Here is a 55,383-nt window from a genome sequence, read left to right on the forward strand (position 1 = left end):
CACGTCAACGGGGGCGCCGGTCCCGCCGAGAGGCGGCACCGGCGCCTTTGGCGTTTAAGTGCCCTTGGCGTTTAACTGCCCGTGTGTCGACTGCCTGAGGCGTTCAAGCACTCTTGACGCTTAAGCGGCCCGGTCGCTAGGACGGCTCGTGGTTCTGGCCTTCACGGGCCAGGGCGGTGAGGCGCGAGACCGCCCGGAAGTACTTCTTCATGTAACCGCCGGTCATCATTTCTTCCGTGAACAGCTTGTCGAAGGGGACACCGCTGGCAAGGATCGGAACGTCCTTGTCGTACAACCGGTCCGCGAGCACCACGAACCTCAGCGCAACAGCCTGTTCGGTAATCGTCTCCACATCCCGCCAAACAACACCGTCCACTCCGTCAAGGAGCTTGCGGTAGCGGCTCGGGTGCACACCGGCAAGATGCGCGATCAGGGTCTTGAAGTCATCCTCCGCCACAGTCTGGCCATCGAACTCGGCCTTCATGTGGGCGTGGAGTTCACTGTTCCGCAACGGGGACGGCGCCGCCGGCAGTCCGCGGTGCCGGAAATCCTCGCCGTCGATCCTGAGGACATCGAACTGGTCTGCCAGGACCTGGATCTCCCTCTGGAAATCGACCGCAGCGAACCGGCCGTCGCCCAGGGAGCCGGGCAGCGTGTTGGAGGTGGCAGCGAGCTTGACACCGGCGTCGGCGAGTTCGCGCATGAGCCGGGACATCAGGACGGTATCGCCAGGATCATCAAGCTCAAACTCATCGATGCACACAAGCTTGTAGGAACTCAGCGCTTCAACAGTTTTCCGGAAGGACAGGGCGCCCACCAGGTTGGTGTACTCAACGAACGTGCCGAAGGCCTTGGGCCCCGGGGCAGCGTGCCACAGCGACGCCAGCAGGTGGGTCTTGCCAACGCCGAAGCCGCCGTCAAGGTAGATACCGGCCCTTGACGTGTCCTTCTTCGCGAAGAGCCTTTTGAAAAGTCCCGCGCCGTCGCCGGCGCCCACACCCCCGGCGAATGCTTCCAGCGCGTGCACGGCTGCAGCCTGGCTGGGCTGCGAAGTATCAGGCCTGTAGCTGGCAAAGGACACCTGCCCGAACCTGGGCGACGGGTAGAACCCTTTCAGGAGCTCATCCACTGACACCGCCGGCGTCCGGGTGGCAAGCTTTTCGATCTGTACCAAGGTGGTCCGTTCTGCTGGTGACTTATCCCCAGAAAGAATACCGGCAATGGCACCGCCTCCAGCCTGCACGGTGCACGCACGCCCGGAAGCCGTGACCAAGCGCACATTTCGTCCTGTTAACGGGGGGAAGCTTTCACCGCGGCCCGTGGCTAGTGTTGGAGCAGTGACCGACCGGTTCCTTCGGCGGTCTGCCGTGACCGTTTCAGTGAAAGGCCATATGAATGTCCTACCCAGTTGAACAGAACGAAAAGTTCGCCGCCTACGCCAACCCCGAGCGGCTGGTCTCCACGGAGTGGCTCGCCGCCGCCATCGACGGCGGAGCCCTGGACAACGGAAAACTCGTGGTGGTGGAGTCCGACGAAGACGTCCTGCTGTACGAGACCGGGCACATCCCCGGAGCCGTCAAGGTCGACTGGCATACGGACCTGAACGACGAAGTGACCCGCGACTACGTGGACGGCCAGGCTTTCGCGCTCCTGGCCGCCGCCAAAGGCATTTCCCGCGACACCACCGTGGTGATTTACGGCGACAAGTCCAACTGGTGGGCCGCCTACGCACTCTGGGTCTTCACTCTCTTCGGACACGACGATGTACGGCTGCTCGACGGCGGCCGCGACAAATGGATCGCCGAGGGCCGCGAGCTGAGCACGGCCGTTCCGTCGCCCGCACCCGGCAACTACCCCGTCGTCGAACGCGACGACGCCCCGATCCGCGCGTTCAAGGAAGACGTCCTTGCCCACCTCGGAAAGCCACTGATTGACGTACGCTCCCCCGAGGAATACACCGGCCAGCGGACCCACATGCCTGCCTACCCCGAGGAAGGCGCACTCCGCGGAGGCCACATCCCCACGGCCGCGTCCATTCCGTGGGCACGCGCAGCTGCCGAAGACGGCACGTACCGGAGCCGCCCGGAACTGGAGGCGCTTTACCTGGACGAAGCCGGGCTGACGGAAGGCGACGACGTGGTGGCCTACTGCCGCATCGGCGAGCGTTCCAGCCACACCTGGTTTGCGCTGAAGTACCTTCTCGGCTTTGACACCGTACGGAACTATGACGGCTCCTGGACCGAGTGGGGCAATGCAGTGCGCGTACCGATCGTTAAGGGTGCCGAGCGCGGCGCGGTCCCCGCGGGCGTTAGGTAAGCAGCCGTAAGAAAGGGACCGGGCGGGAACAAAAGTGCGTAAGCTTGAAGCGATGAGTACTTATGCACTGCCCACCGCGCTGGCGGAAATTGTCGATGACTTCCAGGCACTGAGCGAGCCCGAGAGGCTCCAGCTGCTGCTGGAGTTTTCTCTGGGCCTGCCCGAACTGCCGGAGCGGCTGCGGGACCACCCCGAGCTGCTCGAGCAGGTGGTTGAGTGCCAGTCGCCGTTGTTTCTGACCATCGAGACGGAGAAGAACGACGGCGGGTCCCCCGCCTTCCGCCTGTTCTTCAAGGCGCCTCGCGAGGCCCCCACGACGCGGGGCTTCGCGGGCGTGCTCCATGAAGGGCTGGACGGCCTTACGGCTGAGGAAATACTTGCGGTGCCGGACGACATGCCTGAACTGCTGGGTCTCACCCGGGCCATCACTCCCCTCCGGATGCGCGGGATGACGGCAATGCTTGGGCGGATCAAACGCAAGGTTGCCGCTTCTGCCAGGCTCTCCAGCTAGGGTTTCAGGCCCGGGCCAATGGCGCGAAAGAACACTTCCCAGGGAACGCCTGCCACAGCCGCACTGGCTGCGGCGGGCGTTTCCTACACCCTGCACCCGTACAGCCACGACCCCGCCGCAGCCAGTTACGGGCTGGAGGCCGCCGAGGTGCTCGGGGTTGACCCTGCACGGGTCTTCAAGACACTCATGGTCGAGGTGGACGGCAGGCTCGCCGTCGGCGTCGTTCCCGTGAGCGGAAACTTGGACCTGAAGGCGATCGCGGCGGCCCTGGGGAGCAAGAAGGCCGCCATGGCGGATCCGGCTGCGGCCGAAAGGCGGACCGGCTACGTCCTGGGCGGCATCTCGCCCCTGGGCCAGCGGCAGCCCTCCCCCACCGTCATCGACGACAGCGCGCTGGCGCTGGCCACCATCCTCGTTTCCGGCGGCCGCAGGGGCCTCGACATCGAACTCGGCCCCACGGACCTGATCCGCCTCACGAAGGCCATCACCGCACCGATCAGCACGGTAGCGGCCAGCGCCAAAACCATCACCGGCGGGCGCTAATCGCCCCAGCCGGCGCTAATCCCCCAGGTCACGTTCCACGCCGGACTGCCGGCCGGGAGCCTGCCCGGGACCGGGCTGACCCGGATTCAACTGTCCTGGATTGAGCCGGGGCGCAAGCTGCTGCTGCAGCCAGGCCTTGACCAGGCTCTCCCACCGGACCGGATCGACATTCCACTCCTTGGCATGCCTCGCCTGCCCGAACGCCTCGAACGTCACCATTTCGGGGTTCTTCTCCGCGAGGACAGCGGATGGTCTGTACGGCACGTATTCGTCGTCCACGCTGTGAATAATCAGGGTCGGCGTCCGGAGTTCCACCGCCCGGGACACCCAGTCCATGGCCTTCAGGTCCACCGGCGCAGCCAGCCCGGTGAGGCGGCGCCCGAGGCGGTGACCCATCATCAGCTGGCCATACCGGCCGACACCGGACGGGATCCTGTTCAGTTCGGCGTGGTGCGCCAGCACGTTGACCCAGTCGATGACGGGTGCGTCGAGGACCATGGCCCGGATGGCATTGCGGTGCCTCGAGAGATCGGCAGTCTGCAGGCAAATGGCGCCGCCCATGGACCAGCCGAAGAGCACCACCTCCCGGGCCCCATGGGAGAGGGCGAAGGCGATGGCGGCGTCGATATCCCGCCATTCGGTGGATCCCAGGCCGTACCTGCCATCCGGCGCCGAGGGCGCCAGCCCGTCGTTTCGGTAGGAAACCAGGAGGCTGGTCAGTCCCAGCTCGTGCGCGGCCCGGGCTGCACGCAGGCTTTCCTGCCGGGTGGCACCGCGGCCGTGGACCATGATGGCCCACGTTTCGGCGCCGGGCTCGGCGCGGATCAGCCACGCGGGAGCTGTTCCGCCATCGACTTCAATGCCGACGTCCTCCGAGGCAAGTCCGACGGCGGAGGGATCGGGATACACGGCGCCACTCCACCAGCCGCGGCGCGCGGTTTCCAGGTTTCCCTGGTAGACAGTCTCCACCTCGCGCAGCACTGTGCGCTCGGCCGGAGAGTAGGACAGGACCCTGCCGATCCTCGCGTGGCCGTTCCCACCATCGAAGAAGAGGCTGTACACGCCGTCCTGGGTTGTCTCCGGTGTCGCGGCAAGGATGACCTGCAGGCCCCTGCCCACCCTGATCACGGCCAGCACTTCCTGGTCCGCCGGCCGCGCACGGGAGGGCGTCAGTACGCGCCTGGCGAAGTACAGCGCCAGGGCCGACGATCCGGCCCCCAGGAGTGCCGCCGCAGCGCTGCCGGCAATAATTCCGCCGAGCGTCCATTTAGCCCGCAGGGTCATCTTGCTGGCCGGCTGCGCCGTGGTGTCCAGCAGGGCCGCCGCCCCCTGCTGGCCGGTGCCGGGAAACAGGTGGCGCTGCAGCTCTGTGCCTGGCCGGAAGGAGGAGTCCATTGCACCATTGTTACCGGAGTCGGCTCCCGAGGCACATCCGGCGGCAAATGCATGCGGGCACGGTTCCGCCGGGCTAGGCTGATGGCATGAGCGATCCAATCGTCATTCTCACAGAAGAGCCGCTGGGTGCGGACGACCGCGTCAACATCGAACGCCTGGTGAACGGGGGTGACGCGCCTCTGGTCGTGCTGGTCCCAGCCAACACGGAACGGCATCTGCTGGTGGATCTCCTTGAAAACCTCTCCATGCTGGACATCGCCAAGGCCTTCCGGGAGCTGACGGCACACGCACCGGATCCGGACACGCAGCGGGCGGCCGCGGCGGAGACATTGTCCGTCTCGCTCCGCGCCCTTGAGGGTCTCGGCAGCGGGGTCTCCGGCGAGACGGTGGATGGCGGGGCGGTCAACGGCCTGGTGGCCAAGGTGAAGGAACTCGGCGCCGCACAGGCCGTCGTCATCACTCGGCCGCACGCGGTATCAGACACCTTCCACACCGACTGGGCCAACAAGGCCCAGGACCGCCTGGGGCTCCCCGTGCTTCACCTGTACGCGGGCTCGGGATTTATCGGCGACTCCTGAGCGTTGATGAGGCTATGAGCACTCCAGAAGAAGCTGAAAACACGGCAGGCACGCCGGTGGTCCGGAGCGACGACGAATGGCGCCGCGAACTCACCCCGGAGGAGTACCGCGTGCTGCGCCAGGCCGGCACGGAACGCCCGTACACGGGCGAGTACTGGGACACCCACACTGCGGGCGTCTACCAGTGCCGGGCGTGCGGGACCGAACTGTTCACCAGCAACGAGAAATTCGATTCCCACTGCGGCTGGCCCTCCTTTTGGGCACCCTTGGCAGAGGGAACGGTGCGGTATATCCACGACCGCACTCTCGGGATGGACCGCGTCGAGGTGCGGTGCACCAACTGTGATTCCCATCTGGGGCACCTCTTTGAGGGCGAAGGCTACCGCACGCCCACCGACCAGCGGTACTGCATCAACTCGGTCTCCCTGAGGCTGGTCACGGCCGAGAACGCAGACAGCACCGCGGCCACGGAGTCCTGAGGCTTCCCGGCGCTACACCTGGCCGGCTTGAACTGATCGATGAGCCTCACAGTTTCTTATGCTGAGGCCTAAAATGGATTAGGAACTCTGGCTGCTTGTTACGCTCGGCGTAGATGCTCAGGCAACCAGGAAGGCCACGCCGAAGATGACCATTACAGTAACCACCGCCCCCGCAAGGATCTCCGCGGACCACCCCGAATGGCGGCAGCTCAAGGCAGCCGCCACGGCCTTGCGCGGACTGCAGGTCCAGGACGGCTCCGTCCCGGACAAAGCGGACCACGCAGCCGCGGCGGGCCTCGTTTTGGCCATCATTGACGCCGTCGAAGCCCTTTCACCGTCCTTCCCGCACGATGCCCGCTACCTGGAACTCCTGGCCGGCGACTTCACCCGCTGGATGGAGGCCGGATTCGGCATCCCTGACTTCCTGGATTCCCTGCTGGCGTTCCAGCCCCAGGAGCACCGCCACAACGGGCTTCAGCACCTGGTGGTCTTCCCCATGTACACCCAGAACGGCAGCAACAGCCGGCTCGTTGAGGCTGTGCTGATCGACGTGATCTGGCCCGAATTCATCGCCGGGCTCGAAGAGGGAGAATACTCCAACAAGCTGTTCGTCCCCATCCGCTTCCTCGACTTCACACCTGGCTACGACACCAACTCCGCCGTGCTGTTCCCGGAGACCGTGGCCGTCCGCGAAACCCCCAAATTCACCTGGGGCGCGATCTTCGCAGACCGTGAGGCCGCCCGCTTCCGCCGGGTCCTCCGCGCCGCCGCGGACACCACGTCCCTGGAACTGCCTGCCGGGGCCGCCGAACTTCTCGAGGACCAGGAACTCACCGAGAAAACGTTTGTGATGTGGGATCTGATCCACGACCGCACGCACATGCGCGGCGACCTGCCCTTCGACCCGTTCATGATCAAGCAGCGCATGCCGTTCTTCCTGTACTCGCTGGAAGAGCTGCGCTGCGACCTGACGGCCTTCCGGGAATCCGTGAAAATCGAAAAGGACGAAGCCGCCGATCCCGAGGCCCGCCGGCATGCCAAGCTGGTCCAGTACGCCGTCATTTTCGACCGCATTTTTCGCTTTGCCATCACGGGCAGCCGGGTCCGCAACTACGACGGACTGGGCGGTCAGCTGCTGTTCGCCTGGCTGCACCAGCACCGCGTGCTGCACTGGACCGACAGCCGCCTCAGCCTCGACTGGGACGAAGTTGCCGGCGTCGTCATTGACCTCGGCGCCCGGATCGAGGAGCTGTACTGGCGCTCCATCGACCGGCCCAAGACCGCCCACTGGCTGGCGGCTTACGAGCTCATCTCCGGAACGCTGACCCCCAACCCGGCCTCGGTCTGGGCCAAGGGGCCGGGGGCCCTACCCCTGGACGGGCCGCCGCGCGGCCTCACCGACCAGGTGCTGGACGACGAGTTCCCGCTGTCCATGTTCTACGAAGCGCTTGAAAAGAAGATGCGCCACGTGATCGAGTCGACCGCCGGCATCACCGGATCATCAGACGCAACCGGCACCGGCCCCGCCGCGGAGGCGATGACTGAATGACCGGAAACAGCACCCCCACCGTCGTGGTCACCGGCGGGAGCGGCCCATCGGGCATCGCCGTGGCACGCGCCCTGGCGCGGGCCGGCTTCACGGTATACACCGTCGGGTCGGACAAAGACCGGATCGAAGCCGCCGCGGCGCAGGCCGGCAGCTGTGTCACGCCTCTCATCTGCGATCTCGGCAGCCTGCCGGCCGTCCGCGAACTCCGCGGAGCCCTTGTGCGGACAGCGGGCAGGATCGACGGCGTCATCCACCTCGTGGGCGGCTGGCGCGGGGCCCAGGGTATCGCCGACCAGAGCGACGAGGACTGGGACTTCCTGGAACGCAGCTCCGTGACGACGCTCAGGAACGTGACCAGGGTGTTCTACGACGACCTCGCAGCATCTGAGGTCGGCCGGTTTGCCATGGTGTCCTCGACGGCGGTCACCGTGCCGTCCGCCGGTGTTGCCAGTTATGCGGCGGCCAAGGCCGCCGCCGAGGCGTGGACCATGGCAGTGGCGGACGGGTTCCGCCAGGACCAGCACTCCGAAAGGCAGGCAGGAGCAGGGCAGGCAGGCGGCGGCCGGCACCTCTCCGACGAACCGTCCCGTGACGAAGAACAGTCCAGTGACGCTGAACAGCACAGCGCCGCCGTCGTCCTCGTGGTCAAGGCGCTCGTGGACGGTGCCATGCGGAGCCGCCAGCCCGAACGCAAGTTTCCCGGTTACACCGACGTCGAGGATCTGGCAGCCGCCGTCGTCGGCCTGTTCGGAAAACCCGCCGCTGAACTGAATGGGCAACGGATGCTGCTGACCCAGTGACAGCAGCAATACCTGGCCGGAACTCCTTAGACTGAAAGCGTGACCAAAGCGATGACAACCACTGTAGAAACGGCCGGCAACGGCACCATGTCCCGGCTGCACGACGCGTCAGTCCGGGGCTTCGCGTCGGACAACTACTCGGGCGTGCACCCCGAGGTGCTGGCCGCCCTCGCCGCCGCCAATGAGGGCCATCAGGTGTCCTACGGCGAAGACGACTACACAGCACGCCTCCAGGAGCTGATGGAACGGCACTTTGGCGAAGGCATTGAGTGCTTTCCCGTCTTCAACGGCACCGGCGCCAATGTGCTGTCGCTGCAGTCCCTGCTCCCCCGCTGGGGGGCGGTGGTCTGCGCGTCAACGGCCCACATCAACATGGACGAGAACGGCGCTCCCGAGCGCATCGGCGGCATCAAGCTCCTTCAGGTTCACACGCCGGACGGCAAGTTGACTCCTGAACTCATCGACCGCGAGGCCTGGGGGTGGGGTGATGAACACCGCGCCCAGCCGCTGGCCGTCTCCATCACACAAACCACGGAACTGGGCACGTGCTACACCCCGGAAGAGGTGCGCGCGATTGCCGAGCACGTCCACGCCAAGGGCATGAAACTGCACATGGACGGCGCCCGGCTGGCCAATGCCGCCGCGCACCTCGACGTCCCGCTGCGTGCATTTACCCGCGACGCCGGCGTGGACATCCTGTCATTCGGCGGCACGAAGAACGGGCTGCTGTTCGGCGAGGTGGTGGTGGCGCTGAATCCGGAAGCCGCCCACGGCCTCCTCTTCCTGCGCAAGATGAACATGCAGCTGGCCTCCAAGATGCGCTTCATGTCCGCCCAGTTCATCGCGCTCCTGGAAGGCGACCTGTGGCTGCGCTCGGCCGCGCACGCGAACGCCATGGCCGCTAGGCTGCGGCACGCGGTGGACGCCATCGACGGAGTGGAGCCGACCCAGAAAACGGAATCCAACGGCGTCTTTGCCATCCTGCCCGAGGGCGTGGCGGACCGGCTGCGGACGTCCTTCCGCTTCTACGACTGGAATGAAGCTGCCCGCGAAGTCCGCTGGATGTGCTCCTTTGATACCAGCGAGGAGGACGTGGACGCATTCGTCGAGGCCATCAGGAGGGAGCTGTCCGCCGGGTAGGGTCAGCCGGATTGCCGGGGCTGGATTGCGGCGGCCGGCGGCGAGCCTGCGGGGATCGGCGGGTTCCAGTGCGTAGCCTGCGATTGTGAACGCACTGGCCCAGGTTCCTGCGGATTTTCTTTACGCCTTGGGAACGCTCCGGAAAGCACGATGCCGCAGTGAGCTGCGCCTGGACGAGATCCCGGCGCCGTCGCGGCTGGCGCCGTTCGCCGTTGCACTTGGCGCCGAGGTCATCGGCACCGGCAGCCTCGGCAGCGACTACGCGGCTGTCCACGGTCCGGCGGCCATGGCCCTGGCCCGCTCCGCTGCTGCCAGCGACTCCGACGGCGATGAACTCGCCACCGGCCGCTTCATCTTGCTGCACGATCCCGACGGTTCCGCCGTCTGGGACGGCGAATTCCGGATCGTGACCTACATCCGGGCCCAGCTGGATGCGGACATGGGCAACGACGAAATGCTCGGCTCCGTCGCCTGGACCTGGCTCGTGGAAGCCCTGGAAACGCACCGCGCCCCCTACCGGGCCGCGGGCGGAACGGCCACCCGCGTGCTGTCGGAAAGCTTCGGCACGCTCTCCGACAGGCCCGGATCAATCGACATCGAACTCCGGGCATCCTGGACCCCTGCCGGCGCCGATGTCCAGGCCCACCTTGAAGCCTGGTCCGACATGGTCTGCACGTTTGCCGGCCTCCCTCCGCTCCCCGATGGCGTCTCCGCGCTGCCCCGCAGGCGCAGGAACTAAGGGCCCCCGCCCATGGTGACTCCGCCCTGCGGCGTGCTGCCGGTAAACTAGGGGCATCATGACCCCTCAAAATCCGGAAAACACCACAGCCGGCGCCCCGGCTGCTGAAACCACACCCCACATCTCGGTGGAAGGCTTCGATAGCCGCGTCCCCGTTGTCATCGACCTCGACTCCCCGCGCGACGGCGTGCCGCTTGTCATTGAGACGCAGTCAGGACTGGAGCGCTGCGCGGCAGCCATTGCGGCCGGCACCGGCCCGGCGGGGGTTGACGCGGAGCGGGCTTCGGGCTTTCGATACGGTCAGCGCGCCTTCCTGGTCCAGATCCGCCGCGAGGGATCGGGCACGTGGCTCATCGATCCCGAACCCTTTGACGACCTTCGGATCATCAACGATGCCCTCAAGGGCGTCGAATGGATCCTGCATGCGGCCAGCCAGGACCTTCCCTGCCTTTCAGAGCTCGGCATGTGGCCCGACAGGCTGTTCGACACCGAACTCGCGGCCCGCCTGGCAGGACTCCCCCGGGTCGGACTCGCCGCCGTCATCGAGCAGCTCCTTGGATTCGGCCTCGCGAAGGAGCACTCGGCGGCCGACTGGTCCACCCGCCCCCTGCCGGAACCGTGGCTCCGTTACGCCGCCCTCGACGTCGAGGTCCTGACGGAGCTGCGTGAGGAGCTCATCGAACTGCTAGAGGCAGACGGCAAGCTCGACTTCGCCGAGCAGGAATTCGCTGCCATCCTCGCCGCCGGACTTGCGCCGCCAAGGATCGACCCCTGGCGCAAGACCTCGGGGCTCCACCAGATCCGCGACCGCCGCCAGCTGGCTGCGGTGCGCGAGATGTGGCTTGAACGCGATTCGCTTGCCCAGAAGCGGGATGTGGCGCCGGGCCGGCTGATTCCTGATTCCTCCCTCGTGGCTGCAGCCAAGGCCATGCCCGCGACCGTGCCGCAGCTGCTGGGCACCAAGGGATTCCATGGCCGGGCCGCCCAGCGCGAGGCCCCCCGCTGGCTCCGCTGCATCGCAACCGCCCGCACCTTGGACGACCTTCCCCCGCTGCACCTCCCGACCAATGCACCCCCGCCGCCCCGGGTCTGGGCCGGGCGCGACCTCGCCGCCGCGGAGAGACTGTCCACAGCCCGTCCTCTGCTGCAGAAGAAGGCCGAGGAATTCAATCTTCCGCTGGAGAACCTGCTGACGCCTGATTACCTGCGCCGCGTCGCCTGGCGCCCGCCGGCTGACATCAGCGAAGCGTCGGTCGCCGAAGAGCTCAGCGCACTGGGCGCCAGACCGTGGCAGATTGAACTTGTGGCGCCGCTGATCACCGCGGCATTCCTGAATCCGCAGCCCCTGCCGCCGAAGGAACCCAAAGAGCCCACGGCCTAGCAGAAATCCGCTCCTTGCACGCTAAGTTACTGGCGAGTAACATTGGGCTCACTGACGCTTGGATCCCTGATGACTTCTGGCCAGGATCCGGCACCAACGTCTCAATGAGGAGCAGCACGTGAGCCAACACCGAAGCAGCGGAAATCAGCGCGTTGTCCGCGACGTCGTCTTCGTGGACGGCGTGCGAACGCCTTTCGGCCGGGCCGGCGAGAAAGGCATCTACGCCGGCATGCGGGCTGATGACCTGGTGGTCAAATGCATCCGCGAACTGATGAGGCGCAACCCGGCCCTGCCCGCCGCCCGCGTCGACGAAGTGGCCGTCGCGGCAACCACCCAGACGGGCGACCAGGGCCTCACGATCGGGCGGACGGCTGCCCTGCTGGCGGGGCTGCCCCGCACGGTTCCCGGCTTCGCCATCGACCGCATGTGCGCCGGCGCCATGACCGCCGTCACCGCGACCGCAGGCGGCATCGCCTTTGGCGCCTACGACGTCGTGATTGCCGGCGGCGTGGAACACATGGGCAACCACCCGATGGGTGCCGGCGCCGACCCCAACCCGCGTTTCATGTCTGAGCGGCTCGTGGATCCGGCCGCCCTCAACATGGGCAATACGGCGGAGAACCTGCACGACCGCTTTCCGGCCATCACCAGGGACCGCACTGACGCGTACGCGGTTGCCTCCCAGAACAAGCTGCAGGCCGCGTACGGCACCGGACAGATCCAGCCGGACCTTGTTCCGGTGGCCACCATGAAGCCCGGCCAGGGCTGGACCGTCAACACGGTGGATGAGCCGCCGCGCCCGGGAACCACGCTGGAAGACCTGGCCTCGCTGCGGACGCCCTTCCGTGCCCACGGCCGCGTGACGGCGGGCAATGCTGCCGGACTGAACGACGGCGCCACGGCGGCGCTGCTGGCATCCTCCGACGGCGCGGCGGAACTGGGGCTGGCCGTGAAGATGCGGCTCGTCAGTTATGCCTATGCGGGAGTGGAGCCGGAAGTCATGGGCATCGGGCCCGTTCCGTCGACCGAAAAGGCCCTGGCGAAGGCTGGCCTGGACATCGGGGACATCGGCCTGTTCGAAATCAACGAGGCATTTGCCGTCCAGGTCCTGAGTTTCCTGGACCATTTCGGGATCTCCGACGACGACCCCCGGGTCAACCGCTACGGCGGGGCCATTGCGGTGGGCCACCCGCTCGCCTCCTCCGGCATCCGGCTCATGAACCAGCTTGCCCGGCAGTTCGAGGAGGACCACACCGTCCGCTACGGCATCACCGCCATGTGCGTTGGCCTGGGAATGGGGGCCACCGTCATCTGGGAGAACCCGCACCACGCCGACTACAGCGGGGCGGGGCCCCTGAACGCCGAAAACACCGCAGAAATATCCGCCCGCAACGAGTCCCCGGCCTCCACCCACACCGCAGGAGCAACAGCATGAGTGCAGCAGATTTCCGCAAGCTCGCCGATCTCTTCCCCGACGAGACGGTCACCCACTCCTACGTACAGGACATCGAGCTGCCCGCCGCCGCAGGCGGAGCAGGCGGAGGCACCTTCGCTCTCATCACCCTCGACAACGGGCTGGATCATTCCAAGCCCACCACCCTTGGGCCCAACACGCTCGTGGAACTCGGCACCGTTCTCGAAGGACTCCGTGACCGGGCCGCCAAAGGTGAGATCGTGGGCGTTGGCGTGACGGGCAAGCCGTATTATCTCGTGGCCGGCGCTGACCTGTCCGCGGTGAAGTCGCTCAACAACCGGGAGCACGGCCTGTGGATGGCGCAGCTGGGGCACGATGTCTATGCCACGCTTTCCAACCTTGGCGTGCCAAGCTTCGCGTTCATCAACGGCGTGGCACTGGGCGGAGGTCTGGAAATCGCCCTGCAGTCCACGTACCGCACTGTCTCCTCCGGAGCCGGGGCGCTGGCCCTCCCTGAATCCTTCATCGGGCTGGTTCCCGGCTGGGGCGGGGTCTATCTGCTGCCGCGCCTGATCGGCCCCGAAAATGCCCTCAGGGTCATGATCGAAAACCCGCTCAGCAACAACCGCACGCTCACCGGGCCGGATGCCTACAGGCTGGGCATCGCCGATGCCATGTTCGAACCGGCCGACTTCGTGGAACAGTCCGTCGCGTGGGCCGCGAAAATCATCTCCGGCGAGGTCACACCCGAGCGGCCCAACGCCGTCGACCCTTCTGACCCGGAAGTTGCCGCCCGCTGGGCCGGGGCGGTGGCGGCCGGCCGCTCCTTCGTGGAGTCCAAGACGTCCAACGCCTCGCCCGCACCTGCCAAGGTCCTGGAGATCATGGAGACCACCCGGACCTTGTCGGAGGCAGACTCCGCGGCATTGGAATGCGAAACCCTGGCCGGCCTCATGCAGACCGACGAATTCCGCTCGACGGTCTACGCATTCCTTGACCTCGTGCAGAAGCGCTCCAAGCGCCCCGCCGGCGCACCCGACCGCAAGCTCGCGCGCCCCGTGACCAAGATCGGCGTGGTGGGTGCCGGACTGATGGCCAGCCAGCTTGCCCTCCTTTTCGCCCGCCAGCTCAAGGTCCCTGTCGTCATGACCGACATCGACCAGGCCCGCGTGGACAAGGGTGTGGGCTACGTGCACGCAGAAGTGGACAAGCTGCTGGGCAAGACGCGGATCAGCCAGGACGCCGCCAACAGGACCAAGGCGCTCGTGACCGGGTCTGTTTCCAAGGAGCAGTTCGCAGATGCCGACTTCGTCATCGAAGCGGTCTTCGAGGAACTGAACGTCAAGAAGCAGGTCTTCGCCGAACTGGAGGCCGTGGTCTCCCCCGACTGCGTCCTCGCCACCAACACGTCATCCCTGTCCGTCACTGCCATGGCCGCAGACCTGCAGAACCCGGAGCGGCTGGTGGGCTTCCACTTCTTCAACCCGGTGGCCGTCATGCCCCTGCTGGAGATCGTCCGGGCCCCCCGGACAGACGACGCGGTGCTGGCCACCGCCTTCGAACTGGCCAAGGGGCTCAAGAAGACCGCAGTGTTGGTCAAGGATGCTCCGGCTTTCGTGGTCAACCGCATCCTTCTGCGGCTCATGGGCGAAGTCACCGCGGCCTTCGACGAGGGAACGCCGGCGGACGTTGCAGACAACGCCCTGCGGCCCATGGGCCTGCCCATGACGCCGTTCACGCTGGGCGCGATGGTTGGCCTGCCCGTGGCACAGCATGTGCAGGAGTCGCTGCATGCGGCGTTCGGCGGGCGCTTCCCGGTGTCGCAGAACCTGCAGAAGCTGATTGACAACGGGGTGAAGTCACTCTGGGCGGCTGCTGCCGACGGCGGCCAGGAAATTCCCCCGTCGACGCTGGCGCTGATGTCTTTCGGGACCTCCCCTTCAAGCGGCGAGGAAGTCCTGCGCCGCACGCAGGATGCCCTGGCCGAGGAAATCGGCCTCATGCTCGACGAAGGCGTGGTGGCCGGGCCGGAGGATATCGATCTCTGCATGATCCTGGGTGCGGGCTGGCCGATGTTCCTGGGCGGCATTACTCCTTATCTGGACCGGGTGGGCGCGTCCGAGCGTGTCAACGGCAGGCGCTTCCTGGCCCCCGGAGTGGCGTCCCGGCCGTAAGTTTCTGCCGGCGGCGCGGCCGGGCGGTGTCGGGCCCTTCACGTTTTTAACGTGACGGGCTCGACGCCCGGACTTTTTCGGCCTGCCCGTAACGCGCTGTAGCAGCAGGCAGCGTCAGCACGAACAGGCTTCCTGCGACCAGCGCGGCACCAACCCAGGCCGGAGCCGGCAGGCGTTCGCCCACTACTGCCACCGCCAGGATGGCGGCCACCACTGTCTCAGTGAGGGATATCGTAGTGGCCGTGCTGGCGCGGACACGGGCCAGGCCCCAGCCGAACAGAACGTAGCCGGCAAACATTGGGACAAGGGCCATATACACACCGACGGCCGCGTTCTGCCAGGAAGTGACGAGCGGAGTGCCGGTTATTGCCAGTACGGGCATGAGCAGTAGCCCGCCTATGCCGAAGACGGACCCCATGACTGCTGTTGAGGGTACGCCCGTGTTAATCAGGCGGTGGGCGGCCCAGGAGTAGACCGCATACGTGAGCCCGGCAATCAGCCCCAGGCCGATACCGGCTGACGTGGACCATCCCAGATCCGCTGCCGGATCACCTTGCCCGGCTCCGGCGAAACACAACAGCACGGTACCGGACAGACCGAGCACCGCGCCCACCGTCCACCGTCCCGTAAATCTTCTCTTGTCCACAATCCGTTCAATGACGGCGGAGGCGAGCGGAGCTGAACCGATGGAGACAACGGTCCCAACCGCCACGCCGGCCAGGTGCATTGACGAGTAGAAGGCGAGCGGGTACGTTGCGACGGCCAACGACCCCAAAGCCATCGTGGACCACTGGCTGCGCAGGGATGTGGCGAACGCCATGATCGATCGTGCTGCAATCGCCGCCTGGAGCAGGCCGCCCAAACCCATTGCTGCCGCTCCGATCGCGAGTGGGCTTACTTCGGGGGCGAAGGTGGCCGCCGTTCCCGTTGTGCCCCACAGCACCGAGGCGGCCAGGACAAACAGCGCCCCCCAGGAACTTCCCCTGAAACCTGCGTTCTTCACAGGCCGCCGATCAGCGTGGCCGCAATCCCGCGGGCTTCCTGAATACAGCTGTCGTTGCCTTCGAGGCCTGCCCGGGCCATCGACCCTTCAAGCAGGAACGCCAGGTGCCGGGCAATTGAACCCGCCCGATCAGGTGAGTGCGGAAGGAGCTCGGCCACATGCTCGGATAACAACGCTTCAACCTCCTCCTTGTGCCGCCGGACCACCGTCCTTCCAGAGTCCCCGGCGGGCAGCTCGGCTGCGGCGTTGAGCAGGCCACAGCCCCGAAAGCCATGCTCGTACGCCAGACCGGCGTGATCTGCATACGCATCGAAGACCGCGAGGACGCGCTCCCTGGCGCCGGTCGCCCTCTCCAGCCTCATCCGATAGAGCCCCATCCACTCCTCGTGGCGGGCAGTCAGGTACGCCGTGATGAGGTCCGCTTTCGAGGCGAAGTTGTTGTAGAGGCTCTTCTTGGCCACGCCGGCCTCTGCCGTAATGGCGTCAATTCCCGTTCCGGCCAGGCCGTTTGCATAGAATCGCCGCGAGGCCGCCTCGATGAGTGCGTCGCGGGCACGTCTCTTGGGCGGGGCGCCTCCTGGTGTCAGCTGCTTCCCGGTCATCAATGCTCCTCGCGAGTGGTGTGCATAGTAGGTAGCCTAGTCTACCTACTACGCGCCCGAGTGCGCCAGCGCAGCGGTACCGCGTACCATGACCAGCGCCAAGAAGGTGGCCGTCGAGCCGGTCAGACGTCGAAGGCGGATCCGAAGGCGGCCAAGGCGGTGTCCCCTGCTTCCAGGCTCTGCCCCCCGAAGGCACCTGCCTCCAGGCCGATGACGCCGGTGTACCCAGCATCTCTAAGGGCCGAGGCGACGGCACGGTAGTTGATCTCCCCCGTACCGGGTTCGAACCGGCCCGGAACGTCTGCAACCTGGATCTCCCCGATCCATGGCCGGGCGGCACGGACCAGTTCGATCAGGTTTCCCTCTCCGATCTGGGCGTGATAGAGATCCAGCATCATCCTCACGTTCGGATGGTCAACCGCCGAGACAAGGGCCATGGTGTCCTTTGCCCGGGCCAGCGGTATGCCGGGGTGGTCCAGAATCGTGTTCAGGTTTTCGAGTGCAAACGTCACGCCATGCTTCTCACCCAGCATGGCCAGACGCTCAAGGGTGCGCAGGCCTGTCAGCCACATCTCGCCGGTAGAACGGTGAAGCGGCCGGACGGCGCGGCCTCCCTCGCCGAGCTCGGCCGGGTGGACCACCATCCGTTCGACACCGAGTTCCAAGGCCGTTGGAATCAGCTTTTCCGCGGAGGCGAGCACTTCCGCGGCCCCGGCGGGGTCGATGAGGCTGCCGCCAAAGTAGCCGCTCATCGACGAAAAGCGGGCCCCGGTGGCTGCAAGGGCCGCAATATGGCGCCCCCGGGTGTCCCAGAGCTCCACTTCGTAGCCCTGCCCCTGGATGCGGCGGACCCTCTCGATCAGCGGCAGCTCACCGTAGACCATTTCGGCACAGACGGCCAAGCGGAAGCTCATGCGTGCTCCCCCACAGAGCGGAGATCCGGCTCGGCTGCCCGCAGCGCGGCGATCGAGGCGACATCCACAGGCAGCCCGGTCCCGGCTGACCGTGCCGCGGCCAGGGCCACCGCCAGGGCGTTGCGGGCATCTGCCCAGCCCGGACCAGGAATTCCCATGGCCTGGACGCCCTCACGCCGCGCCGAAACTGCGTCGGCGAAGCGTCCAACTTCCTCCGTGTAGGCGTCGTGGAAGAGATCCACGTTTAAACGCACCGTGGAACTGCCGGTGCCGGCTGCGGTGTAGCTGGTCGCGCTGGAGGCCCGCAAACCGCCGGCTGTCACCATGCCGGCGGACCCGAACACCTCACCCCTCACGTCGTAGCCGTACAGTGCGTTAAAGTTCGCCTCGGCCACCGCAATGGCACCGTTGCTGTAGGTGACGGTGACGACCGCCGTGTCCAGCAGTCCGCCGGCTTTCGCTTCCGGGGCAACCAGCGCGTCAGCCACCGCGTGGACGCGCACTGGAATGGCGCCCGGATTCAGCCAGTTCAGCGTGTCAAAGTCGTGGATCAGGGTCTCCAAGAAGATCGTGTTGGGCGGGATGCGTTCCGGATTCGCGATCCCTGACGCGGTACCCGGGTCCCGCGTCAGGGACCGCAGCAGCTGGGGTGTCCCCACAACGCCGTCATCTATCAGCTTCCGTGCCGCGGCGAAATCGGCCGCGTAGCGCCGGTTGAAGCCAAACTGCACAATAACGCCGGCGGCCTCGGCCGCCGCCATGGCCTCATCCAGTTCCTCGACAGTGCGGCCGCCGGGCTTTTCGCAGAACACGTCCTTCCCCGCCCGGGCCGCGGCCGCGATCAGACCGGAGTGGAACCGCGCCGGTGCCGCGATGAGCACGGCATCGACGTCCGGGTCATTGATGACATCAGCGGGATCGGCGCTGATTTTCGCAACGCCCAGCCGGCTCGCGAGGGCCTCGACGGCGGGCATGGCCGGATCAGCGATGGCTTCGAGGCGGGCATTGGGAATCCGGCGGGCAACAGACTCGGCGTGGAAGGTTCCGATCCAGCCGGCGCCGATCAGGGCGATTCGGACGGGACGGTCTGCGATGACCGGGTGCTGACGGTAACTCATGGCGACTCCTGGGAGAATCTAGATCGTTCTAGTTCACCCATGGTGGCATGCCGCTGGCTTCCTGTCTAGATCGTTCTATAGACTGCTTCAGAACAAGGAGCAGCATGACGGAACAGCAGCGGCGCCCCACTCTCGTGGACGTGGCCCAGGCAGCAGGTGTGTCACGGGCTTTGGTCTCCATCGTGATGCGCGGTGCCCCCGGCGCCGCGGAGGCCACCAGGCAAAAAGTCCTGCAGGCCGCACGGGAACTTGGCTACAGGCCGGACAGCCGGGCGCGGTTGCTTCGCAGCAGCCGAACCAGATTGCTGGGCCTGAGTTTCTCCAGCTCCCAGCCATTCCACGCTGAAATAGTTGATGCTGCCTACGCGGAGGCCCAAGGTCGCGGTTACGAAATCGCACTCAGCGCGATCGCCAGCGGAAGGCCCGAAACCCGGGCCATTGAGTCGCTCCTGGATTTCGGGTCCGAAGCCCTGGTCATGGTCTCGCCGGCCCTCAGCAACGAGGAACTGGCGCGCTATGCCAGCCAAGTGCCGGTCGTCAGCCTCCTACGCGACGATGTCGGGGACTCCGTCGACTCTGTGAGCAGTGACGACCGCGCAGGCATCAGGTTGGCGGTCGGGCACCTCATCGGACTGGGGCATCGCCACATCGTGCACGTGGACGGAGGGACAGCCGTTTCCGCCGAAAAGCGCAGCGCAGCTTTCCGTGCCGAGATGCAACGCCACGGCCTGGACGCCGTTGTCGTCACTGGTGGCCCGAACGAAGAGGACGGGCTCAGGGCCGCCCGGTGCTTGCTAGACACCTCGCTGGTGCGAGAAGTGCCTACAGCTGTTGTCGCGTTCAACGACAGATCAGCCCTCGGCGTGATTGAAGGCTTCCGTGCAGAGGGTCTGCGGGTTCCCGCTGACGTTTCGGTGCTCGGTTATGACGACAGCCAGCTGGCCCGGCTCAGCTATGTACAGCTCTCATCCGTCAGCCAGGACGCGCCGTTGCTTGCCGCGGCGGCCGTCAACCGGGCCGCCGACCGCGTGGAGGGAGCGGAGGCGCCGGCCCATGTCGTGCGCACCCCGCATCTGGTCGTCCGCAAAACCACCGCCCCTCCCCGGGGCTCCTAGGAGCCCGCCAGCACACCGCCGCTGAGCTTCACCGTCCGGTGGGCGTGCGCCCGCGCAAACGCGAGGTCATGCGTCACCAGTACGACGGCGGCGCCGCGGCCGGCCGCCGCGGAGATGGCGGCGGTGAGCCGCTGCAAACCGTGGGCATCAAGCGCGACCGTCGGTTCGTCGAGGGCCAGCACTGCCGGCTCCCGTGCCAGGACCGTAGCCAGTGCCAGCAGGCGCTGCCCGGAGCCGGAAAGCTCATGGGGATGGACGCCGCCGTCCCCGTCGAGTCCCACGGACGCCAGCGCTGCTTCTGCCCTGGCCTGTGCCCCGTCGCCGAACAGCCGCTCCAGACCGAACGACACCTCACGCTGCACGGTCCGCTCGAACAGCTGGTCATGAGGATGCTGGAACAGCAGCCCGAGCCGCTCGGCCACAATTCCCGTCGGGACTCCCGAGATTGCTTTTCCGTCCACGCGGACCTCCCCGCGCAGCGGCCTGAGCAGCCCGTTGAACAGCCGCAAGAGCGTCGACTTCCCCGCGCCATTCGGACCGGTCACCGCCACGATTTCTCCCGGCCGCACGCTGAGGTCCGCGTTGTCCAGCAGGAGCGATGACCCGGGACCGCCCGCGTGATACCCGAACGACACGCCATCCAGCTCCAGGGCAGGTGCAGCCGCCGGTACCGGGGAGAGCCGGGGCTGTGCCTGCAGTGAGCGCTGCCCGGGCAGCCCGCTGACGACCACGCCGGCATCCGCGAGCGAGTCGCCGGCAAGCAGCCGGTCCGGCCGTCCGGCCGCTGTCACGGCCCCGCCCTTCAGGACGATCCACTGCGACGCCGTGCGGGTCAGTGAGTCGGCGTGCTGGCTCAGCACCACGACAGCTGTGCCGCGCGCCAGCTGGGCTTTGACCAGTCCAGTCAGTGCCCGCGCCCCGGCGTCGTCAAGCGATGCCAGCGGTTCATCAAGAATCAAAATGCCCGGATCAGCAACAATGGCGCAGCCGAGCGCAAGGCGCCGCAGCTCTCCCCCGGACAGGGTTGCCGGGTCCCGCTCCAGCAGCCCGGTGAGACCGGTCCGGTGGGCCGTTTCAGCCACGATCCGCACCATGTCTGCCCGCGCCGTCCCGCGGTTCTCCAGGCCGAAGGCTAGCTCCTCCTCCACCGTGCCGCGGACGGCGGAGAGCATGGCCGCCGCATCCTGGGGCACGTAGCCGACGTGGTCGGCCCAGGCGGCGGCATCGATCCGCGGGTCGTCGTCGGCCCCGGAGTAAACCAGCGGGCGGCTTTCATCCGTATTGTCACCGACGTACAGCTGCAGGGTGCCTTTCAAAGTTCCGTCGCGGCCACCCTCCAGCCACGCACCGAGCAAACGGCCCAGGGTGGATTTTCCGCTGCCGGAACCGCCAAGAACCGCCGTCAGGGATCCCGGGACGGCCTCTACCTGCACTCCGCGCAGGGCCGGAGCGGAGTCGCCGTGGAAGGCGAAGGAGTCAATGGCTGCCTGCAGCGTTGCCCGCGCCGTTTCCTGCCCGCTCATGCCGGACCGCCGGTAAGGTAGGAGGCCGCGATCCGCAGGACCACCGCGACGGCGGCCAGCAGGAGGGCGACAACGCGGAAGCCACGCTGGGCGTGTGAATCGTTGACTTTCCGGTAAGTGGTCCTTGGACCGGGGCGCCCGAATCCCCTGGCATCAAGTGCCTGGGCCCGGGTTCCGGCATCGTGGACCAGGCCCAGCACCAGCGGAATCATTTGCAGCCGCACGGCCCCCAGACGGCTCCGGATGCCTTTGCCCACCACCAGCCCGCGCGCTTCCTGTGCCTGGCGGACCTTCCCGAGCCGCGCGGCAATGATGGGAGCAAGCATCAGTGTGGATGCCAGGACATAGCCGAACTGCGGAGGAAGGCGAAGGGTGGCCAGCGCGGCAACCAGGTCCGGCACCCTGATGCTGAACGAAAACAGCATGAGTACCAGGACGAAGGCGGACGTGCGCAGCCCCATGTCGAGGGCGAACCCCAGCCCTTCTGCCGTGACCCGAGCCGGCCCCCAGTGAACCAGCACTGTGCGGCCCTCGGGGTAAAAGAGTCCGTGCATCACCAGGAGCGAGAGCCAGAACGGCGCCAGGATTGCGGTGCCGGCAAGAAGGACGCGGCGTGCGCAGCCGTTGGCGGCGGAAAGGGCGACAGCACCGGCCGCGACGGTGAGGGAAAACGCCCAGCTGGATGCCGCCGTCGTAATAACCAGTACTGCTGCGGCGGCTGCAAGCAGGGTGAGCGGATTAAGTCGGGGCGCGGCCACCGGGTCAGGAATCCCTTTTGGCCGGGTCCTTGCCTGCGAGAACGTTGAAGCGGCGCACGAACGGGAACTGGAAGGTGGTGCGCCGCGGGAGGGCGTAGACCAGCGTGGCCGCGATGGCGAAGACGATGGCCTTGTCCATGGGGTCCGATATCAGGGCCTGCTTGGTGATGGCGGCGAGCAGAGTGTCGCCCATGGCCCGGAAGGCACTGACGATGGCGCCGGTCCCGGCCCCTGAGGTTCCGCCGAAGACGAAGGCGGCGACGGGCGCGGAGACCACGCCGGCCAGGATTCCAGTGACGAAGCCCGCAACCGGTGCGAGGTAGAAGCGCCGGAACAGCCCGTAGCGGGCGGCGGTGCCGGCGAGGAACCCGATCAGGGCCGCACCCGCGGCGAAGGGCAGGACAGTGGGGTTGATGAAGGACCAGACGATGCTGCTCAGGGCGCCGGTGGCGGCGCCGGCCGCGGGGCCAGCGAGCACGGCAACCAGCACGGTGCCGATGGCATCGAAGTAAAAGGGCAGCCCGCTGGTGCCCATGAGCTGACCCAGAACGATGTTCAGGACCAGTGCCACCGGCATGAGCACAACTGTCGACGTGGGAAGCGTGGGGAGCACACCGGCGATCAGCAGGGCGGCGCCGAGCAGGAAGCCGCCCAGGGCAACGAGGGCGGAGACGCTTCCCAGTCCGCCCGCGATGTCGGCGGGCTGGGTGAGTACGAGGTAGACGAAGGTGGCCGCGATGGCGGCGGCGCCCAAGAGCTCGAGCAGGCGGCGGTTTCGGCCCGCCTGCTGTCCAGGGGTGGGAAGGGTCAGGGACGGCTGTGACATGGTGGATCCTTAGGCTGATGACGGCGGGTCCCGCCCCCGTGGCGTGATCTTCCGCGTACGCAAAAGTTGGCGCCTATGTCACCTTGGCCCGGCTACCATCCTACCGACCGCCGGGCACGGCGTGCTACGCGCAATCCGTGGTGCTACGGGTACACGCGGTGCCCGGATGCCGGGAGGGCGCGCGCCAGGGACCCCACTGACGCAATCAGCTCGTCAAAGCACTGCGCGGGATCGTTCGACGTCACGATGCGGGCGTTGGGCGGCTCATTCCAGAGGCCACGGAAGTCCGCCACCGTGGTGCCGAAAAGCCGGGGTGACTGGGTTTCCACGTGCACGGTTGCCGTCCGGGTCTGGAACGGCGTGCGGCCGATGGCGGCGGCGGCGGCGAAGGCGTCGTGCATGTGGGCGACATATCCCTGGTCATACAGCCGGTGAAATTCCATGTAGAAGCGGATGGCGTCCGCGAGGCAGGCCACGAGCGGATTGTCCGAGGCGCTGCGCTGCCCTTCCGGCTGCTCCGGCAGCACGAGCTCCGGTCCGGCCGCCCCGGCGGCCTCCGCCAGCCTTTGCAGGTGCTCCGGCCGCAGTTCGATCCGCTCCGTGGTCTCGAGGGCGCACACCACCGGCAGTTTGTCCGAGGGAAGGCCGGAGTAGGCGGCGAAGACCTCCTGCGCAGCGTGCGGGTCAACGGACACGTTCCATTCCGCCGTGGGGGTGGTGTTGCCCTGGTAGTTGAAGCATCCGCCCATGATCACCAGGCCCCTGAGCAGCCTGGGGAGTTCCGGCTCGCGGCGCAGTGCCAGCGCGAAGTTGGTCATCGGGCCGGTGATGAGACCTGTGATCTCCCCCGGATGGGCCCGGACTGTCTCTACCCAGACGTCCACGGCATGGCGTTCCGAGATTGCCTGTGCCGGCGGCGGGAGTTCTGCGTAACCGATGCCCTGCGGGCCGTGCGTCTCCTCGGTGGTCACCAGCGGTATCTTCAGCGGCGCCTCGGCCCCGATGGCCACCTCCACGCCGGACCTGCCGCAGAGTTCCAGGAGTGCCAGGTTGTTCAGGGCCACCTGCCGTGCGCCCACGTTTCCTGCGGTGCAGGTGATGGCCTGGATCCTGACCTCCGGGCGGGACAGCAGGTAGACCAGCGCGAGGGCATCGTCGATCCCGGTGTCGACGTCCATCAGGATGGACTGCATCAGAACAGGGCCACCTTGGGGGTCTGCGGGAAGATGGCGTCCAGCTCCGCCAGCTCGGACTCGCTGGGCACCCAGGCGACAGCCTCGGCGTTCTGGCGGACCTGCTCGGGCCTCGTGGCTCCTGCGATGACGCTGCTGACCGACGGCTGCGCTGCGAGCCAGGAGAAGGCCACCTGCACTTCGGTGAGGTCGCGCGCGGCCGCAAAGGCGCTGAACTGCTCCAGCTGCCGCCAGTCCGCGTCGTCCACAAGTTGGGTGCGGGTGTGGCTCAGCCGCGAGCCTTGCGGCGCCTGGTGCGGGGCATACTTACCGGTCAGGAGTCCGTTCGCGAGGGGGAAGTACGGCAGCACCCCGATCCCGTAGGCCTCCGCTGCCGGCGTGACTTCAAGTTCGGCGCGGCGGTCCAGCAGGTTGTAGTGGTTCTGCGCCGAGATGAAGCGGGCACCGCCGCGGGCCCGGGCGACAAATTCGGCCTCGGCGATCTGCCAGCCGGCACGGTTGGAATGGCCGACGTACCGGACCTTGCCGCTGGTCACCAGCTCGTCCAGGGCGTCGAGGGTCTCTTCAATGGGGGTGAGCGGGTCCGGGGTGTGGAACTGGTACAGGTCGATCCAGTCGGTGCCCAGCCGCCGCAGGGAGGACTCCGCGGCGCGGATGATATAGCGCCTGGAACCGCGGGCGCCGTGATCGCTGCCGTTGGCTCCGCGCATGTCCATGCCGAACTTCGTCGCCACCACGGCTTCGTCCCGCCTGCTGCCCAGCGCCTTGCCGAGCATTGTTTCGCTGAGCCCAGGTTCCCGGCCGTACGTGTCCGCGACGTCGAAGAACGTCACCCCCGTGTCCAGGGCGGCATGCACGACGGCGTCAGTCCCCTCTTGTGATTCCGTCACCGTATTGGCCCGGCCAAGGTTGTTGCAGCCAAGTCCCACGACGGAAACGGTCAGTCCGGATTTTCCAAGACGGCGGTATTCGCTCATGGATTCACCCTATAACGGCAGCCAGCGGCGGCCCGTCATTCCAGGTCGAAGCCGGTCAGCCAGGGGCCCGCTCAGCTGGCGGCAAACCCCAGCCCGTGCTCGTCCAGGGCGTCCTGCAGCTGGGCCATGGTTTTGGGGCACATGCCAGGCAGCTCTGTCATCTGCCGCATTCCGAGCTGGGCGAGCTGCTCAAGCGTCTCAACGCCTGAATGGGCCAGCACCCTGCGGGCGGGCGAGGCAATGCCCCGGGGAATCGGTGTTCGGCCTGGCTGGACTGACTTCTTTGTCATGGCGTTCTGCCTTCCATTGAGCTGCGGGCTTTGTTAGAGGGTGAAAGCTGTGGCTTGCTTGGGTGAATGCTTGAGTTTCAGAACTGTCGGATCGCTGAACGGGGCTGCGCCGATGCTCAGCTTGGTGAAGTCCAGGTCCTCACCGCGGATGCAGACCTTGATGGCGCTGACGGCTTTGTTGACATCCGGGCAGAGGCAGAAGATGTTCAGCTTGGAGTCGCTGAATTCGGAGCGTTCGACCGTCCCGAGGCCGCGCCAGGCAAGGTGGCTGATCAGGGCATCCTTGGCCTTTTCTTCGAGGTACCGGTCCCGGCTGGTGCCTTCCCGGGTCTTGAGGGCGTACTGGGCAACTACCCAGAACTGCTTTTCATCCGCAATTTCGGCATAGCCGTCTTCGGCGCACTGCACGGCGAAGGCATCCATCAGGCGCTCTGCTGCCTCGGCGTCCGGAACGTCAGTCTCATCGGTCTTGCTCTGGTGCCCTACGGCCCCGTGGTTCATGACGAACTGGCTGTAGTCCTCGTCGTACCAGGCCTCCCTGAACTGGAGGGCCCCTTCTTCGTCACGCTTGTAAACCCGGATAATCCCGCTCATGCCGCTCTTTTCTGGATCGCCCGCGGTCTGTTGCCGCCGAACGGTGGATGGTGGTGGGCCTTCATGGCCTGAAAACTCGGTGGTGGCCGGTGCGAACGCCGTGCGGAGCCCTTAAAGAATGGGCAGGCTACCGGTACTGGGATGTTCCTGCCCCGGCAGGGGACGTGCGAAAGGCACCTTGGTTCCCAGAACCTGCGCCACGACGTCGTGGGTGATCTTTTGGGCCGTAAGGCCCACCCGTTCAAGGACCTGGCTGCGGGTGCCGTGGTCCAGGAAGTCGACCGGGAGGCCCACCTCGTTCAGGGCGGTGTCCACCCCGGCGGCACGCATCTCCTGGCGGATCCGGGAGCCGACCCCGCCGGCCCGCACACCGTCCTCGATGCAGACGACCAGCCGGTGGTGGGACGCGAGTGCCACGATGGAGCGGCGCACCGGAAGGACCCACCGGGGATCCACCACTGTGGAGCTGATCCCCTGGGCGCCCAGCCGGTTGGAGACATCCAGGGCGAGCTCGGACATGGCGCCGACGCTCACGATCAGGACGTCGTTTTCGGTGGATCCGCTCGGCCGCCGGGCCAGGACGTCAACGCCGTCGCTCAGCCTTTCCAGTGCCTCGACCTCCGCGCCGACGCTTCCCTTGGAGAACCGGACCACGCTGGGCGCGTCCTCGATGGCGACGGCTTCCCGCAGTTCCTCCCGGAGCCGTGAGGCATCGCGTGGCGCCGCCAGGTGGAGCCCGGGGACGATCTGGACCATGGCCATGTCCCACATGCCGTGGTGACTGGCGCCGTCCGGGCCGGTGACGCCCGCGCGGTCCAGGACGATGGTCACGCCGGCTTTGTGCAGGGCTACGTCCATCAGCAGCTGGTCGAACGCGCGGTTCAGGAAGGTCGCGTAGATGGCGACGACGGGGTGGAGTCCGCCGAAGGCCATTCCGGCCGCCGAGGTCAGCGCATGCTGCTCGGCGATTCCGACGTCGATGACGCGATCGGGGTGTCGCGCGGCGAACTTGTGCAGGCCGACCGGGATGAGCATGGCTCCGGTGATGCCGACAATGTCCTGGCGATCGTCCGCAATGTCCGCAATTTCAGTGGCGAAGACAGACGTCCAGGACTGGGCGGCTGCACCCTCCGTGGGTTCGCCGGTCTCCGGATCGATGATGCCCACTGCGTGGAACTGGTCGGCTTCGTGGGCGCGGGCGGGCGCGTAGCCGTGGCCCTTCTCCGTGATGGCATGGACAATCACCGGTCCGGCGTACTGCTTGGCCCTGGCGAGGGCGTGTTCCATGGCCTGCAGGTTGTGGCCGTCCACGGGTCCGATGTACTTCATGCCCAGGTCCTCGAACATGCCCTGGGGCGCCCACCAGTCCTTGATGCCCTTTTTCATGGCGTGCAGGCTGCGGTAGGTCAGCTGCCCCAGCGGGCCGCCGTTCTGGAGCTTGTGCTTCCACCAGTCGAGCGTGCCTTCGTAGGCGGGCGCGGTGCGGAAGGAGTCGATGGTGGGGCGCAGTGAAGCCAGGTAGTCGGCGAACCCGCCCACGGTGGGCGCATAGGAGCGGCCGTTGTCGTTGACCACAATCACCACGCGCCGCCGCTTGTCAGCCGCGATGTTGTTGATGGCTTCCCATGCCATGCCGCCGGTCAGGGCGCCGTCGCCCACCACCGCCACGACGTAGCGGTCGCCGTCGCCGGTCAGCTGGCGGGCGCGGGAGATTCCGTCGGCCCAGGACAGCGAGGAGGAAGCGTGCGAGCTTTCCACGATGTCGTGCTCGGACTCGGCCCGGGCCGGGTATCCGGACATGCCGCCCTGCTGCCGCAGGGTACTGAAGTCCTGGCGCCCGGTCAGGAGTTTGTGGACATATGACTGGTGCCCGGTGTCAAAAACGATGCTGTCGCGGGGCGAGTCGAAGATGCGGTGCACGGCCATGGTGAGTTCCACGACGCCAAGGTTGGGTCCGAGGTGTCCACCGGTCTGCGAGACGTTGCTGATCAGGAATTTCCGGATGTCGCCAGCCAGCTGGTCCAGCTGAGCTGCCGACAATTTGCTCAGGTCCTGCGGGTTCCGGATGGTCTCCAAGATTCCCAACGGCCCCTCCCTTCGGTGGTAGACGTGCCTTTTAACTCTAACGCCTCCGGCAAAGCAGCCGCGCAGGTCATCTTTCGGTCAGAGGCAGGCGGCTGTCATGCGAAGGACAAACGAAAGGCTCCGGCCGGTCCAGGACCGGCCGGAGCCATCAACGTTCCAGATTCCCCGGGAGGCGCGGCCTCCCGGGGACTATCCGCTAGTTCGCGGAGATCTGGCGCAGCACGTACTGCAACATGCTTCACCAACTTTTGAACCCATATAAAATGTCAGATTTCCTTGCCAGTGAATGTTAAAACAGGAGGTGGATCTCCTTGGGAGCAGCGATTTCGCTGGTCAATGGCGTCTTCGTGCTATCCAATGATGGAACGGGCGCGAACATAAAGCCTATCGTCCGGGTCGTGTGTGGACGGGCGATCAGGTCCCGCGGAGCCCATCCGCTAGGAGATCAACCGACGAGGCCCCGTAAGTCGCGGCACCTTCGATGACCCAGAAGGTGTCGGCATCCGCGCCGGTACGGCGGGCGACCCAGTCAACGGCCCGGTTGATTCCGCCCGCGTTGGTGGGAAATTCCCGGGTTTCAAGTAGTTCGCCGCTGGTGGAGGATTGCGTAGACATGGTTGCGGGCATGTGTGTCGACACCTACGACAAATGGGTGGGCATGAGCGACGATGGACATGGCGGTCACGGCACCTTTCCGAAGAGCGATGGACATGGGTCAACGGCCGTCATCAGTCCGGGTAGGAGTCACGTCGGGACAGCACTGTGATGGGTCATGCCCCGCCATGGGGTGGACAATCTTCTGATCAAGCTACCGAGGTGGGCCGGAATGGTACGGCCACCCACCCCAAAAGATGGACAAGTCCACAACAAGACAATCAAATGTCAATGATTGTATGAGTCACATCTTCGGGGGCCGGGCGGCCAATAGCCATCCTGCCAGCCAGTCCCGGACCAGCCATGATCAAGACTCACAGTGATTGTACTGGTCGATGAAGTCCTGGTCCGTCAGGTCGCCATCGACGGTCACCGGCTTCAGGTAGCCAGGGCCTGGGCCGCCGGAACAGCGGAAGCCGCAGCCCAAGCTTGGGGCCGAGAACGCGCGGCCGCATCGGCTGAGTTGTCGGGCCCACTGTGCGGTGACCGCCTCCGGCAGCGTCGCAGCCCTGTACGCACTTCATCGGCGCGGCCCTGAGCCTGGGTCTGGCTGACTTTGACGCAGCGATGCTGAAGGACGCCCGCCGCGGCGCCTGACACAGGCTGTCGCCGCGTGGCTCTGTGAGATGACAGACTTCGACGGCGTCACTTTTGCCTCCCGCCACGGCGCCGATCTCCACCTCTGGGCCGTGTTTGAGCGTCCGGGCGATCCTCCAATCACACCGAACATCCAGGATGTGATGATCGATAAGCTGCAACACGACAGTCCTGAAATCAGCAAGGCCTTCCGTCTCCTCGGACTCCAATGGGAGAACGGCTGAAGCTCTTTCGAACCAGCTGAACCGGGGCGAGCCGCCCCGCTGACCGATTCTTCCCAGCCGGGGCTGCTGCACCCACGCTCGCAGTAGCCACTTCGGTGTCAGCGTTCAACGGAAGAACCGCCATCGGTACCTGGTTAGGCGCATCCGCGCTCGAATCGACGCTGGGGGTTATCGCCCGCTGACCGTCGCCATCGTCATGGCCGTGCTCCGTCTCCTGGCGCTCCTGGCGCTCCTGGCGCTCCTGGCGCTCCTGGCGCTCCTGACCATGGCCCTCATGCGGGCAACCAACGAAGCGAAGACAGGCACCAGCCACTAACCGTCCTGTCCACCTGTCGTTCCCCGTACACCGTTGCGATTGGTGAGAACCGCCGATTGGTTTCCGGAAGCCGGCCGTGCCCACGACGACGTCTAACAGGGGAAGCCACCGCATATGTCTCGTAAGCCTCGGCCTGCGAGATACGTCGGCCCAGCGTCAGTCCTCGGAGGCCGGATGGAGTAGTTCGAGAGCGAATAATCACTTTTGCCAGTAGGCGCGTGGATGAGGGCTTACTGCAGGGAAACTTCGAAGAGAAAAGCTGACGGTTTCCAGCCGGCCAGCTTCCTGAGAACTACCTAGAGCGGCTGGATGTTCTCCGCCTGCGGACCCTTAGGGCCCTGCGTGACGTCGAACTGAACCTTTTGGTTCTCGTCCAGGGAGCGGTAACCGCTGGATGCGATTGCTGAAAAGTGTGCAAACACGTCAGCGCTTCCGTCGTCGGGGGCGATGAATCCGAAGCCCTTTTCGGCGTTGAACCACTTGACCGTACCTGTTGCCATGCTTATTTCCTTCACGGGTCGCGGGCCGGATCCGCTTGTCGGATTGCCGTCCCCGCCACTCACACGTTGAGCCTATGTGTCACTACCGGTGCGGGCAACAGATTGGTCAAAAAGCGGAACCTGGATGAAGCGTCAACTGCCCACGGAGCCGGCTGCTCCGGCGGTTCTGGGCCGACGGCCGTCAACGATGAGCCTCCTCTCGACACTGCGCTTCCGGTGGTCGACCCCGTAAACCCTCGCGCAAGCTTTACCGCCGCTCCCCCGCGGATTTTGACGGGCCGATAGTGGACGTTACGTCAAGTAATCCATAGTTAGCTATCGGTTTGTTGTTGGGTGTGCCCGGTGACGAACTGGTGCCGGTGTCGCACTTCACCGCCACGAGGGCGATAACTATAGAAGCGGATCCTGAGTTGGTTTGGCCTTGGCTGGTGCAGGTCGGCTTCAAAAGGGCAGGATTCTATGCATACGACCTGCTTGACTCGCTTGGAGAGCCGAGCGCCGAAACGGTCCTGCCGGAGTGGCAGGACCCCCGCCTTGGAGACGTTGCAGCCCCAATGACCAGCGAGGCCGCTCCCTCGACCTCTTTCACAGTAGCCTCGCTTCACAGGCCTGATTCCATCGTCTGGTCAAAGCCCGATTCCACGTGGGCCTGGCAATTGACCAAACTCCCCAACGGCGGGACCCGGCTCGTAACGCGACTCAAGCAGTGTTATCGCCCCGGCCCCTCCCTGATCCTCACCGTGCCCCTCTTGGAGTTCGGGGACTTCCCGATGACGAGGAAAATGCTCCTGGGAATCAAGGCGCGGGCTGAGGCAACGGCATCTGCTTCGACGCAAGGTAACGCCAAATAGTCGAGGCGCCGCTGCTGACCGTCTGGCACGACGCGCCACTGCCGGTGCGTTAGGTCTTTTCCACTGCGCGGAGATAAAAGGAAGGAGTGGAGGGCAAGGAATTGACGAACACATCGAAAGGAGGAACCAACAAGGCTTCCAACGCTTTCGGGCCGGAATACCCTAAAGCAACTGCCTCCGGCTGTGTTCCTCTTGACGGCATGGGAAAAACTCAGATGGCCCTTCGGGCAGTTAAAGTCTTTCATACTCTCGCCTGGTTTAGCATCGAGGCCTGCATGGTCTATCTGCTCTATGCGGGGTTCCGTGGGAAGACCGACAGGCGAGCGGCAACTGCTGCTGCAGTTGTGGCTGGGGAGACACTGATCTTTGTGGGCAATGGCTTTCCATTGCCCCCTAACCCCCTTGGCCCAACGCCTGGGCGACCCAACAGGATCCGTCACAGACATCTACCTGCCGCGCTGGTTCGCGCACAACCTGCCGGCCATCCATGTTCCTTTAATCGTCCTTGCTATAGCCCTACACAGACGGAATTTCAGGAAGCAGCGACGCAACCCAAGCGATTCCCAGGCAGCTAGAAGCGTGCGAAACCGGCGGGACCCAGCTGACAGACAAAACGGGCGCGCCGGTTTAGGGCCTTCCCTCATCCCTAAGGTGCCGAAGACCTCTGATTTGGAGCCCCCTCACCGATATCGCCGACAAATTGATCCTGCTTTGGGCCTGTTCCGGCTGAGGTCAGCCAGGACCCAGATTAAGCGGCCCGGCCCATGACCTGAGGCCTCGCAAGAGAGTGCGAGTGCTGGCTCCGTAGTCCGCCTCGGAGGCTCTCCACCTACAGGGATGTAGCTGCAAGGGGTCATTTGACCCTAGGCCAGCCTCCGGCCCCCTGCGAGGCTGAAATCACTAATCACCCAATAGGCACGGAAGGTTTGACGATGTTCACGCTTCGCACCCTCGGGGGGATCGCACTGCTATTGGCCGGAAGCAGCTGGCTCTGGCTTACTCCCACTTTCGCTACTCGCGGCCAGGACACCTCCGGGGCCTTGTGGAACATCACTATGGTTCTTTCGCTGGTAACCATCCTGGGTTTCTGCATCGCAACCTGGGGCTTGTTCGCCCGATGGAGCTGGTGGGAATATGCTGCGCTCATCTCCGCGGCGCTGGGACTTCTCGTCCTCTTGCCGTACTGGTTTGCGGCCGTAGGCTCCGGCGAAACAATCGGAACGACCGCATGGAATGCTTTCGTGCACGTGATGATGGTCGCTCTCGTGGCGGCGCTGTTGCTCGTGCCGCCGCTAGAGCGGTGGGTCGACCAACAGGTCATGGGCTAAGAGACATACGCAATCAGCGCGGCCCGCTGGTTCCAACCGTTCTTCCAAACCAGTGACCCTCTCCGCACCGTGGTTCGAGGGTTGGAAGGGATCAGCAGTAAGTCCCCATTCAAGCGGGAGAGCAGAAAAACCCCAAGCCGTTAGCTACTCTTTTCGACCGGCCGGTACTTGTCACCAAAGGCGACCAGGGAGCTCTGGAGCAGCGTCATGCTGCCCAGTATGTCCACTGGCCGGGAACGGGAGCTGGCCGGACCGGGCAGCGGGCTGACCATCCACGCAGCGAACACGTTATGAGGAATCTTCAGGCTCATCGCCTGGTCAAAGAGCCGCAGAACGGGCTCGTGAAAGAGCCCGTCTTTGAGCTGGAATCCCGGGCAGAATGTGCCCTCCCCGATGAACACCCCGACTGCACGGCGCATAGCCTCAGGATCGCCTACAGCCTGGAAGTGCGCCTCCAACTGGGATACAGGCGGCAGGGTAAATTCTTCACGGATGCCGTCCCAGATATGCTCCGGGACGGCCGGCCAGAACCGCTCAGCCAACACACTCGACGCAGTAGCCATGGCCGTCCTTCTCGCGCGCCTTCTGCGAACGGTGGCGGACCAGGAAGCAGGACCAACAGGTGAACTCATCGTCAGCCTGCGGGATGATCTGAACGACCAGCTCTTCGGCAATGAACTCGCCACCAGGGGTTAGGCCGTCCAGGGTGTCAGCCTCGTCGAGCTCCTGAACCACGGACTTCGCGTCCGGGGCTTTGGCGGACTTCAGGGCCTCCAGCGAGCTTTCCTGGGACTCCTTGACGTCGGTGCGCAGTTCATCGTAATCGGTTGCCACGGAGGTGCATCTCTTTCTGTTGAGGGGGTTGCCGGTCCTGCAACGTACAGGACATCGGAAGAATTCCCCTAAAAGAGCGGCGCTGTCATCTCGATGCGACGGGCGTGCCCGGGCGGCACGGAGAAGCGTTCCAAATTGGGCGATCTGGTCCCCGCTGAAGGACATGCACGAATCCGCTTCCGACCCATCGGTCAGTCTCTTCGGCTACCAGAGCCAGGTCACGCCCTGGTCGCCCGTGTCAGTTTCAGAAGTTGACTGCCGAATGTCAGAAGTTGTGTGCACTCCTGAGACGTCGAAGGTGCTTCCTTGGGCTGGACAACTGCTCACATGTCCCTACTGGCAGGTAAGGATCGTACGAAGGGTGCCTTGCCCATCTTCAACCCGGCCTTCGATGTCCTGCAGAAGGGTGAACGAACGTCCGCAGGGGCAGCCCCGTCCCCCGAGCCTTAGTGTGTCGGACATTTCGTAGCGGATCAGTGGAAGGGTCCGGGAAAACAGGACCGTCACGAGGAGTTTTGCCCCGGTTGTTCCGGCCGATACGGGGTTTCCGGCCTGGTCTACGGGCTCGACGATGAGCAGATCATCGTAGATGTGGCGGTTTCGGTAGGTGCAGGGGGATGCGATTCCTGCCGTTTCGGTGGCGGCGTAGACGTCGAAAGGTTTGCTTCCCCAGGCGGCCTCAAGTTTGGAGGCGGTGTGTGAGCGGAGGACCTCGGATGCGGACATGACGCCTTGCGGGGAGATGTGAAGGCGTCCGGCGCGCTGCTCCGCCGCCAAGGGTTTTAGTGCTGATGCGTAGCCGACCAGGATCCTGGGCTGGAACCGGTTTAGCGCGGCGACCGTCTCATCCATGGGTGCGGTGACGTCCAGGCGGAGGGTGGGGACGAGCCCGGAGCGCAACGAGGCACCAACGACGGCGGACTGGTGGGTGGGGACGCGGGAACTCACCAGCGCCATTTTCAGTGGCCGTGTCAGCCCGGCGGAGATCCCAGCCCAGTCGTTCGCCCTGGCGTAGGAGGCCAGGACTGTCGCCCATTCGGTGCGGTTCCAGACGAAGGTGGAGCTCCGGCCGGTGGTCCCGGCCGTTGCCGCTGCCCACCACTGGCCCTGCCATGGCAGCCCAGGGTCTCCGCCGCTCTCGGTGAGGGCCCGTAGATGGTTTTCCAGGTCAGCGAGCTTCAGGTCCGGTGTGGTGATGGCATCGTCGAAGTGGTCCATCAGGTCCGCTTTCGTTACGGGTGGCAGCTGGTCCATCGGGGCGTCGTGGAGGCCGGCGTGGTGTCGCCGGTAGAACTCGGAGCCGGTGTAGGTTGCACGGCGGAGTTCCTGGTGGCTGTGATCCGGGCGGCGTCCCAGTGGTCCCTCCTTCGCCACGCGGCGCGCAGGAACAGCACCCGGGCAATGAGGCGGAGGCCCATGGCGGGATGCCTAGCGGGTGCCGGCCGGGGACAGCGGCTGGGCTGCATGCACGGTGGTGGCCTCGGGCGTCTCCGGGCGGGCAGCCGCAGCCGTTTGAGCAGGAGGGCGTTGACGGCGACAAGGAAGCTGGAGCCGGACATTGACAGGGCCGCGATTTCGGGGCTGAGTGCAATGCCGGCGAAGGCGAAGACTCCGGCGGCGATGGGGAGCGCTATCGCGTTGTATCCCACGGCCCAGCCCAGGTTCTGGCGCATTTTGCGCAGGGTGCCTTTGCCGATCCGCAGGGCGATGGGCACATCGAGAGGGTCCGAGCGCATGAGGACGACGTCGGCGGTCTCGATGGCCACCTCGGTGCCTGCGCCGATCGCGATGCCGAGGTCGGCCGGGGCCAGGGCCGGGGCGTCGTTGACGCCGTCACCGACCATCGCGATACTTCCGCAACGCATTCTTTAGCTTACGTCTCGTGCCATTCGGCCCTGTCGGAGACTAGTTCCAGATGGGATCTTGTCCTTGTGAATACCGTGCACACAGAACCCGGAATGCTCCACATACCTGAGCAGCAGACTGCTGTACTTCGCGAGAGGGTTCCGATGGCTGCCCTGACTGAATTCTTCGGTCGTGCGTTCGCTGCCGTGGCAGCGGAGACCGAAGCGCAGAACGTCCAACTCGCCGGTCCGCCTTTTGCTCTCTACCGCGGAACACCCACCCAGACAATCGACGTTGAGGCCGGTTTTCCGATCGCTGGCACTGGGAATGTCGTTACCAGCACCCTTCCAGAGGTAGACGCTTTCGAGACGATACACGCTGGAGCTTACGACACCTTGAACAGGACCTACGCGGCTCTTCAGGAACAGATAAAAGCGGCAGGACGAACCCCTTTGGACACGATGTGGGAATACTACTTGACCGGTCCATCGACGGAGGCCGATCCCTTGAAATGGCAGACAAGAATCGTTTGACCGGTCGCCTGATGCGTCGGCGGTTTCTGCTTCAGAGACCTTGGTGGAAAAGTATCGGGCTGCTGCTGATGGGTGCCCTGCTGGTTGCCGGGGGCCCCACAGCCCTGGCTGCTACACCGGTGGACATTGTTGTGGAGGACCGGGCGGGAGTTCTTGACCGCAACACCCTCGACCCGGCCATCAGGGCGATCGAGTTTCATGAGCGCACCAAGGTGGCTGTTTACACCTACAACGGCAGCGCCGCTGACAATCTGAACGAAGAAGTCCTTCGCTTCGCCCGAGGCGAACACCCGGAATGGATCAGCACCGACGGGCAGAAGTGGGCAGACGGGCTCTTCATCTTCGCCCTCGACCCCGTGGGCCGGCACGTGGGTACCTACATGGGCGAAGACCGCAAGGTTTCCCTGGAAGAACGCGACGACATCCAAAATGCCGCAAAGGACCTCCTGCGTGATGCGCAATGGACAGACGGAATCGTGGCTGGTGTCCGGCGCGGCGCTGAACTGATCAACCAGCCCTGGTACCAGTCGGCTGCCGTCGTCATCACCGCCTGGATAACCTGCGTACTCGCCGCGCTGGCCGCTGCCGCTTGGGGGATCGTGCGAGCGGTGACAAGGTCCCGCAGCCGTAAGGAGATGGAGCGGGGAGACCGGAGCTACGTCAGCGTAAGCACGGACCTGGACGTCACTGAACTCAATGCCGGCACCATCCCCGAGTCCTCCCGTTACGGCAGCAACGTCCTGGAGAAACATCGCACCTTCCTCAACCGATACAACGCCACCACCGGCCTGGCCAATCGGGTACACGCCCTCACCCCGAAGACCCTGGGCCGCAGGTCCGGCCTCCAGTTGGTACAGGAGTACGCGAACGCGGCAGCCGAACTGGACGCCCTGGACGACGTCATCGCCGACAGCAACGCGTTGCTGAACCTGGCCAGTACCTGGCCCACAGCTTGGGACCGGCAACTGGCACCGTTCCGCACCGACCTCGCCGGGCTGGAACAACTGCTCACCAAGCATCACGGGCAAGGCGGCTCCGCCACGGCCGCAGCACTCAGGTCTTTCCGGGACGAAAGCCTGCACAATATCGAGCGGTGGACCGCCGAACTCTCCGACGGCTCCATCACGCCCGAAGCTGCGCTGGACCGGTTACGCGATGCCCGGACCCAGCTGTCGGAGCTCTTGAAAAGCCATGCCGAAACGGTGATCGAAGGTTTTGCCAAGACCGAGAAGGAAGCGAAGCTAATGCGCAGGGAGATGGAAAACGCAGAGGATGGCCTGGACCGACGCCGGCGGCGGCAGTACGAACCCAGCATCCTGGGAACCGTCTATCCGTCCTACTACTTCTTCTCCGTGCCGGCCTTCAACTCCGGCCTGAACACCGGCGTTGGCAGCGTCAGCACTGCCAGGGGCGGCGGGGGAACCACAGGATATGGCAGCAGCGGAGGGAGTTTCTCCGGATCTGGCAGTTCCTCCGGTTTTTAGGTGGCTTTTGGCCCTGTTGACGTTCAGTTCGACCCCTCAGTCTGATAGCAGCAACGAAGCCATGAAGGGAAGCGGCCATGGAGGAGTCAGCGTCAGAGGGTGGCAGGTTCGTGGTGGGGGTGGACGGATCGGAGGCCTCGGTGGAAGCCCTTCGGCAGGCCCAGCGGCTCGCTGTTCCGCTGGGCGCCGAGGTGCTGGCCACCGCCTGCTGGGAGGATCCCCAAGTTTACGCGGGATACGTGGCGATGGGCATCGACCGTTTCGAGGAACGCGTGCGGATGGTCCTGCAGGAGGCCGTGGAACAGGCCGCCTTCGGCCAAGTGACTCCCCCAAACGTCCTACCGCGGGTGGTCCGAGGCCATCCGCGTGATTCGCTCATAGAGGCCAGTCGGCGTGCCGACATGCTCGTCGTCGGCAGGCGCGGTCATGGCGGATTCGGCGGCCTGCTCCTGGGGTCCGTCAGCTCCGCCTGTATTGCCCACGCGCATTGTTCGGTTCTGGTGGTTCACAGCCCCAATAAGGAAAGGAAGACCAGCAGTGAGAAATTCTAAGCCGATCGCCGTTGCAACCAATGAGTCTGCCCAAAGCCAGGCGGCTGTGAGGTGGGCTGCAGCCCGGGCCGCACGCGCCGGTGTGCCGTTGGTCATCCTTCATGTTGTAGACGACCGCTGGGTCGCGAAGCCTGTCTCCTGGACCGGGACTCTGGTGGAGATGGGCGGCGAACTGCTGGACGCCGCGGCCGGGCGGGTTGGCGGCAGCGTTCCGATTGACATCACCACCAAAGTCCTCGAGGGAAGCATCGCGGGCGAGTTGCGCAGGTATTCAGGCAAGGTGTCGATGCTCGTGGTGGGATCCGGCTCCGCCCACTTGGGTGGTTCGTTGACGGACCGGGCCCTGCAGGTAGCCGCCGCCGCGAAGTGTCCGGTTGCCGTGGTCGGAGCCGTGGAGACAGAAGGCGGGCGGGGCGTCGTGGTGGGGGTTGATGGGTCGGAAGAATCCACGCAGGCCATTGCCTTCGCTGCCGCGGAGGCGGACCGGGAGGGCCAGGAGCTCACGGTGGTTTACGCCTTCAGGGCGCCCGACCGGTCGATCGACAGTGGATTGCTCACGGAGAACCTGGCCCAGCGAATTGTGGACGAAGAGCAGGTAGTGCTGTCCGAAAGCATCTCCGGCCTCGGTGAGGATTATCCGGACCTGGTGGTGCACGAAGTCCTGGAAACCGACATGGAGCCGGCGGAGGCGCTGGTGCAGGCCGCCGCCGGTGCCCAGATGCTGGTGGTGGGAAGCCGGGGCCGGGGCGGTTTCAAACGGCTTCTGCTCGGTTCCACGGCCCACGCGGTTCTGACGCACCTGCCGTGCCCTACTGTGATAACCCCTATTCAACGCAGGAAGCATAAGAAGTAGGAGCCCCACAGCATGCAAAGCAACACTTCAGGACAGGAAAACAGAAGTCCTGTAGGCGATGTAAGGCGCGAAGCTGCCCGCGTGGGCCAGGATCAACTTGATTTCCGAGTACTTCTCCGCACGGGACACGACCAGGCAGCTGATGGCGGGTGGTGTCGAGCAAGAAGCCGCCAGCCTGGACAAACCGTTGACCGCTGAACCATTCACCGTCCAAGGAGGCACCGGTGGCTCTCACTGAATACGAACAACGCCAACTCCAGCTACTGGCGGATCAACTGCTCAACGACGACCCCCGGCTCGCCGCAAAACTCGGAGCAGAATCCTTTCTGCCTCCTTCCTCCGCCCGCACCAGCGCCGGTGCGTTCACCATGCTGGTAGGACTCTTCGTCTTTGCGACCGCACTGGCTGCTCGGATCCCCACCCTGGGCGTCCTGGGACTCATTCTCATGTGCACCGGGGTGTACCTGATTTCCCTGGGTTTTCACCTTCCCCGAGAACGCTGCGGCGACGGTCCGGCACCGGGCGGGTGACCGGGCCCGCACGCCGCAGCCACCCTCAATCCCCCACAGAAGCCCAAGGATCATCATGGAACGCGTTATCGACAAAGTAGCCCTCGTCAGCGGAGCCGCCCGTGGCATCGGAGCCGCCATCGCCGCCCGCCTGCATGGCGAGGGAGCCAAAGTAGTGCTCGGCGATGTGCTCGACGACGAGGGACGAACAACCGCCGAACGGATCGGCTCAGACGCCAGGTACGTGCATCTGGACGTTACCAGTCCCGGAGACTGGGACTTGGCGGTGAAGACCGCGGCCGATGACTTCGGGGGGCTCAACATCCTGATCAACAACGCCGGAATCGTGAACTTCGCCCCCATCGAGGATTACACCCTGGAGCAGTGGGACGCCGTAATCGCGGTAAACCTGACGGGAACCTTCAACGGAATCAGGGCGGCCATACCGGCCCTGAAACAGTCCCGGAACGGATCCATCATCAACATCTCCTCGATAGCAGGCATCCGGGGATACGAAGGAATCGCCGGATATTCGGCGTCCAAATTCGGGGTGCGCGGCCTGACCAAGAGTGCGGCCCTTGACCTGGGCCGATACGGCATCCGGGTCAACTCGGTGCACCCGGGCGTGATCTCCACCCCGATGACAGCAGGAATGACCCTGGACATGACCCATACGCCCCTGAACCGCGTCGGGCACCCGGGCGAGGTGGCAGATTTGGTTCTGTACCTCGCCTCCAATGAGTCCCAGTTCGTCACGGGCGCCGAGTTCATCATCGATGGTGGTGACACCGCAGGGACGGTGACCCCGACGACGCCGGCCTGACCTCCGGCGCTGCCCGTTTTGGCACGGACCAAGGCCGGCGAAAGCACCCGTGGCCCGCCGGGACATTGTGGCCCTGCAGCACAGGCGCCCACCGGCATTCACTGCCCACCATAACCAGCAAGAAACCCAAAAGGACCGGCCATGAAAACCAAACCATTCGCTGTTGCTACCAATGATTCCGCGCAAAGCCAGGCCGCGGTGACGTGGGCGGCCCGCCGCGCTGACCGCGCCAAACTGCCGCTGACGATCCTGCATGTAGTTGACCACCGGTGGCCGGCCGATCTTCGAAGATTGGAATGACACTCACACGACATTTCGACCGGGTGAGCCCTGAAGACATGATGTCTCTGGACGCGGATGGCGGCTCAGCGCCAATGCAAGTGGGGGCCGTCCTCATGTTCGGCATGGAAGGTGGTCAGGACCCGGTTCCCCTCTTCGACAGACTGGCGCAGCGGCTCAGTGCTGTTCCACGGCTACGTCAACGACTGGTCAATGTACCCTTCGGCTGCGGCCGTCCCATCTGGGCCAATGATTCCCGGAAGCAGTGTTGAACATTGCCGCCGACATGCTCACTTCACCGCTGTCCCACGACCGGCCCCTCTGGAACGCCCAGGTCATCACGCACGTAAGCGATGACCCAGGCAGCGCTTGCTTTCGTTTTTCATCATGTCCTCACCGATGGAATCGGCGGCCTGGCCGTCTTGGAGGCCCTGGCCGGCGCTGAAGACGGGCGCGGCCGCTGGGATGACCGCCACGAGCGGGACACTCCATACTCGGCGCTGGCCCTGACCATTGATGCGGTAAAGAGCCGACTCGATGGACTGGCCAGACTGCCGGCAGCGCTGCGTACAGCAGCCAGCGGAGCGTCCGAGCTGCGGCTGCCGGTCAGGACCAGGGCAGCCCGCAGTTCACTCAACCGCCCGACGGGTCCGCAGCGGTGGCAACTTTCGCACCTTGGCGCCTACCGCTTCTTCATGACCACGCACCTTGTCCATACGTTCGTCACGAACCTGCTGGGCCGGAACACTGACCATCACAGCAATCGCCGACCCCGAGACATGCCCTGACTTGTCAAGACTGCGTGAGGAACTTGTCAGAGCGATACATACCCTGACCACGACCGGACCTTCATGAGCTTTGACCCGACAACAACCGTTCGCGGGTGGCACGAACTGACGCTGAGGATTTCTGTCCGTCGGACACCACCCGCGAACTTCATTCCTGGTGACCACAAGAGGACGCCTTTCCGATTCACCGCTGTGAAAGACTCAATCATGAACGTTTCCGGGCATTCAGCTCAATTGCTTCCGCGAGTCGTTGGCAGTGCCGGTGGATTTCTGGCCGCAACGGCTGCCTATCATCGTTTCCTGCGACCGCTCCATCTCCACTGGGGAGCCAGCAGGAAGGAGGCAAACCGTGCAATGCCGGGTGACGGGATCGTGGACGCTCCCTACCTGACAACAACCCGTGCCGTGTCCATCAAGGCGGCCCCGGACAGCATCTGGCCATGGCTCGTGCAAATGGGTAACGGTCGCGGGGGCCTGTACAGCTACGACTTCCTGGATCAGGCTTTCGGGATCCTCAGCGGCCCAAGCAGCGAAAGGGTGCTTCCCGAGTTCCAGGCGCTGGCCGCGGGGGACGTGATCCCTCTGGGCAAAGGCCCGGACTGGCCGGTTGCGGTCCTCCGCCCCGAACAAGCCATGGTGCTGGAACCCGTGCCCGGCCGCGTCAGTTGGTGCTTCGCCCTATACGCGAACGGGGACACCACGCGGCTGGTGAGCCGGGTGCGCATCCGGATTTACACAAGGGCTGCCCTCTGGATTCTGGCGCCGCTGATCGACGTGTGCTGGTTCATGATGGAGCGCAAGATGCTCCAGGGAATCCGGCAACGGGCCGAGAGTCTGGTTTCTGTTACTCCTCCTCTAGCGTATTGAGCCTGACCTGTCGTTTCTGGGTGACCCGGAGGAGCGCCTCGAGGTCTCGGCATGCACTTGTCGGTAAAGACATCGAGGTCGGGATAGGCGTCTGCATCGGAGACCACCAACATGCAAGAACTTCCTGCGCAGGATATTGCTCCTACGCCGAGGGAGACGTTCCCGATGAGGTTCAACAGCGGGAACACCTCCAGGATCCGCGCACCGCAGAAGTACAACGGGTCTCTTGGCCCCGGCAGGTCCGCGCTGAGAACGTTAACCCGGCGCCGTGCAACGAACTTGATCATGATGCCGCTGATGAGCCTGTTGCCGAACATGGCGCCGAGGGGAGTGTGGGGCATGGCCTTGCGTCTTGTGGTCTCCCCGGCGATCTGTTTAGCCTGGAGTCAGGATCCATGTCCGCCAACGGAACTGGCACGGCGAATTGGCTGATGAACTTCTCCGCCTGGTAATCGCGCGCTTTGGGACTTGTTGCCCGGAGCGACATGGGCACGTAGATCGGCACGGACATGCCCTCAATGCGCTATCCCCGGCTGGCCAGCCGGTTCAGGCTGGTGCTCGGTCCGGGCTCGGCGGCGAGCAACCCTTGGAAGGTGGGCCACGCGCTGACAGCGCCGCGGACCGTCCGCACGGGATGTGTGATCGCAGCCAGCACCTGAGCGAGGTCGTGGCCGACGTCCTGCAGGTTGTCGACCAGGAGGGCAGCCGTGGACGGCCACCGCGACGGAGTCCACTCGGGCACGGGTGTTCCGTGCCGGCCTCCGGGTGGTGTCCAGTAACGCCGCCAGGGCAGTCACGCTGGCCATTCCATCTCCCATGACGTGATGCAGGCGGATGAAGAGGCCGGCCGAGACCGCAACGGGGGAAGTAGAGCACTTGGCGAAGCCGGGGCAGAATGTGCAGGCGGCGTTTGAGTGCTTCCTGCACCGCATGGATCCGCAGTTGCCCGTCGGCGTCGAGCAGGTTGCTGCCGTCCAAAAACATGAGTGCGCCGATGTCCTGCGGCCATGTGTCGTCGGACCAAAGGACCAGCTGGTCATCCGCGGTGAGCCTGTCCATCATCACCGCCTCTTCCCGGCCGTGGCCTGGTGAGCGTCACGGGGAGGTGGACTTGAGCCTGTCCGCGAAGTGCTCTGCGAATCGTTTGACCGCGTCCCACTGGGTGTAGACGTAGTCGCGAGACATGTCGAGTCCGAGGTTGCCTGGCTTGTCCTGCGCGATCTTTTTCATCATGTGCCGCTTGATGAAGCCGTAGTCGGTGCAGAGGAGGGCACCGCCGAACAAGGCGACCTGGTCGGGGCGCCACCCAGTCTCTTCTTCGAACTGGTCGACGTACGTCTCGGCCTGCCCGGTGTCGCCGTGGGCGGCGAGGCTGACGGAGAAGAAGGCCGAAGGGAGCTGCTCCAACGTGTCGTGGTTTTTCTGCACGAACTCGACTACGTGTTTGTCGTGCTTGCCCATGTGGATGGACGCGCCGACGATCACAGCGTCGTAGCCGGCGGGCAGGGTGCTGGACGGTCCGTTGATGTCGACGGCGTCGGCCGTGTGACCCCTGTCCCGGATAACGTCCGCAATGACGTCGACGATCTTCGCGGTTTGTCCTTCGGTTGTCCCGTATGGAATCAGAGCTCTTGCCGTGTTGCCGATCTCCTTTAGTTTGCGGGGTGACATCAGTTGTATGGGTGCTCAATGCGCGGGATCCGGCTGCCGGGTGTGAACGGCGCAAGCCACGGCGGACCGCGAACGTGGCTGCACCTGCGGCGAGGGTTCCGGTGGCCAGTCGCCTGGGATTTTGTGCGTCGGGGCGCTTCTCGAATGCCATCACGTCCAATTAAGAGTTGCCTCTTGCCGGTGTCCGGGGCGCCGGTGAACACGACTGGCAGGGTGCCCAAGCCGACGTCGGACATGTCGACGCGGAAAACGTACGGATCATTGGGGTCGTCCGGGTGCAGGCGGCGCCGAGACCTGGTCCTTACCGGTGGTGTCGGTGAGCATTCCAGTCAGTTCAGGTCGCGGGTGATGCCTCTGCTCAAGCCTCTTGGCCTCTTCATCGACGAGGACAGGAACCAAACGGAGGACACAACTATCCGCACCATCAGCACCGACGGGTCAAGGTGTCCTGTCCTAGTCGTCCCTTATGACGAGGAACGGGCAATCGCGGAAGCGACAGCCGTCGTCGTTATTTCGGATGATACAGCGAATCGGAGCCTCAACCAATAGAGGCGGATGCCGTCGGGAGACGGGCTATCCAGCTGGAATCGGGAAGCGGGGCCGGCACTGTACCCTCTGCCAGCGATAAGAACGATTGCAGACTGATCATCCGTCGGAGCTCTTGTGGCACTCTTGTCCGACATGCTAAACGTGTTCGCCCTCCCCCGCTAACTCCAACAGGGCGCAGCTACTGCTCCTTGCGCCGCCTGCGCACCGGACGCCCAGGGACTACCGCGGCAACCGGCGCGCTGAAGCGGGAGGCGCGGCGGGAGATGTGGTGGGTATCCGGCCGACGGCGGACAGTCGTCGGAATCTCCGGCAGCTGCTGTGCGGCCCGGGCGAAGAACCAGCTCTTGGCGAATTCCACCAGGACCATGTAGACAACGATCATTCCCAGCAGCGTCAGGAAGAACGGCACCGGCAACGGATCAAAGCCCAGCAGGGCCGCCAGCGGTGACAACGGCAGGAAGATACCCGCGGCCACCACGCCCAAGGATGCACCCAAGAGGCCAGCGGAGGGACGGCTTCGCACGAACGGAACCCGCCGGGTCCTGATGGCAAAAATGATAAGGGTCTGCGTGGCGATGGATTCGATAAACCAACCCGCCCGGAACTCCCCCGGGACCGCCTCAAAGACAAACAGCATGAGCCCGAAGGTCGCAAAATCGAAGATCGAGCTAATCGGCCCGAAGAGGAACATGAACCGCCGGATGAAACCGATGTTCCAATGCGACGGTGCCAACAGCTGTTCCTTGTCCACGCGGTCGCCCGGGATGGCCAACTGGCCGCTGTCGTAGAGCAGGTTGTTGAGCAGTATCTGCCCTGGCAGCATCGGCAGGAAGCTCAGCACCACCGACGCCGTGGCCGCGCTGAACATGTTGCCGAAGTTGCTCGATGTTCCCATCAGCACGTATTTGATGGTGTTCGCAAAGATCCTCCGGCCCTCCATCACGCCGTCGGCCAGAACGCCCAGGTCCTTGTCCATAAGCACCACATCGGCTGCGTCTTTGGCGACGTCGGTGGCGCTGTCCACGGAGATACCGATGTCCGCGCGGTGCAGGGCCAGGGCGTCGTTGACGCCGTCGCCCATGAAACCCACTGCCCCGCCGCTTTGGCGCAGCAGAGTGATTATCCGTGCTTTCTGCTCGGGCGAGACGCGGGCGAAGATGGTGGCTTCCCGGGCGGTGGCGGCCAGCTCGGCATCGGACAGTGCGTCGACGTCCGCGCCGGTGAGCGTTCCCCAGGAAAGCACCCCGAGCTCGGAGCATACTTTTTCGGCGACTTTGGCGTTGTCTCCGGTGGCGATTTTCACGGAGATGCCCAGCGTGGCCAACCGTTCGAGGGACGCTTTCGCGTTTGCCTTGGGCCGGTCGAGGAAGACGAGGAAGCCAACCAGGACGAGGTCCTTTTCGTCGTCAGGACTGATCTTGCTCATCCCGACCGCTGGGCGGGTGGCTACCGCCACGACGCGCGATCCGGCGTCGAACTGTCCGTCCAGCATTGCCTTCACCTTGGGTGACGTCGGCCCGCAGAGGGCGAGGACGCCCTCGGGGGCACCCTTGGTGACCAGGCGTGCCAGGCCGCCGGCCTCACGCACCAGCACGCTGGTCCGCCGGCGCTGGTGGTCGAAGCCGATCAGGTCGAGGCGCTCAAAGCGGGCGGGATCGAAGGCGGCTGCCCCGGAGCTCTCCCACAGTGCGGCGTCCAGCGGGTTTTGCCCGGCCGTGGATAGTTTGGCCTCGGCGTAGTCGGTTTCGGTGGCCAACAAACCCAAGGTGAGAAGTTCGACGCCGGACACGCCCGGGGAGGCGGGCAGCGCGCCGGTGAAGCTGATCCGGCCCTCCGTGAGGGTGCCTGTTTTGTCGGTGACCAGGATGTCCATGTCGCCCAGGTCCTCGATGCAGACCAATCGTTTGACCAGGACTTTCCGTCGGGCCAGCTGGCGCGTGCCCGTGGCGAGGCTGGTACTCACGACGGCGGGCAGCAGCTGCGGTGTGATGCCGACGGCGATTGCCAGGGAGAACAGCAACGACTCGATCAGCGGGCGGTGCAGCAGCAGGTTCGCGATGAAGATCAGCGTGGTGAGCCCGGTGGCCACCTGCAAGAGCAGGAACGAGAACCGCTTCAGCCCGAGCTGGAATTCGGTTTGGGGCTGCCGTTCCCCCAGGCCCAGCGCGATCCGGCCGAATTCGGCGCGGCCGCCGGTGGCCACCACTACTCCGGTGCAGCCGCCGGACTGGATGACGGTTCCCATGAAGACGCAGGATGAGAGGTCGCCCAGCGCCGATCCGGGCGGCACGGGGGCCGGATCCTTGCCGGCCGGGAGGGACTCCCCCGTCAGGATGCTTTCGTCGCAGAGGAGGTTCTGGGTGCCCAGGAGGCGGATGTCGGCGGGGATGATGGCCCCCAAACCCAGATGCACGACGTCGCCGGGCACCAGCGCGGTGACGTCCACGTTTTCTGTGGTTCCGTCGCGGAGCACGATGGCGCGGTGGATGACGCGGGAGTGCAGGGCTTCGGAGGCTCGTTCGGCGCGGAATTCGTTGATGAAGCCCAATCCCACGCTGACCAGGAGGATCATGGCGATCACGATCGAATTCGTGGCATCGCCCAGGAAGAGGGACAGCCCGGCCGTGATGATCAGCAGGATGAGGATGGGGCTGGCGAACTGCCGGCCCAACACCGCCCATCCATTCGCCCGGTGCGTCCGCACGGCGTTCGGGCCGAGTTGGGTAAGGCGCGTAGCGGCTTCTTCATTCGATAGCCCCGCCGGACTGGACGCTAGCTGTTCGAGCACTTGGTCCGGGGGAAGGCACGCGGCCTCGGTGATCGGAAACTGTGTGGAGTGACGCTCCTGGACGTTGGGATCTGACATGCCGTATCCGTTCGAATGCGTTGCCTGATTGAGTCGACCTTGGGACAAGGGTACGACCTTGGGAGGGTCACTTGTGATCCGCGGAAGGATATTGTGGTTCGGGTTGCGTCGAGCGGTTGGAAACGGCCGACGACGTCGAACTCAATACCACGGACGACCTCCCCGAACGGCTTAGCAAGTGTCGCTGGATCCCGTGGCGGCACCAACGGATAACTGGCTGCCTTGGCTGACAAACCACTGCTCGGCGAGAACCACCACGTTCTAGGTGGAGTTGTGAGTGAAGTGCCGCTGCCGCGCAGTCTGTGGCCCTATGGCCCTAACCGCCTCGCCGGGTCTCTGACACCGTGAAGACTAGGCAGTCCAGCGGCCAGAAACGTCATCGGCACGCCGCCGGCCCCGGAAGAGGCAAACCCATGAAACAGCAACCGCCGTCCCGGAAACTGCGGATGAGGACTTTGAGCTGCTGAACCAGTATTGGTCCGCGGCCAACTATCTCACCGTGGCCCAGATCTACCTCCAGGAAGACCCGCTGCTGCGAGAGCCGCTGCTGCCAAGCAACATCAAACCCCGCCTTCTGGGAGATTGGGGGACCAGCCCTGGATTGTCGTTGATCTATGCCCACCTGAACCGGCTGATCAAACGAACCGCAGCCGAAGTGCTGTCCGTTGCGGGTCCTGGACACTGTGGTCCCGCCGTCGCCGCCATGGACAACCCCGGGCTGATCGTCGCCTGCTTCATCGGCGACGGCGAAGCCGAGACCGGGCCACTGGAAGCATCCTGGAAGGCGCCATCCTTCCTCAACCCGGCACGGGACGGTGCCGTACTGCCGGTACTGCATCTGAACGGGCACAAAATCTCCGGCCCAACCGTCCTGGGCCGCAGATCCCACGAGGACGTGGACGCGCTGCTCAAGGCCCATGGCTGGAACCCGGTGACCGTCTCCGGCGACGATCCCCGGCTTGTCCATCGCGAGCTGGCCACCGCCATGGACGCGGCGTATGCGAGCATCCGCGAGCTGCAATCCCAGGCGCTCGGCCAAGGTGTCCACGGTCCCGCGAAATGGCCTGCCATCATCCTGCGAACGCCCAAAGGGTGGACCGGGCCGGCCACCGTCGGTGGCCTCCCCGTCCGAGGGAACCTTTCGTTCCCACCAAGTGCCCCTGGCGGTGTTCGCGAGAACCCTGAACACTTGGCCCAGCTGGAGACCTGGATGCGCTCCTCCCGGCCGGAAACCCTCTTCGACAACGCAGGCCGGCTCATCCCCGAACTGGCCGCACTTGCCCCGGAGCGCAGTCTTCGCATAGGCGCCGCACGTGCGAGCCGGGGCGGCGCCGGCACTGCCCTCGAAATCCCCGCCCTGGAACGGTACGCCATGCCGCCGCCCCCCCGAGGATCGGTCATCCATGAGACCACCAGGCCTCTGGGCGAACTGCTCCGGGACATCTACATCGATACAGCCATAAACCCCCGGTTCCGGCTCTTCTGCCCCGACGAAACCAACAGCAACCGGCTCGGGGCTGTCTTCCAAGCCACCGACCGCTGCCTCCTGGAACCTACCAAGGACGGGGAGCGTGCCTTGGCTGTAGACCATGTCTCGCCCGGAGGCAGGGTCATGGAAGTCCTCTCCGAGCATCTGTGCCAGGGCTGGCTGGAAGGATACCTACTCACGGGCCGCCATGGGCTCTTTGCCACCTATGAGGCCTTCGCGATGGTCAGCGCCTCGATGACCATCCAACATGCCAAATGGCTTCAGCACGCACGGGAACTTGAATGGCGCGTACCCGTACCGAGCCTGAACATCCTGCTGACCTCCACCTGCTGGCGCAACGACCACAACGGATTCAGCCACCAAGGACCCGGGCTGATCGACACGGTGTTGTCCCTGTCAGGGACCGTCACCCGCGTCTACCTGCCTCCGGATGCAAACACCCTCCTCGTCACCGCCGAACACATCCTGCGCAGCAAGGACTACGTGAACCTGGTGGTCGTGGACAAGCAGCCCCACCCGCAGTACCTGACGCTCGAGGAAGCCAGACAGCACGCCGCAGCGGGAGCGTCCGTCTGGTCCTGGGCCGGTAACGAGGAGCCTGCCCGTGCCGGGGCCAGGCCTGACGTCGTCATGGCCTGTGCCGGGGACATCCCCACCCAAGAGACGCTGGCCGCCGCCTGGCTGCTGCAAACGCATCTCCCTGAACTGACGGTCCGCGTTGTCAACGTCATGGATGCGATGGTCCTTCCGCCCCGCGACACCCACCCCCACGGTCTGTCCGGGGAGAAGTTCGAAGAACTATTCACAGCCGACGGGGAAGTCATCATTGCCTGGCACGGCTACGCCCGTGCCCTGCACCAGCTCCTGCACGGAAGGCCCCGCCCGGAACAGTTCCACGTCCGCGGCTACAACGAACAAGGAACCACCACCACACCCTTTGACATGGTGGTCCTGAACAAATTGAGCCGCTACCACCTGGTCCTGGAAGCATTGCGTCGCGTTTGCCGGCGGGTCCCGGGCGCGGATGAACTTGTGGAGTTCTGCCGCAGACAACTGGACGCACACACGCGGTATATCCGCGAACACTTCGAAGATCTCCCGGAAATCCAGGAATGGGTCTGGACACCACCCATTCCCTAACGCCAACACAGGAGGAGGAGGCACGGCGTGCCTTCTCTTTATCTCGGTTCGGGATACCTGGCCCCTGGGGACGAAGCAGTGACCATCAAAGAGTGCGGAACGTGTGACCCAACGGCCAGCTTTCGTCCTTGGCCGGAGCGCGGCGGGCGGACAAGTTCACCGTATGCGCCTCAGGGTCCGACTCGTTGGTGCGACGAGGCGGCTCAGGTGACTGTGAGCTGCGTGTACATCCCTGCGACATAGTGCCCGGGAAGGTTGCAGATGAGTTCATAGCGGCCGGGGGGAAGAGTGACCGTCACCCACCCGCCAGCACCGGGGAGGATTGCTTGCCCTTCACCTTCGGCGCAAGTGGCGGCAGCTTCACCCAGGCTTCCCGTTTCATCAATCTTCCCATCACGGCCCGTGACGCGCGTGCCTGCGATCTGTGTGCCTGGCATCGGAAGGATGATCATTTCATGGGCCAGACGTCCTGCGTTGGTGACCAGGAATGACACCTCACCGTGCTGAACGGTTGCCCGGTCCGCGGTCAGGCGCATACCTCCCATCCTCCGGGGGCCGCCCATCATCGGGCCTCCCATATCGGTGGCGGTGACGTCGATAAGAGTGCCCGGCAGTGCCGGGGTCGTGCATCGCGCGGCAGCCGGGAACCCGAACCCGAGGGGAGTCGTGCCGCCGCCCACGAGCGCCAAGGCGACCAAGGACACGCCCGCCAGGATCACGGTCGCAACGATTCCGAACAGGACCAGGGCCCCGAGGGAAAGCCTGTTCACGGTCGGCGCCTCAGAGCGTCGCGGCGCGCGTTGAACTCCGTTTCGTCGATCTCGCCCCGGGCGAAGCGCTCATTGAGGATACGCTCGGAATCATCGTGCAGTGGCCCGTAGAAACCCCGTCCTCCCGAGCGGCTCCCGCGAAGCAAGAGGATCACCACCGTGACCAGGCCTCCCCAGAACAGCAACATCATTAGACCCATTGCGATCCAGCCGCCGATGCCCCAGCTTCCATCCCATCCGTACATCATGACCAATTCCCTTCAGCCTGGCTTGCGTGCCGGCGTCCAGTGTCGCTTGATTCCGGTCCCTGCCACAGGGCATTTAGTCACAAGCCGACCACTCTTCTTTGAGTCGGCCACGCCCGCTTCAAATCCGGCGCTCCGCCAGGCGCCATGCGTGCCCCTGGTTTCATTTCCAGAGTCGGGTGACGGGGCAGATAACGCCGGGCCTTCGGCCCTACAGCAGGTGCCGGACGCTCAATAGGCTTCAGGAGAGTCGGTTGTCCTTCCCAGCACCTCACTGGCGAGCGGCCAGAGCAGCGAAGACACAATTCCGCCGACGAGCAGCACCCTACGCCCCATTGGTGGCCTCAGGCGCTTTGCGCATGGATCGGGCACTGGATATAGAACCTTCCGAAATCTCACTGACTTGGGCGGTGGCCGTAAGTGCACGGTGCGCCGTGCCATGAAAACGGGCCAGAGCCTTGGTCCCGGACCGGGCACGAACAAGACTCCTCCGCGCCTAAGCCTCGCGCCTGGCGACCGGTAGCCTGTTCAGACCGCAGCGCCCATGGGGCTATACCGTCCGTCGGCGTCCTTCCCTCCCCTGGACGCTTGGCCTCGCGCTGTCGGCCCCGGCCGGGCCCGTCTCCCAACGGTCGCCGGCCCGTTCTCAAGGGCCGGCCCGGTTCCGGACGGAGGAAAGGTCAGGCCCTTGTTGATTCGGCGAGGCGCTTTAGATTCGAGAACTGACGGGTCTGCATGATCCAGTGCGAGGGCTCCAGCATGGCAATGCTCAGGATGGGTTGAAGCCATTTAGGCTGTAGCGACCAGCACCCGCTGACTACCAGCCGGCTTTTCTGACCCGGCCATTCGTGCAGCTCGAATCCCCAGATCGAGTCGGTGTAATGGCGCGGCCGCGTTCGTGCTGGGTCGAAGGGACGCCCCCGGAGATCGAGCGACATACGGAGGCCCAAGAACCGCCCGGGTTCAAGCGCCGCGACCTCCCACCACTGGCTGCTGTCGGGCTTTGCCGCCAGATGGTCCCCAAGGGAGATTTCCTGCCACTCGGGATGGATCCTGTCAGCGCTGCGGTGCCCGAAGTTATCGAGACGGTCCCAGCTGTACCAGCCGGCGCGATCGGTTCCCATCTGGACCAGCCAGGGCCACACGCGGGAAGGGGGCGCATCGATGGTCACGGCCATGGTCGCGCTTCGGGTGCTGTCCGGAATCAGCTCGGCGCCCGGGTAGGGTCCCTTCACTTCGTCAGCGGTCGCACCCCAGTGGAGCAGGCGTGGCCGTACAAGTGACAGATAGCCGGCGGTGAAACCGGCCGCGGCACCCGCCGCCAGTAGCACTCCCCTCGGTGTGCGGTGTGTCATCGCGCTTCCTCCTAGGGCTCAGGGCTCAGGTGTTCCCGGAAGAAGGCGAGGATGCGCCTGCGCGCGTCCTCGGCGGAGGGCTCGTGATAGCCGGCTGCAACCAGCTTCGCGAGCAACCTGTCCCCGAAGGTGAGCTCGGACGGGCCATGATTGTTGAGGAAGCCGTGCCCGGCACCGGGATAGACCTTGATGTCATGGTCTATCCCGGCGCCGGCGAGCAGCGGATCCAGACGGGCCAGGACCTTCCGCACTCCCGGCCAGCGGTCCCTGCCGCCGTAGCTGCCCACGATCGGGCAGGCCCGGGGCAATGCGCGGGCGGTCTCGTCATCGAGTCCGCCGTAGTTCACGCTTGCCGCGGCGAAGTCATGGTCCGGGGCCAGCATGAGGGCAAACCCGCCGCCCATGCAGAGCCGATCACCCCGATCCGGCCGTTGCACCCGTCCTGTGCGGCTAGCCAGGCGCGGGTGACGTCAAGGTCGCCGAGGGGCCGCCAGCCGCGGATGAGGGACCACAAGCAAGTCGCCCTGCTGCCCCAGTAGAACAGGTCAGGTGCCACGGCCAGGAATCCCTCGCTGGCCAGCCAGTCGGCTTGGCCGCGGGTATCGCGGCTCAGGCCGAGTGCGTCATGGATGACGAGGACCCCGGGCCACGTACCCGCGCCGGCCGGTGTCGCTGCGTAGGCAGGCATGTCCCCTCGTTCAGTGCGTATGCTCACATCCGTCATAGGGCCTCCCCGGCATCACGTCCACCCCGCCGGGCGGTTGGACCGCGGGCCGTGCAGTCTCGATCGCATTATGCAGGGATGCTGCCTGAAGACGTGGATGAAGCGGGTTTAGCTAGTTGGTCCGTAATCTGATCCGTCCAGCCGTCGACGACCGCCCAGTCCCGCAAGTCCCCAAAACGCCCGCCGACGAGCCGGAACAACATCCGGAGCGGTGCCGGCATCTGGCCAGCCTTGTAGACACCGGAGAAGATTTTGTGGCCGCGAAGCGGACATTCCTTGACCAGGACCCGTGAAAGACGTTCCTGTTGCAGTGCCGCACCGCGCTTGCGAAACGGCTTTGGCAGCGCGTCAGCCATCCCTACGCTGAAGGCCCAGACGGGTCGTTTGGCCAGCTCGTGGGCATGGCGGGTGAAGAACAGCAAAGCCGGGGGCAGCCACGCCTGGTTGTGGATTGCGCTGCCGACCACGACAGCCTCATAGCTGGAGACAGCCTCGACTTCCTGCACGGACCGGCACTCGACCTCGCCGAGTGCAACCGCCATACGGGATGCCATATGTTGAGCTATCTCCCGAGTCGATCCCAAGGAACTTGCATAGGCAACAAGAACAGTCATGACGAAGCCTCCTGTCTTCCTATCTCCAGTCTTATGGAACCCGTACCTGCGCGGACGTGCCATAAGTCCCGACATGGGGTCAGACAATGAGTAGGTCCCGTTCCTCCGCCGTTTTCGGCTGACAGTCATTGCTCTGCTCCACGGAATCTCGGGGTAGAACTTACGGCCCTGCGGCTCAGTTGCGCTGCGACAGCAGGCGGGCGCACTGGATGGAGTGCACTCTGTCCCCGGGTGCAGGGTTCGGGACCTTCTGCCCTACCGGGGCGGCAGCAACTGACATAGCCTCGCAACATGGATAACCCGAACGCAGAGCCCACGACGGAAATCCTTGGCGTTCACGACTGCTGGGGATACCTCCGTTCAACTTCAGTTGGCAGGTTGGCTGTCGTTATCGACACCGGTCCGGAAATCTTTCCCGTAAATTATCTGCCGGAAGACGGAACCCTGATCTTCCGGACGGGTCCCGGTACCAAGCTGGAAGCTCTCATTGCTGGGGGTATGGTCGCCTTTGAAGCCGACGGACTGAATTCCTATGGGACGATAGCCTGGAGTGTCGTCCTTAAGGGAAAGCCTGAAACCGTTGAATCGGCCGGGCTGGCCCTGGACCGTGACCTCTCTCCTTGGGAGGAGGGTGTCAAAGATACTCTTGTGCGCATCACGCCCACGGAAGTCACGGGGCGCCGCTTCGTCGTAACCAGCGCACCCACCCACTGGTGGCAGCCCCGCGACCACGCTTCCGCTGGCGGTCCGCTGGACTCCTGAACCAGCTTCGGTGGGCACGGCCTCTGGCCGTTGCTGCGCCGCGCCGGATTCTACAGGGTGCATCCCGTGACGCCTGCATGCTTGCATGCCTGCGACACCGGCCACCGCAAACTGCGGTTGGGTTCCGGGTTCGGACCGCGTTTGTTGCTTCTGGGCGGCAGAGCCACTGGGTTACGTTATCGACCGAGGTTGCGGCGGAGGACGTCCGGGCGGGCCGTGTATTCGCTCTCATCGATCTCGCCGCGGGCAAAGCGCTCGGCCAGCAGACGCTCCGGAGTTTCCTCCCGGGCCTGTTCGGACTTGACGTTCTTCGCTGCCATTGAACGGAAGAACAAACATGAGGGCAGCAATAACGGCGGCCCAGAACATTAGGAAGCTCGGGCCCATCAGGGGATATCCCCAAGCCCCATCCCATCGTTCCAATACATCCTGCGTTCCTTCCGTCACGGTAACGCTTCGGCTTTACCTCGCCAGATTGGGTGTCGCCGCTTCCCTCTAGAAGCGGCAGAGACTTCCGTCCCGCGTCATCTCCGCATCTGCAGCGCCACATGCAATCTGCCGATTTGTCCGTGCTGCAGGAATCGGGGAGGTTCCGTCGGCCCTCCCTGCCCCGATAGCCGCTACTCGTGTCCGTTTGCTGGGCGGGTGACGATTGTGGGGCACGGGAGGTGCTGAAGGATTTTTTCGGCTACGGTGCCAACGGGTTTCCTTATCCCGCCCCGGCCACGGCAACCGATAACCAGTAATCGGGCGTGACGTGCGGCGTGGATAAGCGCGAAGGCGGGCGAATCATCTGTTTCAAGGGCCTCATGGATGTCCAGTCCCGGGTACAGATCCCTTGCCGTTAGACTGGCTGCCGAAAGCAGCCTCCTGCTCTTTGGTTCTGTTTCATGCCCGCCCGGTTGAATCTTCACCGTGGCTGCGGATACGCCTGCTGTTGGCTCAACATGCACGACGGTTAAGTCTTCGCCCAGCCGCAGCGCTTCCCGGCACGCGAAGTCCACAGCCACTGCGGAGTCCGCCGAACCGTCAACGCCGACAAGTACGCCGGAGCTGTCCGTTGAGATAAACGCTGGAATGACCGCAACGGGACTGCGGCTGACGACGGCGACCTGGAAGCTGACCGCCCCGGATCCTTCTCCATGACTATCGGGGGCACGGTCCGACCCAACGACCACAGTCTCAGAGGCATCGGATAGCTGCCGAAGCACCACGGCCGTTTCTCCGGTACGACGGGTGGTTACGACCTCCAATTCGGGCATCAGCGCCGATAGCCGGGAGGACTCTGCCTCCAACAGCTCTCGGGCTTGTGCCATCGCCTGACGATACTGGGACGCGCGTTGGT

Annotated in this window: 59 protein-coding genes and 4 pseudogenes (1 of these 63 cut by a window edge); 31 read left to right on the top strand and 32 right to left on the bottom strand. The window is 65.0% G+C overall.

Annotated features, from left to right (window positions below):
* Nucleotides 1-136 precede the first annotated feature (136 nt).
* A complete protein-coding gene (gene zapE / locus LQ144_RS00820) occupies nt 137-1,174 on the bottom strand; it encodes a cell division protein ZapE (protein ID WP_230116668.1) in 1,038 nt (345 codons plus the stop codon).
* Between the two features lie 221 nt (nt 1,175-1,395).
* On the opposite strand from zapE, the gene LQ144_RS00825 reads away from it, so the two are divergent.
* The 3 genes from LQ144_RS00825 to ybaK are packed head-to-tail and all read left to right on the top strand — an operon-like array spanning nt 1,396 to nt 3,370.
* Nucleotides 1,396-2,316 carry a sulfurtransferase gene (locus tag LQ144_RS00825; RefSeq protein ID WP_230116669.1) on the top strand — a complete coding sequence of 307 codons (921 nt, stop codon included), beginning with the start codon at nt 1,396-1,398 and terminating at the stop codon, nt 2,314-2,316.
* A gap of 52 nt (nt 2,317-2,368) precedes the next feature.
* The gene (locus tag LQ144_RS00830; RefSeq protein ID WP_230116670.1) at nt 2,369-2,827 is read left to right on the top strand and encodes a SufE family protein; all 459 of its coding nucleotides are present in this window, start codon (nt 2,369-2,371) and stop codon (nt 2,825-2,827) included.
* Nucleotides 2,828-2,845: 18 nt separating this feature from the next.
* Entirely contained in the window at nt 2,846-3,370 is a 525-nt protein-coding gene (gene ybaK / locus LQ144_RS00835) for a Cys-tRNA(Pro) deacylase (protein WP_230116671.1), read from the top strand.
* Nucleotides 3,371-3,385: 15 nt separating this feature from the next.
* Here the strand turns inward: ybaK and LQ144_RS00840 are convergent, their stop codons facing one another.
* The gene (locus LQ144_RS00840) at nt 3,386-4,654 is read right to left on the bottom strand and encodes an alpha/beta fold hydrolase (protein WP_230116784.1); all 1,269 of its coding nucleotides are present in this window, start codon (nt 4,652-4,654) and stop codon (nt 3,386-3,388) included.
* Nucleotides 4,655-4,851: 197 nt separating this feature from the next.
* Between LQ144_RS00840 and LQ144_RS00845 the strand changes: the two genes are divergently transcribed.
* The 9 genes from LQ144_RS00845 to LQ144_RS00885 all read left to right on the top strand — a co-directional run bounded on the left by LQ144_RS00845 (nt 4,852) and on the right by LQ144_RS00885 (nt 15,019).
* Nucleotides 4,852-5,343 (top strand): hypothetical protein, encoded by a 492-nt coding sequence (locus LQ144_RS00845; RefSeq protein WP_230116672.1) that lies wholly within the window; start codon nt 4,852-4,854, stop codon nt 5,341-5,343.
* A gap of 14 nt (nt 5,344-5,357) precedes the next feature.
* Complete coding sequence (gene msrB, locus LQ144_RS00850) at nt 5,358-5,822, top strand: peptide-methionine (R)-S-oxide reductase MsrB (protein ID WP_230116673.1); 465 nt, start codon at nt 5,358-5,360, stop codon at nt 5,820-5,822.
* A 145-nt stretch (nt 5,823-5,967) separates the two neighbouring features.
* The gene (locus LQ144_RS00855) at nt 5,968-7,371 is read left to right on the top strand and encodes a DUF6421 family protein (RefSeq protein WP_230116674.1); all 1,404 of its coding nucleotides are present in this window, start codon (nt 5,968-5,970) and stop codon (nt 7,369-7,371) included.
* Nucleotides 7,368-8,171: an SDR family oxidoreductase gene (locus tag LQ144_RS00860; RefSeq protein ID WP_230116675.1), complete on the top strand. Its 804-nt coding sequence runs from the start codon at nt 7,368-7,370 to the stop codon at nt 8,169-8,171. The genes LQ144_RS00855 and LQ144_RS00860 overlap by 4 nt, the downstream gene beginning before the upstream one ends.
* Before the next feature lie 51 nt (nt 8,172-8,222).
* Entirely contained in the window at nt 8,223-9,311 is a 1,089-nt protein-coding gene (locus LQ144_RS00865) for a low specificity L-threonine aldolase (protein WP_230116676.1), read from the top strand.
* Between the two features lie 82 nt (nt 9,312-9,393).
* Nucleotides 9,394-10,050: a DUF3000 domain-containing protein gene (locus LQ144_RS00870; protein WP_230116785.1), complete on the top strand. Its 657-nt coding sequence runs from the start codon at nt 9,394-9,396 to the stop codon at nt 10,048-10,050.
* A 58-nt stretch (nt 10,051-10,108) separates the two neighbouring features.
* Nucleotides 10,109-11,431 (top strand): HRDC domain-containing protein, encoded by a 1,323-nt coding sequence (locus LQ144_RS00875; protein WP_230116677.1) that lies wholly within the window; start codon nt 10,109-10,111, stop codon nt 11,429-11,431.
* A gap of 118 nt (nt 11,432-11,549) precedes the next feature.
* On the top strand, nt 11,550-12,866 hold the full coding sequence (locus tag LQ144_RS00880; protein ID WP_230116678.1) for a thiolase family protein: 1,317 nt from the start codon (nt 11,550-11,552) through the stop codon (nt 12,864-12,866).
* Nucleotides 12,863-15,019: a 3-hydroxyacyl-CoA dehydrogenase NAD-binding domain-containing protein gene (locus tag LQ144_RS00885; RefSeq protein ID WP_230116679.1), complete on the top strand. Its 2,157-nt coding sequence runs from the start codon at nt 12,863-12,865 to the stop codon at nt 15,017-15,019. The genes LQ144_RS00880 and LQ144_RS00885 overlap by 4 nt, the downstream gene beginning before the upstream one ends.
* A 46-nt stretch (nt 15,020-15,065) precedes the next feature.
* Here the strand turns inward: LQ144_RS00885 and LQ144_RS00890 are convergent, their stop codons facing one another.
* The 4 genes from LQ144_RS00890 to LQ144_RS00905 all read right to left on the bottom strand — a co-directional run bounded on the left by LQ144_RS00890 (nt 15,066) and on the right by LQ144_RS00905 (nt 18,656).
* Nucleotides 15,066-16,022, bottom strand: coding sequence for an EamA family transporter (locus LQ144_RS00890; protein ID WP_230116680.1), 957 nt, complete (start codon nt 16,020-16,022; stop codon nt 15,066-15,068).
* Nucleotides 16,019-16,624: a TetR/AcrR family transcriptional regulator gene (locus LQ144_RS00895; protein WP_230116681.1), complete on the bottom strand. Its 606-nt coding sequence runs from the start codon at nt 16,622-16,624 to the stop codon at nt 16,019-16,021. Before LQ144_RS00895 ends, LQ144_RS00890 begins: the two co-directional genes overlap by 4 nt.
* A 122-nt stretch (nt 16,625-16,746) precedes the next feature.
* A complete protein-coding gene (locus LQ144_RS00900; protein WP_230116682.1) occupies nt 16,747-17,538 on the bottom strand; it encodes a TIM barrel protein in 792 nt (263 codons plus the stop codon).
* Nucleotides 17,535-18,656 (bottom strand): Gfo/Idh/MocA family oxidoreductase, encoded by a 1,122-nt coding sequence (locus tag LQ144_RS00905; RefSeq protein ID WP_230116683.1) that lies wholly within the window; start codon nt 18,654-18,656, stop codon nt 17,535-17,537. The genes LQ144_RS00900 and LQ144_RS00905 overlap by 4 nt, the downstream gene beginning before the upstream one ends.
* Nucleotides 18,657-18,760: 104 nt before the next feature.
* On the opposite strand from LQ144_RS00905, the gene LQ144_RS00910 reads away from it, so the two are divergent.
* Entirely contained in the window at nt 18,761-19,771 is a 1,011-nt protein-coding gene (locus tag LQ144_RS00910; protein WP_230116684.1) for a LacI family DNA-binding transcriptional regulator, read from the top strand.
* Here the strand turns inward: LQ144_RS00910 and LQ144_RS00915 are convergent.
* The 9 genes and pseudogenes from LQ144_RS00915 to LQ144_RS00955 all read right to left on the bottom strand — a co-directional run.
* Nucleotides 19,768-21,294: an ABC transporter ATP-binding protein gene (locus LQ144_RS00915; protein WP_230116685.1), complete on the bottom strand. Its 1,527-nt coding sequence runs from the start codon at nt 21,292-21,294 to the stop codon at nt 19,768-19,770. The genes LQ144_RS00910 and LQ144_RS00915 overlap by 4 nt on opposite strands.
* On the bottom strand, nt 21,291-22,052 hold the full coding sequence (locus tag LQ144_RS00920) for an energy-coupling factor transporter transmembrane component T (RefSeq protein ID WP_230116686.1): 762 nt from the start codon (nt 22,050-22,052) through the stop codon (nt 21,291-21,293). The genes LQ144_RS00915 and LQ144_RS00920 overlap by 4 nt, the downstream gene beginning before the upstream one ends.
* A gap of 4 nt (nt 22,053-22,056) precedes the next feature.
* The gene (locus tag LQ144_RS00925; RefSeq protein WP_230116687.1) at nt 22,057-22,878 is read right to left on the bottom strand and encodes an ECF transporter S component; all 822 of its coding nucleotides are present in this window, start codon (nt 22,876-22,878) and stop codon (nt 22,057-22,059) included.
* Between the two features lie 143 nt (nt 22,879-23,021).
* Entirely contained in the window at nt 23,022-24,071 is a 1,050-nt protein-coding gene (locus LQ144_RS00930) for a nucleoside hydrolase (protein WP_230116688.1), read from the bottom strand.
* The gene (locus LQ144_RS00935; RefSeq protein ID WP_230116689.1) at nt 24,071-25,048 is read right to left on the bottom strand and encodes an aldo/keto reductase; all 978 of its coding nucleotides are present in this window, start codon (nt 25,046-25,048) and stop codon (nt 24,071-24,073) included. Before LQ144_RS00935 ends, LQ144_RS00930 begins: the two co-directional genes overlap by 1 nt.
* A gap of 71 nt (nt 25,049-25,119) precedes the next feature.
* A complete protein-coding gene (locus LQ144_RS00940; RefSeq protein WP_230116690.1) occupies nt 25,120-25,338 on the bottom strand; it encodes a hypothetical protein in 219 nt (72 codons plus the stop codon).
* 33 nt (nt 25,339-25,371) lie between these two features.
* A complete protein-coding gene (locus tag LQ144_RS00945) occupies nt 25,372-25,932 on the bottom strand; it encodes a hypothetical protein (RefSeq protein ID WP_230116691.1) in 561 nt (186 codons plus the stop codon).
* A gap of 111 nt (nt 25,933-26,043) precedes the next feature.
* On the bottom strand, nt 26,044-28,017 hold the full coding sequence (dxs, locus tag LQ144_RS00950; protein WP_230116692.1) for a 1-deoxy-D-xylulose-5-phosphate synthase: 1,974 nt from the start codon (nt 28,015-28,017) through the stop codon (nt 26,044-26,046).
* A 456-nt stretch (nt 28,018-28,473) separates the two neighbouring features.
* Nucleotides 28,474-28,702: pseudogene (locus tag LQ144_RS00955) on the bottom strand (IS110 family transposase); the annotation flags it as partial.
* 595 nt (nt 28,703-29,297) lie between these two features.
* Here LQ144_RS00955 and LQ144_RS00960 point away from each other — a divergent pair.
* Nucleotides 29,298-29,492 carry a hypothetical protein gene (locus LQ144_RS00960; RefSeq protein ID WP_230116693.1) on the top strand — a complete coding sequence of 65 codons (195 nt, stop codon included), beginning with the start codon at nt 29,298-29,300 and terminating at the stop codon, nt 29,490-29,492.
* 612 nt (nt 29,493-30,104) lie between these two features.
* Here the strand turns inward: LQ144_RS00960 and LQ144_RS00965 are convergent.
* Entirely contained in the window at nt 30,105-30,308 is a 204-nt protein-coding gene (locus tag LQ144_RS00965; RefSeq protein WP_104046164.1) for a cold-shock protein, read from the bottom strand.
* A 335-nt stretch (nt 30,309-30,643) separates the two neighbouring features.
* Here LQ144_RS00965 and LQ144_RS00970 point away from each other — a divergent pair, with 335 nt between their 5' ends.
* Both LQ144_RS00970 and LQ144_RS00975 read left to right on the top strand, forming a co-directional pair.
* Entirely contained in the window at nt 30,644-31,159 is a 516-nt protein-coding gene (locus LQ144_RS00970) for a hypothetical protein (protein ID WP_230116694.1), read from the top strand.
* A gap of 932 nt (nt 31,160-32,091) precedes the next feature.
* A complete protein-coding gene (locus LQ144_RS00975; protein ID WP_230116695.1) occupies nt 32,092-32,487 on the top strand; it encodes a hypothetical protein in 396 nt (131 codons plus the stop codon).
* A gap of 140 nt (nt 32,488-32,627) precedes the next feature.
* Here the strand turns inward: LQ144_RS00975 and LQ144_RS00980 are convergent, their stop codons facing one another.
* The 4 genes and pseudogenes from LQ144_RS00980 to LQ144_RS00995 form a co-directional block, all read right to left on the bottom strand.
* Nucleotides 32,628-33,050 (bottom strand): hypothetical protein, encoded by a 423-nt coding sequence (locus LQ144_RS00980; protein ID WP_230116696.1) that lies wholly within the window; start codon nt 33,048-33,050, stop codon nt 32,628-32,630.
* Nucleotides 33,022-33,321, bottom strand: a complete 300-nt coding sequence (locus tag LQ144_RS00985) for a DUF4193 domain-containing protein (RefSeq protein ID WP_230116697.1) — start codon at nt 33,319-33,321, stop codon at nt 33,022-33,024. The genes LQ144_RS00980 and LQ144_RS00985 overlap by 29 nt, the downstream gene beginning before the upstream one ends.
* Before the next feature lie 333 nt (nt 33,322-33,654).
* Nucleotides 33,655-34,575 (bottom strand): hypothetical protein, encoded by a 921-nt coding sequence (locus LQ144_RS00990; protein ID WP_230116698.1) that lies wholly within the window; start codon nt 34,573-34,575, stop codon nt 33,655-33,657.
* A 239-nt stretch (nt 34,576-34,814) separates the two neighbouring features.
* A pseudogene (locus LQ144_RS00995) lies at nt 34,815-35,171 on the bottom strand (HAD-IC family P-type ATPase); the annotation flags it as partial.
* Nucleotides 35,172-35,279: 108 nt separating this feature from the next.
* Between LQ144_RS00995 and LQ144_RS01000 the strand changes: the two are divergent.
* From LQ144_RS01000 to LQ144_RS01040, 10 genes are all read left to right on the top strand, one after another.
* A complete protein-coding gene (locus LQ144_RS01000; RefSeq protein WP_230116699.1) occupies nt 35,280-35,699 on the top strand; it encodes a GyrI-like domain-containing protein in 420 nt (139 codons plus the stop codon).
* Nucleotides 35,700-35,767: 68 nt separating this feature from the next.
* Entirely contained in the window at nt 35,768-37,183 is a 1,416-nt protein-coding gene (locus tag LQ144_RS01005; protein ID WP_230116700.1) for a DUF5129 domain-containing protein, read from the top strand.
* Between the two features lie 77 nt (nt 37,184-37,260).
* Complete coding sequence (locus LQ144_RS01010) at nt 37,261-37,734, top strand: universal stress protein (RefSeq protein WP_230116701.1); 474 nt, start codon at nt 37,261-37,263, stop codon at nt 37,732-37,734.
* Nucleotides 37,721-38,587: a universal stress protein gene (locus LQ144_RS01015; protein WP_230116702.1), complete on the top strand. Its 867-nt coding sequence runs from the start codon at nt 37,721-37,723 to the stop codon at nt 38,585-38,587. Before LQ144_RS01010 ends, LQ144_RS01015 begins: the two co-directional genes overlap by 14 nt.
* 224 nt (nt 38,588-38,811) lie before the next feature.
* Nucleotides 38,812-39,117 carry a DUF3040 domain-containing protein gene (locus tag LQ144_RS01020; RefSeq protein ID WP_230116703.1) on the top strand — a complete coding sequence of 102 codons (306 nt, stop codon included), beginning with the start codon at nt 38,812-38,814 and terminating at the stop codon, nt 39,115-39,117.
* Between the two features lie 55 nt (nt 39,118-39,172).
* Complete coding sequence (locus tag LQ144_RS01025; RefSeq protein WP_230116704.1) at nt 39,173-39,919, top strand: SDR family oxidoreductase; 747 nt, start codon at nt 39,173-39,175, stop codon at nt 39,917-39,919.
* A 141-nt stretch (nt 39,920-40,060) separates the two neighbouring features.
* The gene (locus LQ144_RS01030) at nt 40,061-40,219 is read left to right on the top strand and encodes a universal stress protein (RefSeq protein ID WP_230116705.1); all 159 of its coding nucleotides are present in this window, start codon (nt 40,061-40,063) and stop codon (nt 40,217-40,219) included.
* 38 nt (nt 40,220-40,257) lie between these two features.
* Entirely contained in the window at nt 40,258-40,470 is a 213-nt protein-coding gene (locus LQ144_RS23040) for a wax ester/triacylglycerol synthase domain-containing protein (protein WP_354962120.1), read from the top strand.
* Nucleotides 40,471-40,551: 81 nt separating this feature from the next.
* A complete protein-coding gene (locus LQ144_RS01035) occupies nt 40,552-40,986 on the top strand; it encodes a wax ester/triacylglycerol synthase family O-acyltransferase (protein ID WP_230116706.1) in 435 nt (144 codons plus the stop codon).
* Between the two features lie 354 nt (nt 40,987-41,340).
* Complete coding sequence (locus tag LQ144_RS01040) at nt 41,341-41,853, top strand: SRPBCC family protein (RefSeq protein ID WP_230116707.1); 513 nt, start codon at nt 41,341-41,343, stop codon at nt 41,851-41,853.
* Nucleotides 41,854-41,921: 68 nt separating this feature from the next.
* Here LQ144_RS01040 and LQ144_RS23045 read toward each other — a convergent pair.
* Nucleotides 41,922-42,194 (bottom strand): annotated as a pseudogene (locus LQ144_RS23045) (WS/DGAT domain-containing protein); the annotation flags it as partial.
* 182 nt (nt 42,195-42,376) lie between these two features.
* Nucleotides 42,377-42,595, bottom strand: a complete 219-nt coding sequence (locus LQ144_RS01045; protein ID WP_230116708.1) for a hypothetical protein — start codon at nt 42,593-42,595, stop codon at nt 42,377-42,379.
* Between the two features lie 92 nt (nt 42,596-42,687).
* On the opposite strand from LQ144_RS01045, the gene LQ144_RS01050 reads away from it, so the two are divergent.
* On the top strand, nt 42,688-42,945 hold the full coding sequence (locus LQ144_RS01050) for a hypothetical protein (RefSeq protein WP_230116709.1): 258 nt from the start codon (nt 42,688-42,690) through the stop codon (nt 42,943-42,945).
* A 3-nt stretch (nt 42,946-42,948) separates the two neighbouring features.
* Here LQ144_RS01050 and LQ144_RS01055 read toward each other — a convergent pair whose 3' ends face one another.
* Entirely contained in the window at nt 42,949-43,524 is a 576-nt protein-coding gene (locus LQ144_RS01055; RefSeq protein ID WP_230116710.1) for a flavodoxin domain-containing protein, read from the bottom strand.
* Nucleotides 43,525-43,758: 234 nt separating this feature from the next.
* Between LQ144_RS01055 and LQ144_RS23050 the strand changes: the two genes are divergently transcribed.
* A complete protein-coding gene (locus LQ144_RS23050) occupies nt 43,759-44,073 on the top strand; it encodes a hypothetical protein (protein WP_354962087.1) in 315 nt (104 codons plus the stop codon).
* 178 nt (nt 44,074-44,251) lie between these two features.
* Here the strand turns inward: LQ144_RS23050 and mgtA are convergent, their stop codons facing one another.
* Nucleotides 44,252-46,939, bottom strand: a complete 2,688-nt coding sequence (mgtA, locus tag LQ144_RS01060; protein WP_230116711.1) for a magnesium-translocating P-type ATPase — start codon at nt 46,937-46,939, stop codon at nt 44,252-44,254.
* A gap of 454 nt (nt 46,940-47,393) precedes the next feature.
* Between mgtA and LQ144_RS23055 the strand changes: the two are divergent.
* A pseudogene (locus LQ144_RS23055) lies at nt 47,394-47,624 on the top strand (hypothetical protein); the annotation flags it as partial.
* 18 nt (nt 47,625-47,642) lie between these two features.
* Nucleotides 47,643-49,568 (top strand): phosphoketolase family protein, encoded by a 1,926-nt coding sequence (locus tag LQ144_RS22935; RefSeq protein ID WP_354962121.1) that lies wholly within the window; start codon nt 47,643-47,645, stop codon nt 49,566-49,568.
* Between the two features lie 203 nt (nt 49,569-49,771).
* Here the strand turns inward: LQ144_RS22935 and LQ144_RS01070 are convergent, their stop codons facing one another.
* From LQ144_RS01070 to LQ144_RS01090, 6 genes are all read right to left on the bottom strand, one after another.
* On the bottom strand, nt 49,772-50,338 hold the full coding sequence (locus tag LQ144_RS01070) for a sulfocyanin-like copper-binding protein (RefSeq protein ID WP_230116713.1): 567 nt from the start codon (nt 50,336-50,338) through the stop codon (nt 49,772-49,774).
* The gene (locus tag LQ144_RS01075) at nt 50,335-50,586 is read right to left on the bottom strand and encodes an SHOCT domain-containing protein (protein WP_230116714.1); all 252 of its coding nucleotides are present in this window, start codon (nt 50,584-50,586) and stop codon (nt 50,335-50,337) included. The genes LQ144_RS01070 and LQ144_RS01075 overlap by 4 nt, the downstream gene beginning before the upstream one ends.
* Nucleotides 50,587-51,263: 677 nt before the next feature.
* Nucleotides 51,264-51,938, bottom strand: coding sequence for a hypothetical protein (locus tag LQ144_RS01080; RefSeq protein ID WP_230116715.1), 675 nt, complete (start codon nt 51,936-51,938; stop codon nt 51,264-51,266).
* A gap of 11 nt (nt 51,939-51,949) precedes the next feature.
* A complete protein-coding gene (locus tag LQ144_RS22920) occupies nt 51,950-52,342 on the bottom strand; it encodes a dienelactone hydrolase family protein (RefSeq protein ID WP_253073892.1) in 393 nt (130 codons plus the stop codon).
* Nucleotides 52,282-52,662, bottom strand: a complete 381-nt coding sequence (locus LQ144_RS22925; RefSeq protein WP_253073893.1) for a dienelactone hydrolase family protein — start codon at nt 52,660-52,662, stop codon at nt 52,282-52,284. Before LQ144_RS22925 ends, LQ144_RS22920 begins: the two co-directional genes overlap by 61 nt.
* A gap of 68 nt (nt 52,663-52,730) precedes the next feature.
* Nucleotides 52,731-53,276 (bottom strand): flavodoxin domain-containing protein, encoded by a 546-nt coding sequence (locus LQ144_RS01090; RefSeq protein ID WP_230116716.1) that lies wholly within the window; start codon nt 53,274-53,276, stop codon nt 52,731-52,733.
* Between the two features lie 291 nt (nt 53,277-53,567).
* Between LQ144_RS01090 and LQ144_RS01095 the strand changes: the two genes are divergently transcribed.
* On the top strand, nt 53,568-54,038 hold the full coding sequence (locus LQ144_RS01095) for a pyridoxamine 5'-phosphate oxidase family protein (RefSeq protein ID WP_230116717.1): 471 nt from the start codon (nt 53,568-53,570) through the stop codon (nt 54,036-54,038).
* A 176-nt stretch (nt 54,039-54,214) separates the two neighbouring features.
* Here LQ144_RS01095 and LQ144_RS01100 read toward each other — a convergent pair whose 3' ends face one another.
* Together LQ144_RS01100 and LQ144_RS01105 are read right to left on the bottom strand one after the other, a co-directional pair.
* A complete protein-coding gene (locus tag LQ144_RS01100; RefSeq protein WP_230116718.1) occupies nt 54,215-54,358 on the bottom strand; it encodes an SHOCT domain-containing protein in 144 nt (47 codons plus the stop codon).
* A gap of 300 nt (nt 54,359-54,658) precedes the next feature.
* Nucleotides 54,659-55,383: the 3' portion of a universal stress protein gene (locus tag LQ144_RS01105; RefSeq protein ID WP_354962092.1), read on the bottom strand. The gene runs 352 nt beyond the window's last position; 725 of the gene's 1,077 nt are visible here — the last part of the coding sequence; its start codon lies off the right edge, out of view; its stop codon occupies nt 54,659-54,661.

Origin of the sequence: Arthrobacter sp. Bi83, assembly GCF_918698095.1 — a bacterium.
Classification (GTDB): Bacteria; Actinomycetota; Actinomycetes; order Actinomycetales; family Micrococcaceae; genus Arthrobacter.

Coding starts and splice junctions, on each gene's coding strand:
- LQ144_RS00830 (WP_230116670.1), top strand. CDS start 2,369: ATGAGTACTTATGCACTGCCCACCGCGCTGGCGGAAATTGTCGATGAC.
- LQ144_RS01055 (WP_230116710.1), bottom strand. CDS start 43,524: ATGTCACCCCGCAAACTAAAGGAGATCGGCAACACGGCAAGAGCTCTG.
- LQ144_RS00905 (WP_230116683.1), bottom strand. CDS start 18,656: ATGAGTTACCGTCAGCACCCGGTCATCGCAGACCGTCCCGTCCGAATC.
- LQ144_RS00845 (WP_230116672.1), top strand. CDS start 4,852: ATGAGCGATCCAATCGTCATTCTCACAGAAGAGCCGCTGGGTGCGGAC.
- LQ144_RS00900 (WP_230116682.1), bottom strand. CDS start 17,538: ATGAGCTTCCGCTTGGCCGTCTGTGCCGAAATGGTCTACGGTGAGCTG.
- LQ144_RS00885 (WP_230116679.1), top strand. CDS start 12,863: ATGAGTGCAGCAGATTTCCGCAAGCTCGCCGATCTCTTCCCCGACGAG.
- LQ144_RS00925 (WP_230116687.1), bottom strand. CDS start 22,878: ATGTCACAGCCGTCCCTGACCCTTCCCACCCCTGGACAGCAGGCGGGC.
- LQ144_RS01050 (WP_230116709.1), top strand. CDS start 42,688: ATGAAGAGGCCGGCCGAGACCGCAACGGGGGAAGTAGAGCACTTGGCG.
- LQ144_RS00945 (WP_230116691.1), bottom strand. CDS start 25,932: ATGAGCGGGATTATCCGGGTTTACAAGCGTGACGAAGAAGGGGCCCTC.
- LQ144_RS23050 (WP_354962087.1), top strand. CDS start 43,759: ATGTCGACGCGGAAAACGTACGGATCATTGGGGTCGTCCGGGTGCAGG.
- LQ144_RS00895 (WP_230116681.1), bottom strand. CDS start 16,624: ATGACCGGGAAGCAGCTGACACCAGGAGGCGCCCCGCCCAAGAGACGT.
- LQ144_RS00960 (WP_230116693.1), top strand. CDS start 29,298: ATGACAGACTTCGACGGCGTCACTTTTGCCTCCCGCCACGGCGCCGAT.
- LQ144_RS00875 (WP_230116677.1), top strand. CDS start 10,109: ATGACCCCTCAAAATCCGGAAAACACCACAGCCGGCGCCCCGGCTGCT.
- LQ144_RS22925 (WP_253073893.1), bottom strand. CDS start 52,662: ATGACGGATGTGAGCATACGCACTGAACGAGGGGACATGCCTGCCTAC.
- LQ144_RS00930 (WP_230116688.1), bottom strand. CDS start 24,071: ATGCAGTCCATCCTGATGGACGTCGACACCGGGATCGACGATGCCCTC.
- LQ144_RS01095 (WP_230116717.1), top strand. CDS start 53,568: ATGGATAACCCGAACGCAGAGCCCACGACGGAAATCCTTGGCGTTCAC.
- LQ144_RS01100 (WP_230116718.1), bottom strand. CDS start 54,358: ATGGCAGCGAAGAACGTCAAGTCCGAACAGGCCCGGGAGGAAACTCCG.
- LQ144_RS22935 (WP_354962121.1), top strand. CDS start 47,643: ATGGACAACCCCGGGCTGATCGTCGCCTGCTTCATCGGCGACGGCGAA.
- LQ144_RS01030 (WP_230116705.1), top strand. CDS start 40,061: ATGAAAACCAAACCATTCGCTGTTGCTACCAATGATTCCGCGCAAAGC.
- LQ144_RS00855 (WP_230116674.1), top strand. CDS start 5,968: ATGACCATTACAGTAACCACCGCCCCCGCAAGGATCTCCGCGGACCAC.
- LQ144_RS00865 (WP_230116676.1), top strand. CDS start 8,223: ATGACAACCACTGTAGAAACGGCCGGCAACGGCACCATGTCCCGGCTG.
- msrB (WP_230116673.1), top strand. CDS start 5,358: ATGAGCACTCCAGAAGAAGCTGAAAACACGGCAGGCACGCCGGTGGTC.
- LQ144_RS22920 (WP_253073892.1), bottom strand. CDS start 52,342: ATGGGCGGCGGGTTTGCCCTCATGCTGGCCCCGGACCATGACTTCGCC.
- mgtA (WP_230116711.1), bottom strand. CDS start 46,939: ATGTCAGATCCCAACGTCCAGGAGCGTCACTCCACACAGTTTCCGATC.
- LQ144_RS00940 (WP_230116690.1), bottom strand. CDS start 25,338: ATGACAAAGAAGTCAGTCCAGCCAGGCCGAACACCGATTCCCCGGGGC.
- LQ144_RS01025 (WP_230116704.1), top strand. CDS start 39,173: ATGGAACGCGTTATCGACAAAGTAGCCCTCGTCAGCGGAGCCGCCCGT.
- LQ144_RS00825 (WP_230116669.1), top strand. CDS start 1,396: ATGTCCTACCCAGTTGAACAGAACGAAAAGTTCGCCGCCTACGCCAAC.
- LQ144_RS01080 (WP_230116715.1), bottom strand. CDS start 51,938: ATGACACACCGCACACCGAGGGGAGTGCTACTGGCGGCGGGTGCCGCG.
- LQ144_RS01040 (WP_230116707.1), top strand. CDS start 41,341: ATGCCGGGTGACGGGATCGTGGACGCTCCCTACCTGACAACAACCCGT.
- LQ144_RS00990 (WP_230116698.1), bottom strand. CDS start 34,575: ATGGACCAGCTGCCACCCGTAACGAAAGCGGACCTGATGGACCACTTC.
- LQ144_RS01075 (WP_230116714.1), bottom strand. CDS start 50,586: ATGATGTACGGATGGGATGGAAGCTGGGGCATCGGCGGCTGGATCGCA.
- LQ144_RS00965 (WP_104046164.1), bottom strand. CDS start 30,308: ATGGCAACAGGTACGGTCAAGTGGTTCAACGCCGAAAAGGGCTTCGGA.
- LQ144_RS01005 (WP_230116700.1), top strand. CDS start 35,768: ATGGGTGCCCTGCTGGTTGCCGGGGGCCCCACAGCCCTGGCTGCTACA.
- LQ144_RS01000 (WP_230116699.1), top strand. CDS start 35,280: ATGCTCCACATACCTGAGCAGCAGACTGCTGTACTTCGCGAGAGGGTT.
- LQ144_RS00935 (WP_230116689.1), bottom strand. CDS start 25,048: ATGAGCGAATACCGCCGTCTTGGAAAATCCGGACTGACCGTTTCCGTC.
- LQ144_RS01090 (WP_230116716.1), bottom strand. CDS start 53,276: ATGACTGTTCTTGTTGCCTATGCAAGTTCCTTGGGATCGACTCGGGAG.
- LQ144_RS00840 (WP_230116784.1), bottom strand. CDS start 4,654: ATGACCCTGCGGGCTAAATGGACGCTCGGCGGAATTATTGCCGGCAGC.
- LQ144_RS00860 (WP_230116675.1), top strand. CDS start 7,368: ATGACCGGAAACAGCACCCCCACCGTCGTGGTCACCGGCGGGAGCGGC.
- LQ144_RS23040 (WP_354962120.1), top strand. CDS start 40,258: ATGATGTCTCTGGACGCGGATGGCGGCTCAGCGCCAATGCAAGTGGGG.
- LQ144_RS01035 (WP_230116706.1), top strand. CDS start 40,552: ATGACCCAGGCAGCGCTTGCTTTCGTTTTTCATCATGTCCTCACCGAT.
- LQ144_RS00910 (WP_230116684.1), top strand. CDS start 18,761: ATGACGGAACAGCAGCGGCGCCCCACTCTCGTGGACGTGGCCCAGGCA.
- LQ144_RS00980 (WP_230116696.1), bottom strand. CDS start 33,050: ATGGCTACTGCGTCGAGTGTGTTGGCTGAGCGGTTCTGGCCGGCCGTC.
- ybaK (WP_230116671.1), top strand. CDS start 2,846: ATGGCGCGAAAGAACACTTCCCAGGGAACGCCTGCCACAGCCGCACTG.
- LQ144_RS00915 (WP_230116685.1), bottom strand. CDS start 21,294: ATGAGCGGGCAGGAAACGGCGCGGGCAACGCTGCAGGCAGCCATTGAC.
- LQ144_RS01010 (WP_230116701.1), top strand. CDS start 37,261: ATGGAGGAGTCAGCGTCAGAGGGTGGCAGGTTCGTGGTGGGGGTGGAC.
- LQ144_RS00975 (WP_230116695.1), top strand. CDS start 32,092: ATGTTCACGCTTCGCACCCTCGGGGGGATCGCACTGCTATTGGCCGGA.